The 55,348-nt window shown below is 71.5% G+C and carries 55 protein-coding genes (2 of these 55 only partly in view); 28 read left to right on the top strand and 27 right to left on the bottom strand.

All coding sequences use genetic code 11. The annotated features are described in order from the left end of the window. The 4 genes in view from FFT09_RS19995 to FFT09_RS23005 are tightly spaced (at most 17 nt apart) and all read left to right on the top strand, a layout consistent with a single transcriptional unit that may run on beyond the window. Positions 1–559, top strand: partial view of a DUF5947 family protein gene (locus FFT09_RS19995; RefSeq protein ID WP_138383645.1) — the 3' portion only. The gene continues 89 nt to the left of window position 1, outside the view; only the last 559 of its 648 coding nucleotides appear in the window; the start codon falls outside the window, past its left edge; the stop codon is at positions 557–559. 17 nt (positions 560–576) lie between these two features. After that, positions 577–756, top strand: coding sequence for a hypothetical protein (locus FFT09_RS20000; protein ID WP_244231429.1), 180 nt, complete (start codon positions 577–579; stop codon positions 754–756). Further along, positions 753–1,409 (top strand): DUF6084 family protein, encoded by a 657-nt coding sequence (locus FFT09_RS20005; RefSeq protein ID WP_138383647.1) that lies wholly within the window; start codon positions 753–755, stop codon positions 1,407–1,409. The genes FFT09_RS20000 and FFT09_RS20005 overlap by 4 nt, the downstream gene beginning before the upstream one ends. Then, on the top strand, positions 1,409–1,558 hold the full coding sequence (locus FFT09_RS23005) for a hypothetical protein (RefSeq protein ID WP_167305414.1): 150 nt from the start codon (positions 1,409–1,411) through the stop codon (positions 1,556–1,558). Before FFT09_RS20005 ends, FFT09_RS23005 begins: the two co-directional genes overlap by 1 nt. Before the next feature lie 108 nt (positions 1,559–1,666). Here FFT09_RS23005 and FFT09_RS20010 read toward each other — a convergent pair whose 3' ends face one another. After that, positions 1,667–2,452 (bottom strand): class I SAM-dependent methyltransferase, encoded by a 786-nt coding sequence (locus tag FFT09_RS20010; RefSeq protein WP_081194018.1) that lies wholly within the window; start codon positions 2,450–2,452, stop codon positions 1,667–1,669. A gap of 227 nt (positions 2,453–2,679) precedes the next feature. Between FFT09_RS20010 and FFT09_RS20015 the strand changes: the two genes are divergently transcribed. Next, positions 2,680–4,275 (top strand): flavin monoamine oxidase family protein, encoded by a 1,596-nt coding sequence (locus tag FFT09_RS20015; protein ID WP_138383648.1) that lies wholly within the window; start codon positions 2,680–2,682, stop codon positions 4,273–4,275. Between the two features lie 93 nt (positions 4,276–4,368). On the opposite strand, the gene FFT09_RS20020 is transcribed toward FFT09_RS20015, so the two are convergent. Then, positions 4,369–4,644, bottom strand: a complete 276-nt coding sequence (locus FFT09_RS20020) for a WhiB family transcriptional regulator (RefSeq protein ID WP_138383649.1) — start codon at positions 4,642–4,644, stop codon at positions 4,369–4,371. Positions 4,645–4,713: 69 nt separating this feature from the next. Then, positions 4,714–5,634 carry a ribonuclease Z gene (locus FFT09_RS20025; RefSeq protein ID WP_138383650.1) on the bottom strand — a complete coding sequence of 307 codons (921 nt, stop codon included), beginning with the start codon at positions 5,632–5,634 and terminating at the stop codon, positions 4,714–4,716. A 106-nt stretch (positions 5,635–5,740) separates the two neighbouring features. Between FFT09_RS20025 and FFT09_RS20030 the strand changes: the two genes are divergently transcribed. From FFT09_RS20030 to FFT09_RS20040, 3 genes are all read left to right on the top strand, one after another. Continuing rightward, positions 5,741–6,808, top strand: coding sequence for a DNA polymerase IV (locus tag FFT09_RS20030; protein WP_176218336.1), 1,068 nt, complete (start codon positions 5,741–5,743; stop codon positions 6,806–6,808). A 144-nt stretch (positions 6,809–6,952) separates the two neighbouring features. Continuing rightward, complete coding sequence (locus FFT09_RS20035; protein WP_138383651.1) at positions 6,953–9,010, top strand: DNA gyrase/topoisomerase IV subunit B; 2,058 nt, start codon at positions 6,953–6,955, stop codon at positions 9,008–9,010. 36 nt (positions 9,011–9,046) lie between these two features. After that, the gene (locus tag FFT09_RS20040; protein ID WP_024876769.1) at positions 9,047–11,530 is read left to right on the top strand and encodes a DNA gyrase/topoisomerase IV subunit A; all 2,484 of its coding nucleotides are present in this window, start codon (positions 9,047–9,049) and stop codon (positions 11,528–11,530) included. 13 nt (positions 11,531–11,543) lie between these two features. Here the strand turns inward: FFT09_RS20040 and FFT09_RS20045 are convergent, their stop codons facing one another. The 3 genes from FFT09_RS20045 to FFT09_RS20055 form a co-directional block, all read right to left on the bottom strand. After that, positions 11,544–12,488, bottom strand: coding sequence for an RluA family pseudouridine synthase (locus FFT09_RS20045; protein WP_081194026.1), 945 nt, complete (start codon positions 12,486–12,488; stop codon positions 11,544–11,546). Positions 12,489–12,600: 112 nt separating this feature from the next. Continuing rightward, entirely contained in the window at positions 12,601–13,269 is a 669-nt protein-coding gene (locus tag FFT09_RS20050; RefSeq protein ID WP_138383652.1) for a response regulator, read from the bottom strand. Continuing rightward, positions 13,266–14,417 (bottom strand): sensor histidine kinase, encoded by a 1,152-nt coding sequence (locus tag FFT09_RS20055; protein ID WP_244231430.1) that lies wholly within the window; start codon positions 14,415–14,417, stop codon positions 13,266–13,268. The genes FFT09_RS20050 and FFT09_RS20055 overlap by 4 nt, the downstream gene beginning before the upstream one ends. A 167-nt stretch (positions 14,418–14,584) precedes the next feature. Between FFT09_RS20055 and FFT09_RS20060 the strand changes: the two genes are divergently transcribed. Next, entirely contained in the window at positions 14,585–15,205 is a 621-nt protein-coding gene (locus tag FFT09_RS20060; RefSeq protein ID WP_138383653.1) for a YHS domain-containing protein, read from the top strand. Between the two features lie 57 nt (positions 15,206–15,262). Here FFT09_RS20060 and FFT09_RS20065 read toward each other — a convergent pair whose 3' ends face one another. After that, a complete protein-coding gene (locus FFT09_RS20065) occupies positions 15,263–16,246 on the bottom strand; it encodes a sugar-binding transcriptional regulator (RefSeq protein ID WP_138383654.1) in 984 nt (327 codons plus the stop codon). A 128-nt stretch (positions 16,247–16,374) separates the two neighbouring features. Between FFT09_RS20065 and FFT09_RS20070 the strand changes: the two genes are divergently transcribed. The 7 genes from FFT09_RS20070 to FFT09_RS20100 all read left to right on the top strand — a co-directional run bounded on the left by FFT09_RS20070 (position 16,375) and on the right by FFT09_RS20100 (position 22,328). Next, positions 16,375–17,373 carry a zinc-dependent alcohol dehydrogenase family protein gene (locus tag FFT09_RS20070; RefSeq protein WP_024876763.1) on the top strand — a complete coding sequence of 333 codons (999 nt, stop codon included), beginning with the start codon at positions 16,375–16,377 and terminating at the stop codon, positions 17,371–17,373. Between the two features lie 2 nt (positions 17,374–17,375). Then, positions 17,376–18,737, top strand: coding sequence for an ABC transporter substrate-binding protein (locus FFT09_RS20075; RefSeq protein WP_138383655.1), 1,362 nt, complete (start codon positions 17,376–17,378; stop codon positions 18,735–18,737). Beyond that, positions 18,734–19,666 carry a carbohydrate ABC transporter permease gene (locus FFT09_RS20080; protein ID WP_024876761.1) on the top strand — a complete coding sequence of 311 codons (933 nt, stop codon included), beginning with the start codon at positions 18,734–18,736 and terminating at the stop codon, positions 19,664–19,666. Before FFT09_RS20075 ends, FFT09_RS20080 begins: the two co-directional genes overlap by 4 nt. Continuing rightward, complete coding sequence (locus tag FFT09_RS20085; RefSeq protein WP_138383656.1) at positions 19,663–20,472, top strand: carbohydrate ABC transporter permease; 810 nt, start codon at positions 19,663–19,665, stop codon at positions 20,470–20,472. Before FFT09_RS20080 ends, FFT09_RS20085 begins: the two co-directional genes overlap by 4 nt. A 101-nt stretch (positions 20,473–20,573) precedes the next feature. Continuing rightward, complete coding sequence (locus tag FFT09_RS20090) at positions 20,574–20,942, top strand: hypothetical protein (protein ID WP_138383657.1); 369 nt, start codon at positions 20,574–20,576, stop codon at positions 20,940–20,942. Beyond that, complete coding sequence (locus tag FFT09_RS20095) at positions 20,942–21,391, top strand: SPW repeat domain-containing protein (protein ID WP_138383658.1); 450 nt, start codon at positions 20,942–20,944, stop codon at positions 21,389–21,391. The genes FFT09_RS20090 and FFT09_RS20095 overlap by 1 nt, the downstream gene beginning before the upstream one ends. 16 nt (positions 21,392–21,407) lie before the next feature. Beyond that, positions 21,408–22,328: a universal stress protein gene (locus FFT09_RS20100; protein ID WP_138383716.1), complete on the top strand. Its 921-nt coding sequence runs from the start codon at positions 21,408–21,410 to the stop codon at positions 22,326–22,328. A gap of 252 nt (positions 22,329–22,580) precedes the next feature. On the opposite strand, the gene FFT09_RS20105 is transcribed toward FFT09_RS20100, so the two are convergent. Together FFT09_RS20105 and FFT09_RS20110 are read right to left on the bottom strand one after the other, a co-directional pair. Continuing rightward, on the bottom strand, positions 22,581–23,339 hold the full coding sequence (locus tag FFT09_RS20105) for a hypothetical protein (protein WP_138383659.1): 759 nt from the start codon (positions 23,337–23,339) through the stop codon (positions 22,581–22,583). A gap of 217 nt (positions 23,340–23,556) precedes the next feature. Then, positions 23,557–24,723: an AI-2E family transporter gene (locus FFT09_RS20110; RefSeq protein WP_138383660.1), complete on the bottom strand. Its 1,167-nt coding sequence runs from the start codon at positions 24,721–24,723 to the stop codon at positions 23,557–23,559. A 167-nt stretch (positions 24,724–24,890) separates the two neighbouring features. On the opposite strand from FFT09_RS20110, the gene FFT09_RS20115 reads away from it, so the two are divergent. Continuing rightward, on the top strand, positions 24,891–25,184 hold the full coding sequence (locus tag FFT09_RS20115; RefSeq protein ID WP_138383661.1) for a DUF3040 domain-containing protein: 294 nt from the start codon (positions 24,891–24,893) through the stop codon (positions 25,182–25,184). Between the two features lie 7 nt (positions 25,185–25,191). Here the strand turns inward: FFT09_RS20115 and FFT09_RS20120 are convergent, their stop codons facing one another. Further along, entirely contained in the window at positions 25,192–26,043 is an 852-nt protein-coding gene (locus FFT09_RS20120) for a phosphoribosylaminoimidazolesuccinocarboxamide synthase (RefSeq protein WP_138383717.1), read from the bottom strand. A 290-nt stretch (positions 26,044–26,333) separates the two neighbouring features. On the opposite strand from FFT09_RS20120, the gene FFT09_RS23490 reads away from it, so the two are divergent. Continuing rightward, on the top strand, positions 26,334–26,843 hold the full coding sequence (locus FFT09_RS23490) for an SAM-dependent methyltransferase (protein ID WP_341869020.1): 510 nt from the start codon (positions 26,334–26,336) through the stop codon (positions 26,841–26,843). Beyond that, entirely contained in the window at positions 26,767–27,168 is a 402-nt protein-coding gene (locus tag FFT09_RS23495) for an SAM-dependent methyltransferase (protein ID WP_341869021.1), read from the top strand. The genes FFT09_RS23490 and FFT09_RS23495 overlap by 77 nt, the downstream gene beginning before the upstream one ends. Here FFT09_RS23495 and FFT09_RS20130 read toward each other — a convergent pair. The 8 genes from FFT09_RS20130 to FFT09_RS20165 all read right to left on the bottom strand — a co-directional run bounded on the left by FFT09_RS20130 (position 27,165) and on the right by FFT09_RS20165 (position 37,610). After that, a complete protein-coding gene (locus FFT09_RS20130) occupies positions 27,165–28,082 on the bottom strand; it encodes a UbiA family prenyltransferase (protein WP_138383662.1) in 918 nt (305 codons plus the stop codon). The genes FFT09_RS23495 and FFT09_RS20130 overlap by 4 nt on opposite strands. Further along, on the bottom strand, positions 28,070–29,329 hold the full coding sequence (locus FFT09_RS20135) for a cytochrome P450 (RefSeq protein ID WP_138383663.1): 1,260 nt from the start codon (positions 29,327–29,329) through the stop codon (positions 28,070–28,072). The genes FFT09_RS20130 and FFT09_RS20135 overlap by 13 nt, the downstream gene beginning before the upstream one ends. Beyond that, positions 29,326–30,939, bottom strand: coding sequence for a prenyltransferase/squalene oxidase repeat-containing protein (locus tag FFT09_RS20140; protein ID WP_081194557.1), 1,614 nt, complete (start codon positions 30,937–30,939; stop codon positions 29,326–29,328). The genes FFT09_RS20135 and FFT09_RS20140 overlap by 4 nt, the downstream gene beginning before the upstream one ends. Positions 30,940–31,089: 150 nt before the next feature. After that, positions 31,090–33,153: a neutral/alkaline ceramidase gene (locus FFT09_RS20145; protein WP_138383664.1), complete on the bottom strand. Its 2,064-nt coding sequence runs from the start codon at positions 33,151–33,153 to the stop codon at positions 31,090–31,092. Beyond that, complete coding sequence (locus FFT09_RS20150; protein ID WP_138383665.1) at positions 33,150–34,331, bottom strand: YncE family protein; 1,182 nt, start codon at positions 34,329–34,331, stop codon at positions 33,150–33,152. Before FFT09_RS20150 ends, FFT09_RS20145 begins: the two co-directional genes overlap by 4 nt. 89 nt (positions 34,332–34,420) lie before the next feature. Continuing rightward, a complete protein-coding gene (locus FFT09_RS20155; protein ID WP_425273071.1) occupies positions 34,421–35,767 on the bottom strand; it encodes a class I SAM-dependent methyltransferase in 1,347 nt (448 codons plus the stop codon). A gap of 31 nt (positions 35,768–35,798) precedes the next feature. Beyond that, a complete protein-coding gene (locus tag FFT09_RS20160) occupies positions 35,799–37,208 on the bottom strand; it encodes an FAD-binding oxidoreductase (RefSeq protein ID WP_081194115.1) in 1,410 nt (469 codons plus the stop codon). 51 nt (positions 37,209–37,259) lie between these two features. Beyond that, entirely contained in the window at positions 37,260–37,610 is a 351-nt protein-coding gene (locus FFT09_RS20165) for a MerR family transcriptional regulator (RefSeq protein WP_024876744.1), read from the bottom strand. A gap of 138 nt (positions 37,611–37,748) precedes the next feature. Between FFT09_RS20165 and FFT09_RS20170 the strand changes: the two genes are divergently transcribed. Further along, on the top strand, positions 37,749–38,216 hold the full coding sequence (locus tag FFT09_RS20170) for a hypothetical protein (protein ID WP_244231431.1): 468 nt from the start codon (positions 37,749–37,751) through the stop codon (positions 38,214–38,216). Here FFT09_RS20170 and FFT09_RS20175 read toward each other — a convergent pair. After that, positions 38,188–39,603 (bottom strand): FAD-binding protein, encoded by a 1,416-nt coding sequence (locus FFT09_RS20175; RefSeq protein WP_244231432.1) that lies wholly within the window; start codon positions 39,601–39,603, stop codon positions 38,188–38,190. The genes FFT09_RS20170 and FFT09_RS20175 overlap by 29 nt on opposite strands. A 158-nt stretch (positions 39,604–39,761) precedes the next feature. On the opposite strand from FFT09_RS20175, the gene FFT09_RS23010 reads away from it, so the two are divergent. Together FFT09_RS23010 and FFT09_RS20180 are read left to right on the top strand one after the other, a co-directional pair. Further along, positions 39,762–39,914 (top strand): hypothetical protein, encoded by a 153-nt coding sequence (locus tag FFT09_RS23010; protein WP_167305415.1) that lies wholly within the window; start codon positions 39,762–39,764, stop codon positions 39,912–39,914. A 123-nt stretch (positions 39,915–40,037) separates the two neighbouring features. Further along, the gene (locus tag FFT09_RS20180; protein ID WP_138383666.1) at positions 40,038–41,261 is read left to right on the top strand and encodes a 3-hydroxyacyl-CoA dehydrogenase; all 1,224 of its coding nucleotides are present in this window, start codon (positions 40,038–40,040) and stop codon (positions 41,259–41,261) included. A 30-nt stretch (positions 41,262–41,291) separates the two neighbouring features. Here the strand turns inward: FFT09_RS20180 and FFT09_RS23015 are convergent, their stop codons facing one another. Then, entirely contained in the window at positions 41,292–41,465 is a 174-nt protein-coding gene (locus FFT09_RS23015; RefSeq protein WP_167305416.1) for a hypothetical protein, read from the bottom strand. A gap of 138 nt (positions 41,466–41,603) precedes the next feature. On the opposite strand from FFT09_RS23015, the gene FFT09_RS20185 reads away from it, so the two are divergent. The 3 genes from FFT09_RS20185 to FFT09_RS20195 all read left to right on the top strand — a co-directional run bounded on the left by FFT09_RS20185 (position 41,604) and on the right by FFT09_RS20195 (position 43,845). Continuing rightward, positions 41,604–41,840, top strand: coding sequence for a DUF6480 family protein (locus FFT09_RS20185; RefSeq protein ID WP_024876740.1), 237 nt, complete (start codon positions 41,604–41,606; stop codon positions 41,838–41,840). Between the two features lie 34 nt (positions 41,841–41,874). Continuing rightward, on the top strand, positions 41,875–43,167 hold the full coding sequence (locus FFT09_RS20190) for an NAD(P)/FAD-dependent oxidoreductase (RefSeq protein ID WP_024876739.1): 1,293 nt from the start codon (positions 41,875–41,877) through the stop codon (positions 43,165–43,167). A gap of 171 nt (positions 43,168–43,338) precedes the next feature. Continuing rightward, on the top strand, positions 43,339–43,845 hold the full coding sequence (locus FFT09_RS20195; protein ID WP_138383667.1) for a DinB family protein: 507 nt from the start codon (positions 43,339–43,341) through the stop codon (positions 43,843–43,845). Positions 43,846–43,975: 130 nt separating this feature from the next. Here FFT09_RS20195 and FFT09_RS20200 read toward each other — a convergent pair whose 3' ends face one another. After that, entirely contained in the window at positions 43,976–44,437 is a 462-nt protein-coding gene (locus FFT09_RS20200) for a GreA/GreB family elongation factor (RefSeq protein ID WP_024876737.1), read from the bottom strand. A 44-nt stretch (positions 44,438–44,481) separates the two neighbouring features. Then, positions 44,482–46,854 (bottom strand): Tex family protein, encoded by a 2,373-nt coding sequence (locus FFT09_RS20205; protein WP_208544480.1) that lies wholly within the window; start codon positions 46,852–46,854, stop codon positions 44,482–44,484. 56 nt (positions 46,855–46,910) lie between these two features. Between FFT09_RS20205 and ilvD the strand changes: the two genes are divergently transcribed. Further along, positions 46,911–48,581: a dihydroxy-acid dehydratase gene (gene ilvD, locus FFT09_RS20210; protein ID WP_138383669.1), complete on the top strand. Its 1,671-nt coding sequence runs from the start codon at positions 46,911–46,913 to the stop codon at positions 48,579–48,581. Between the two features lie 7 nt (positions 48,582–48,588). On the opposite strand, the gene aac(3) is transcribed toward ilvD, so the two are convergent. Next, positions 48,589–49,437, bottom strand: coding sequence for an aminoglycoside 3-N-acetyltransferase (aac(3), locus tag FFT09_RS20215; RefSeq protein WP_138383670.1), 849 nt, complete (start codon positions 49,435–49,437; stop codon positions 48,589–48,591). 139 nt (positions 49,438–49,576) lie between these two features. Here aac(3) and FFT09_RS20220 point away from each other — a divergent pair, with 139 nt between their 5' ends. Next, positions 49,577–49,963 (top strand): DUF7715 family protein, encoded by a 387-nt coding sequence (locus tag FFT09_RS20220; RefSeq protein ID WP_024876733.1) that lies wholly within the window; start codon positions 49,577–49,579, stop codon positions 49,961–49,963. Here the strand turns inward: FFT09_RS20220 and FFT09_RS20225 are convergent. Continuing rightward, positions 49,944–50,531 carry a pyridoxamine 5'-phosphate oxidase family protein gene (locus tag FFT09_RS20225; RefSeq protein ID WP_138383671.1) on the bottom strand — a complete coding sequence of 196 codons (588 nt, stop codon included), beginning with the start codon at positions 50,529–50,531 and terminating at the stop codon, positions 49,944–49,946. The genes FFT09_RS20220 and FFT09_RS20225 overlap by 20 nt on opposite strands. A 143-nt stretch (positions 50,532–50,674) precedes the next feature. On the opposite strand from FFT09_RS20225, the gene FFT09_RS20230 reads away from it, so the two are divergent. After that, the gene (locus FFT09_RS20230) at positions 50,675–52,423 is read left to right on the top strand and encodes a hypothetical protein (RefSeq protein WP_244231433.1); all 1,749 of its coding nucleotides are present in this window, start codon (positions 50,675–50,677) and stop codon (positions 52,421–52,423) included. 1 nt (position 52,424) lies between these two features. Here FFT09_RS20230 and FFT09_RS20235 read toward each other — a convergent pair whose 3' ends face one another. The 3 genes from FFT09_RS20235 to FFT09_RS20245 all read right to left on the bottom strand — a co-directional run. Then, the gene (locus tag FFT09_RS20235) at positions 52,425–53,894 is read right to left on the bottom strand and encodes a sensor histidine kinase (RefSeq protein ID WP_081194259.1); all 1,470 of its coding nucleotides are present in this window, start codon (positions 53,892–53,894) and stop codon (positions 52,425–52,427) included. Then, positions 53,891–54,580, bottom strand: a complete 690-nt coding sequence (locus tag FFT09_RS20240) for a response regulator transcription factor (RefSeq protein ID WP_024876729.1) — start codon at positions 54,578–54,580, stop codon at positions 53,891–53,893. The genes FFT09_RS20235 and FFT09_RS20240 overlap by 4 nt, the downstream gene beginning before the upstream one ends. A 97-nt stretch (positions 54,581–54,677) precedes the next feature. Continuing rightward, positions 54,678–55,348, bottom strand: the end of a protein-coding gene (locus FFT09_RS20245; RefSeq protein ID WP_138383672.1) for an arabinosyltransferase domain-containing protein. The gene runs 2,350 nt beyond the window's last position; the window shows 671 of its 3,021 coding nt (coding positions 2,351–3,021); the start codon falls outside the window, past its right edge; it ends in the stop codon at positions 54,678–54,680.

Genomic DNA, 55,348 nt, shown 5'->3' on the forward strand with positions numbered 1-55,348 from the left:
TGCACAGCACACCTGCGAGCTGTGCAGCGAGCCGCTGCCGGACGAACACCGGCACCTGCTCGACCTCACGAGCAGGCAGCTCTGCTGTGCCTGCCGCGCGTGCTCGCTGCTGTTCGACCGCGAGGCCACCGGCACCGGCCGCTACCGCGCGGTGCCGAGGCTGCGGAAGCGCCTGCCGGCCGACCCGCTCGACGACGTCACGTGGGCCGCCCTGGAGGTGCCCGTGCGCCTGGCGTTCTTCGTGCCGCACAGCGGGGACGCCGGGGACGTCTCGGTGACCGCCTACTACCCGAGCCCGCTCGGAGTCGTGGGCACGGCCGTCGACGAGGAGGCGTGGGCCCGGGTGAACCCGGACGTCGCCGAACGACTGGAACCCGACGTGACGGCGCTGCTCGTGCGGCGCGACGCCGGTGAGCACTGGCTGGTGGGCATCGACGAGTGCTACCGGCTCACCGCGCGGGTACGTCACACGTGGACCGGAATGACAGGAGGTGACGAGGTATGGCACGAGATCGATCGATTCTTCGCCGAGTTACGGGGCGCTCCCGCTCCCACCTGAGGCTCGGCCACCCCGACGTGCGGGTGGACCTGCCCTCGCACACGCGCGGGGTGCGGCAGGGCAACAGCACCGGAAACTACGAGAAGCAGCCGGGTCACCTGCCGGACGGCCGGTCGACGGCGGAACGCTCCACCGGCATCCGCCCCCGGACCAAGGAACCCATCCTTCCGGGGATGCCGAACCTCTCGCCGCCGTGACCGGAACGGGAGCCGGAGTCGAGACCCCGTCGCTGACCTGGTCCGTCACCGGCGTCGACCTCGCTCCGGTGGACGCCTGGCCCACCGTCCGGTTACGGCTGGAGATCGGCTGCGCCGCACCGGTCCGCTCGCTGACGCTCGCCGTGTCGGTGCGCATCGCCGCCGCGCTGCGCGACTACTCGCCGGACGAGCGCACGCGGCTGCGCGGCGTGTTCGGCACCGCCGACCAGTGGGCACACAGCGTCGGCGACCTGGTGTGGGCACGTCCCACCGTGCAGGTTCCCGCCTTCACCGGCAGCACCGTCGTGGACGTGCCCGTGCCCTGCGGACAGGACGTGGAACTCGCCTCGGTCAGCTACCTGAGCGCGCTGACCGAGGGCGACGTCCCGCTGCGTCTCGTGTTCAGCGGAACGCTGTTCCACGCCCGCGACGGGCGGCTCGCGGCGGCGCAGCTGCCGTGGGACAGCGAGACCCGCTACCGCCTGCCCGCCGAGATCTGGAGCCGGGTGCGGCGGACCTACTTCGGCCGCCACCGGTGGCTCCGGGTCGACGACGAGCTGTACGAGCGGCTGCACGACTACCGCGTCCGCCACTCGTACGGCACACACCGGGAAGCGATCGAATCCCTGCTGAGACTGACCGGGAGTGCGTGATGAGGACGAAGACGAAGACACGTTCGGGCGCGTGCCGCGGTCCGTGGACCGCCCGCGTGCTGACGGGGCTGGTGGGTGCCGCGGTGGTGAGCCTGCTCGCCCGGGAGTGGCCGAACCTGGTCCGCTACGCCAGGACGAAGCGGATGTAGTGCCGCCGGCCGGGTATCCGGTCCACGGGAACCGCGGATACGGCCACCCAGGCTGCGGACACGGCTACATGAGCTGCGGACACGGCTACGCAGGCTGCGGACACGGCGTCAGGGTTTGCGCGCCACGCAGAGCACCGACTGGCCGAACGGGATGGGCAGGCGCTTCTCGACGGCACGGGTCACCGGCACCACGTAGCGGTCGTAGATCGACACGAGCTTCGGGTTGGGGGCCTTCGCGCCGCCCTTGCGCACGGCGGCCCACCAGGCGAACGCGCCCAGCAGGTTCACCGGCCGGGCGACGTCGACCACGAGCCCGGCCTCGCGGGCCGCGGCGGCGACCGTGGTCGGGGTGTAGCGGCGGAAGTGGCCCACCCTGCGGTCGAACTCGCCGTAGAGCTGCTGGTAGCCGGGCACGAACAGGACGATGTTGCCCTTCGGCGTCAGCGAGCGGCACAGCTGCCGCAACGCGCCGACGTCGTCCTCGATGTGCTCCAGCACGTTGATGGCGACCAGCGTCTCCACCGGGTCGGCGAGGGTGGTGGTGCCGTCGATGTCGTACTGCTGCACCTCCACCTCGGGGCGGTCGTGGAAGCGCTCCTTGAGCTTCTGCACCGCACCCGCGTCGACATCGGTCACCACGTAACGCTGCGCCCAGGTGTACCCGGATGCGAACTCGCCGAGCCCCGCGCCCACTTCCAGGACGCTCGCACCGCAGTGCGGCCGGATGAGTTCGCGCTGGTAGGCAAGGTAGCGCGGTTTGCCGTGGTCGCTTTCGAGGTCACGGCCAGTGGCGGCCTGGAAGGCGTTGGAGCCCGCGTGATCGGGCTGGGGAACCTGGGGAACCTGGAGATGCTGCGGGTCCTGGGTCCCGCCGTGGGGCTGCTCTGTCGGCACGTGTCGTCTCCCGCACCAGTCGTGGTGGTGTTGAGTCAGTTATCGGTCTGTTTCCCGATCGTAATGCACTGATCCTAGGGCACCTGGTTACGCCGTGCGACGGCCCGTCTGGCCTTCACGCTCGCCTGCTCCAACCGGCGCAATCCCGCCCGGAGCGGTGTCGCGAACCTCCCATGATCCCTAGCGTTCCCCCGAACAGGTGAAATGAAGGGAGCGCACTGTTGGTGATGCGGCAGACACGACGGCAGTTCCTGCGAGCGGTGGGGGTCACCGGTGGGGCGGGAGCCCTCTACGGGGCGATGGGGGCACTGGGGCTGGCGCCCGTGGCCGCCGACACCCCCACCTTCGTGCCACCCCGGCCCGGTGATCTGGGTGGGCGGCCCCCTCGTTCGGTGGTGATCCTCGGTGCCGGTATGGCCGGGCTCACCGCGGCCTACGAACTGCGCAAGGGCGGCTACGACGTCACGGTGCTGGAGGCCCGGCGACGTCCCGGCGGCCGGAACTGGACGGTCCGCGGCGGCGACACCGAGACCGACCTGAAGGGGGAGCGGCAGACGGCCGGGTTCTCGCGCGGGGAGTACCTCAACGCCGGGGCCGCCCGCATTCCCCAGCACCACGTCACCCTCGACTACTGCCGCGAACTCGGCGTGCCGATCGAGGTGTTCGCGGGGACCAACGCGGACGGCTACCTCTACCAGGTAGGTGACCACGACCTCTCCGGCGTGCCCGTCAGGCACCGGGCCGCGAGGGCGGACGTGTACGGCTACGTCTCCGAACTGCTGTCGAAGGCCACCGACCAGGGCGCCCTCGACGCCTATCTCACCGGCGAGGACCGGGAGGCCCTGCTCGCGTTCCTGCGGCTGTTCGGTGACCTCGGGCCGAAAGTGGACGGTGACCCGGCAGCCAGCTTCCGCTACACCGGAACCGGCCGCCGCGGCTACGAGATCCCGCCGGGCGCCGGGACCCAGGAGGGCACCCCGCTGCCGCCGCACCCGCTGAGTGACGTGCTGGCCAGCCGCATCGGCTACTACTTCTCCCTCGAACTCCGGTGGGAGCAGGCCATGATGATGTATCAGCCCGTGGGCGGGATGGACCGGATCGCCCACGCGCTCGCCGACGCGGTCGGGAACCAGCACGTTCACTACGGCACCGAGATCCGCGCCGTGCGCAACACCACCGATGGTGTCGAGGTCGACCACACCGGTCGCGACGGTCGCATGCGGACACTCGCGGCCGACTTCGCGATCTGTACGCTCCCGCCGGGTATCGCGGCGCGCCTGTCCGGCAACCTGCCGACCGAGGTGCGCGACGCCCTGCGTACTCCCGAGGTGCTCGACGTGGGCAAGCTGGGCGTCGAGTACTCCCGGCGCTGGTGGGAACTCGATCACCGCATCTACGGCGGCATCACCAGCACCAACACCGACCTGCTCAACGTCTGGTATCCGTCATACGGTTTCCACGGCCCGCGCGGCACGCTGCTCGGCTACTACAACGAAGGCCCCTACGCGGCGGACTACGGAGAGCTGCGGCACCCGCAGCGGCTCTCCCGCGCGCTGGACCGGCTCACCGACATCCACGGCGAGTCGGCGGCGCGCGACGTGGCCTCGGCATTCTCCGTCCACTGGACCGACATCCGGCACAGCGAGGGTGCCTGGGTCATGTGGTCCTCACGCGAAGGCGCGTACGAGCGGTTGCTCGAACCGGCGGGCCGCGTCTACTTCGCGGGCGACTACCTCAGCCACGCCAACGCCTGGCAGCACGGTGCGATGGTGTCGGCCAGGTCGGTCGTCGAGGCGCTACACGAGCGCGTGGCGAGCTCGTGACGGATGTGCCGTGAAGGCCACCTGCACCGCGGATAACGCAGCGAAGGTGGCCTTCGCGGCACCCCACCACGCGGGGACGGGCACCACGAGCGCTCAGGCCGCTTCGTCCTCACGCCGGTCGGCGGTTCCGCGACGCGGGCCGCGGACGAACTCACGCCGTTCCCGCTCGGTGAGCCCACCGAAGATGCCGTGGTCGAGCCCGTTGTCCACGGCGTAGCGCAGGCATTCCCGCCGCACGGGACACCGCGCGCACACGGCCTTCGCCCTGGCCGCCTGCTGTGCACCCGGCCCCATGTCGGACACGGGGAAGAACAGTTCGGGATCCTCGTCACGGCAGGCGGCACTGGACCGCCAGTCGAAATTCCTCATGGGCGTGCCGCCTCCTTTCCTCTGGATACGAAATCCGCAACCGACGTGACAACGCGCCACACCGCATCGCTATTCCGGTCGCCGCCTCCTGGGCACAGGAACCCGCGCGAGATCCCGTGCGACCACGATGCCGCCGCCGAATACCTCCGACGCCTCATTCCGAAACGCCCCCATGTCCGCGTAGCGCTGCGAGAAATGCGTGAGCACCAGCGTGCCCACCCCGCTCTCGGCCGCCACCCGCGCCGCCTGCCGGGCCGTCAGGTGGCCGTACCGGCCCGCCAGTTCCCGTTCCGAATCCAGGAACGTGGCCTCGATCACCAGCAGGTCCGCGCCCGCCGCGAGCGCGAACGCGTTGTCACACAGGCGCGTGTCCATCACGAACGCCACCCGCTGCCCCGGCATCGGCGCGCTCACCTCCGCCTCGGTGACGGTGTGGCCCCCGACCGTGATCACACCGTCCCGTTTGAGCCGTCCCACCGCGGGGCCCCGCACGCCGTGGCGCTCCAGCAACCTCGGCAGCAGCGTGCGCCGGTCGGGTTCGACGAGGCGGTAGCCGACCGTCTCCACCGGGTGATCGAGTGGCAGCGCGTGCAACTCGCCGAACTCCCCGTGCGCCACGACTCCCGCGCCGGTGACCGGCTCCTCGACCAGATCCGTGACCTCGTGGAACACACTCGCGTGCCGCAGCCGCGCGAAGTACTCCCGCCCCGACGCGGGGTAGTGGGCGCGAACCCTTCGCACCCCGTCCAGCGACAACCGCTGCACCACTCCCGGCACCCCGAGACAGTGGTCACCGTGAAAGTGCGTGAGGCACAGCCGCGTCACCGCGCTCGCGGGCACCCCCGCGAACGTCAGCTGCCGCTGCGTACCCTCGCCCGGATCGAACAGCAGTCCCTCCGAATCCCACCGCAGCAGGTAGCCGTTGTGGTTACGGGCGCGCGAGGGCACCTGGCTTCCGGTGCCCAGGACGACCAGCTCGCGATTCGACACGCCCACGACGGTACGGCGGGACTCGCACGCACCGCACCCGAATTCCGCGCGATCCGGCTGGTCCGGCACGGTGGCCGCGTCGGCACCCGGAGCGCATACTTTCCCCGTGCCCACACCGTCGGCCGGGGCCACCGGCAGCACCGAGTCCACACCGGACTGGATACTCCACGTCGATCTCGACCAGTTCATCGCCGCCGTCGAGATCGCCAGGCACCCGGAGCTGCGCGGCCTGCCCGTGGTCGTCGGCGGCGCGGGCGACCCGGCCCAGCGCGGCGTCGTGGCCACCGCCTCCTACGAGGCCAGGGAGTTCGGTGTGCATTCCGGTATGCCGCTGCGGACGGCGGCACGCCGCTGTCCCGACGCCGTCTTCCTCGCCTCCGACCCGCCCGCCTACGAGGAGGTCTCGGAGCGGGTGATGGCCGTGCTGCGCGAGTTCCCGGTGGTCGTGGAGGTGGCGGGCTGGGACGAGGCGTTCCTCGGTGCCCGCACCGCCGACCCGGAGTCGCTGGCCCGCGCGGTGCGTCGTGCCGTGGCCGAGCGCACCGGACTGTCGTGCGCGGTCGGCATCGGGGACAACAAGCACACCGCCAAGCTGGCCACCGGCTTCGCCAAACCCGGCGGAGTGTCCCGGCTGACCAGGGCGAACTGGACCGAGGTCATGGGACAGCGGGCGCCCGACGCGCTCTGGGGCGTCGGCGCCAAGACCCGCCGCAAGCTCGCCGACCTCGGCATCACCACCGTCGCCGCTCTCGCCGCCGCGGACCCCGGCGAACTGGCGAGGGCGTTCGGCCCCACGCTCGGCCCCTACTACCGGGTGCTCGCCCACGGCGCGGGCGACCGCGACGTCACCGCCACCCCGTACGTGCCCAAGTCCCGCAGCAGGGAGACCACCTTCCAGCACAACGTCTCCGACACCACCGAGCTGGGGCACCACCTGGACGGGCTGGCCGCCAGGGTGGCCGCCGACGTCGTCGCCGAGGGCCGCCCCGCCGCCCGCGTCGCCGTGAAGGTGCGCTTCGCTCCGTTCGTCACGCACACACGCAGCGTGACGCTGCCTGCTCCCACCTCGGACGCCGCCGAACTCACGCGGGCCGCGCGCCGGGTCTTCGACCGCTTCACGGTGGACCGCCCCGTGCGCCTGCTCGGCGTCCGGGCCGAGTTCCCGGCGGAATGAGGCCGGACACACCGGTGTTGGACCCCATACGCGTCGCCGGTGTCGTTACCCTGCACTACGCTGATGCGGCACTCGAACAGTTGACCGAACTGCTCGACGAGCCGTGACGACACCGCGTTTCACGATCTGGGAGAGAGCGAGCACGTGACTGCCTCTGCGGAGAACTTCTACGGGGCCGACGACCTCACGCACCTGGAAGGTCTCGAAGCGGTCCGCAAGCGGCCCGGGATGTACATCGGTTCCACCGACAGCCGGGGCGTCAACCATCTCTTCACCGAGATCGTCGACAACTCCACCGACGAGGGCGTCGCGGGCCACGCCACCAGGGTCGTGGTGACGCTGCACGCCGACGGCAGCGTGGAGATCGCCGACGACGGGCGCGGCATCCCCACTGGCACCCACGGCAAGTCGGGCCTCAGCGGCGTGGAACTCGTGCTGACCCGCCTGCACGCGGGCGGCAAGTTCGGCGGCTCCGGCTACAAGACCTCGGGTGGCCTGCACGGCGTCGGTGCCTCCGCGGTCAACGCGCTGTCGTTGCGGTTCGACGTCTCGGTCCGGCACGGTGGCAAGGTCCACGAGATGTCGTTCGCCCGCGGCGTGGCCGGCGTCTTCGACGGCCCCGGGCCCAAGGCCAAGTTCACGCCCCAGTCGGGACTGCGGCTCGCCCGCAAGATGAAGCGGGGCGAGTCCACCGGCACCACCATCCGCTACTGGTACGACGCGCGCTATTTCGAGCGCGGCGCCGAGCTGGACGTCGAGCTGGTGCGCACCAAGCTGCGGCACACCGCCTTCCTGGTCCCGGGCGTCACGTACGTGCTGCGCACGGCCACCGACTCGGCCATCAACGAGGAGACCTTCCACTACCCCCACGGGCTGGTGGACATGGTGGAGTTCCTCGCGCCGGCCGGTGACCGCGCCGTCTGCGACACCCACCTCATCACCGGCGAGGGCACCTACAAGGAGAACGCCGCCGACGCCAACGGCGTCATGCAGTCCAACGTGGAGCGGCGCGCCGAGGTGGAGATCGCCCTGCGGTGGGGGACCGGCTACGAGCGCACCGTCGTGTGCTTCACCAACACCATCCGCAACGTCCACGGCGGAACACACCGCAAGGGCTTCGAACGCGGCCTCGTCAGGGCGGTGCACGACGCGATCTCCAAGACGCGCGGCCTGCTCAAACCCAAGGAGGACCCGCCCACGATCGACGACGTGTGCGAGGGCATGACGGCGATCGTCCACGTGCGCATCCCCGAACCGCAGTTCACCTCCCAGACCAAGGACGAGCTCTCCACCGCGGGCATCACCAAGGTGGTGCAGGGTCTCGTCGAGAAGCACATCAAGGCGTGGGCCGAACACCGCAGGACCAAGGCCGAGGCCAAGACGGTGCTGCAGAAGATCGTCGACGCCTCGCGCGTGCGGCTCGCGCAGAAGCAGCAGAAGGACGCCGCCCGCCGCAAGACCGCGCTCGAAGGGGCGGCCATGCCGCCCAAACTGGTGGACTGCCGCAGCACCGGCGTCTCCCGCAGCGAACTCTTCCTCGTCGAGGGCGACAGCGCCCTGGGCTCGGCGCGCATGGCCCGCGTGTCGGAGTACCAGGCACTGTTGCCGCTGCGCGGGAAGATCCTCAACGTGCAGAAGGCCAACCTCGGCGACGCGCTGAAGAACGCCGAGATCGCCTCCATCGTGCAGGTGCTGGGGTCGGGCACCGGGCGCACCTTCGACGTCGCCTCGATGCGCTACGGCCGAGTGGTCCTCATGGCCGACGCGGACGTCGACGGCTCCCACATCCGCACCCTGCTCATCACGCTGTTCGCCAGGTACATGCGCCCGGTGATCACCGACGGCAGGCTCTACGCCGCCATGCCGCCGCTGCACAAGATCACCACGAAGGGCCGCAACGCCGAGACCCACTACACCTACACCGAGCGGGAGATGGAGGCGAAGGTCTCCGAGCTGGAGCGCCGCGGCAAGCAGATCGTCAAGCCGGTCCCGCGCTTCAAGGGCCTCGGCGAGATGGACGCCGACGAGCTGTGGGACACCACGATGAACCCCGCGACACGTTCGGTGCGGCGCATCACCCTCGACGACGCCGAGGCCGCCGAGGCCGCGCTGGAACTGCTGATGGGCGAGAAGGTCGAGCCCCGGCGCAAGTGGCTCATCACCTCGGCCGAGCGGGTCGACCAGGCCGCGATCGACATCTGACGCGACGGACACACCACAGGAAGCGACGAACAAGTCATGGCACGGCGCAAGAACACCACCACCCGCGTCGACCCGGCCGCGTTCGACCAGGCCGGTGCGCGCGTCTTCGAGAACCCGGTACGCACGGAGATCGAGGACTCGTACCTGGAGTACGCGTACTCGGTGATCCACTCCCGGGCGCTGCCGGACGCGCGCGACGGGCTCAAGCCGGTCCACCGCCGGATTCTCTACTCGATGCACGAGAACGGCTACCGGCCCAACCACGCCTACGTGAAGTCCTCGCGCGTGGTCGGTGACGTCATGGGCCGCTACCACCCGCACGGTGACACGGCCATCTACGACGCCATGGTGCGCCTCGCGCAGGACTTCTCCATGAACGTCCCGCTGGTCGACGGGCATGGAAATTTCGGATCTCCGGACGACGGACCGGCGGCCTCGCGTTACACCGAGGCACGCATGTCGCCCGAGGCCATGCACCTGGTCGGGGAACTGGGCGAGGACACCGTCGACTTCCGCCACAACTACGACGGCTCGCTGACCGAGCCGACCGTGCTGCCGGCCGCGTTCCCGAACCTGCTGGTCAACGGCACATCAGGAATCGCGGTCGGCATGGCGACCAACATGATCCCGCACAACCTCGGCGAGGTCGTCGCCGCCGCGCGGTGGCTGATCAACCACCCGAACGCCTCGCTCGACAAGCTCATGGAGTTCGTGCCGGGTCCCGACCTGCCCACGGGAGGGCAACTGCTCGGACTCGACCAGGTCCGCAAGGCGTACGAGACGGGCCGGGGCGTGGTCCGGATGCGGGCCAAGGTCACCACCGGGCCGATCGAGGGCAGCCGCAAGCAGGGCATCACCGTTACGGAACTGCCCTACGGGGTCGGGCCGGAGAAGGTCATCGAGCGCATCACCGAGGAGGTCAACAAGCGCAAGCGGCTCACCGGGATCTCCGACGTCAAGGACCTCACCGACCGCGAGAACGGCACCAAGCTCGTCATCGAGTGCAAGGTGGGCGTCAACCCGCAGGCACTGCTGGCCGATCTCTACCGGCTGACGCCGCTGGAACAGTCGTTCGGCATCAACAACCTCGTGCTGGTCGAGGGCCAGCCCAGGACGCTGGGGCTCAAGGAGCTGCTGGAGGTGTTTCTGGCCCACCGCTACGAGGTGGTGACGCGCCGGACCCGCTACCGCAGGCGCAAGCGTGAGGAGCGGTTGCACCTGGTCGAGGGCCTGTTGAAGGCCCTGCTCGACATCGACAAGGTGATCAAGCTGATCCGCGGCAGCGAGAACGCCCAGGCCGCCAAGGACGGCCTGATGAAGCGGTTCGCGCTCTCGGAGATCCAGGCCGCCTACATCCTCGACACGCCGCTGCGCAGGCTCACCAAGTACGACAAGATCGAGCTGGAGTCCGAACAGGACAGGCTGCGCGAGGAGATCGCCGAGCTGACCGCGATCCTCGACGACGAGTCGGTGCTGCGGAAGGTGGTGTCGAAGGAGCTCGCCGCGGTGGCCAAGCAGTTCACGGCGCCGCGCCGCACGGCGCTGGTCGACGGTGATCTCAAGGAGGTGCTCGCCGCGTCGCAGCCCGCGGGCCCGCTGGAGGTCGCCGACGATCCCTGCCAGGTGATCCTCTCGGCCACCGGGCTGGTCGCGAGGACGGCGGCCGAGTCCGAGGAGGCGGTCGAGGGCCGCAGGCGCAGCGGCCGGGCTCGCCACGACGCCATCGCCGCGATGGTGCACACCACCGCCCGCGGGCAGGTGCTGCTGGTGACCAACCGAGGCCGGGCGTTCAAGACCGACGTGCTGCCGCTGCCGGTGCTGCCCCAGTCGTCCGGCACGGTGTCACTGCGCGGTGGCATGACGGTGCGCGAACTCGTCCCGCTGGAGGGAGACGAGCGCGTGGTGGGGCTCGCCCCGCTCGGTGAGCAGGCGGAAGCCTCGCCGGGCCTGGCGCTCGGCACGCGCCGGGGAGTGGTGAAGGTGTGCGCTCCCGACTGGCCGGTACGGGCCGACGAGTTCGATGTGATCACGCTCAAGGACGACGACGAGGTGGTGGGCGCCGCCTGGCTCACCGACGGCGCGGAGGAGATCGCCTTCGTGTCCTCGCACGCCTCGCTGCTGCGCTTCGATGTCGCGCTGCTGCGGGCGCAGGGACTGCGAGGCGGCGGGGTCGCGGGCATCAACCTGACCGGAGACGCCGAGGCGGTGTTCTTCGGGGTGGTGCGCACCGACGACGCCGAACACGGCGAGCCTCTCGTGGTGACGGCCACGGGCGAGACGGTGAAGGTCACGCCGCTGGCCGAGTACCCGGCCAAGGGGCGCGCGACCGGCGGAGTGCGCGCGCACCGCTTCCTGAAGGGCGAGACGCGGTTGAGGCTGGCCTGGGTGGGCCCCCGGCCCGCGGGGTCCACGGCCAAGGGCGAGGCCGTGGAGCTGCCCGAGACCGACCCGCGCCGGGACGGGTCGGGTGCCGCGCATCCGGGACCCGAGGTGGTGGGGCACCAGATCGAGCGGGCCTGACGGCCCGCCGTGCTCACGGGGTGTCGGCGGCCCAGGCGGCGTAGTCGGTCCAGGCGAGCAGGCTTCTGCCGCTGGTGAACCGGTGGTGGCGGCCGGTGATCGGGTCGTCGAACTCCAGTGCCCTGGCCAGCAGTTGCAGCGGGCGGGTGAAGTCGTCGGGTGCGGTCTCGGTGAGTACGGGATAGAAGGTGTCGCCGAGGATCGGCACCCCGAGCCCGCTCATGTGGACCCGCAGCTGGTGGGTTCGGCCCGTGGTCGGCAGCAGGCGGTACCGGCCCAGCCCGTTCGCGTGGTCGAGCAGTTCCACATGGGTCTCCGCGTTGGGCTCGCCCGGCACCGTGCGGGCGGTCAGGACGCCGCGTTTCTTGAGGATGCGGTCGCGCACCGTCCTCGGCAGGTCGAGGCCGTCGTCGTGCGGCGCGACGGCCTCGTACTCCTTGCGCACCCGGCGGTGCTGGAACAACTGCTGGTAGGGCCGCCGGAGTTCGCGGCGGGTGACGAACAGCAGCAGTCCGGCGGTCACGCGGTCGAGCCGGTGTACGGGGGTGAGTTCCGGGATGCCGAGGTCACGGCGCAGCCGCACGAGCGCGGTCTCGGTGACGTGGTCGCCGCGCGGGGTGGTGGCGAGGAAGTGCGGCTTGTCGGCCACCACGAGGTCGTCGTCCTGGTGAACGATGCCGATGTCGAACGGCACGGGGACCTCGTCGGGCAGCTCGCGGTGGAACCACACGAACGCGTTCGGCAGGTACGGGGAGTCGGGTGTGACGGGCCCGTCGAGCGTCACGAAGCGGCCTTCGGCCAGCATCGCGTCGATGCGTTCGGGCGGCAGGCGGTCGAGCCGCCGCACCAGGTAGTCGCGCACGGTGTCCCACGGACCCTTCGCGGGCAGCCGCACCCGGGCCGCGTCGAGGCCGTCCCGCTGCGGCAGTGGGGACGGTGGGCGCCGCGCACGTCTCATGGCCGCACTGTAACCGGTGCCGACCCCCGTGCCGCTCCGTGTCCGCAGCCTGCGTAGCCGTGTCCGCAGCTCCCGTAGCCGTGTCCTCAGGCTGGGTAGCCGTGTCCGCACCTCACGATGGTCCCCCGCCCGGGACGACCAGGCCCGACTCGTAGGCCAACACCACGAGCTGGGCGCGGTCGCGAGCGCCCAGCTTCGTCATCGCCCTGCTGACGTGGGTCTTCGCCGTCGCGGGGCTGATCACCATGTGCCCGGCGAGCTCGTCGTTCGACATCCCACGTGCCACGAGCGCCACCACCTCGCGCTCGCGCGGAGTGAGGCCGTCCAGAGCCGCCGGATGCCGCCCCGAAGGGGGCCGCGCCGCGAACGTCTCCATGAGCCTGCGCGTGATCCCAGGCGAGAGCAACGCGTCGCCCCGTGCGGCGACGCGCACCGAGTGCAGCAGGTCCACCGGCTCGATGTCCTTGACGAGAAACCCGCTCGCGCCGGCCCGCAGGGCGTCGAACACGTACTCGTCGAAGCCGTAGTTCGTCAGCATCACGACGTGGACGCCGGACAGGCGGGCGTCGGTGGCGACCCGCCGGGTGGCCGCGATGCCGTCGAGGCCGGGCAGCCGGATGTCGACCAGGGCCACGTCGGGAACGTGCTCACCGATCGTGGCGAGGCCCGCCATCCCGTCGGCGGCCTCGGCGACCACCTCGATGTCGTCCTCGGCGTCGAGTAGCGCCCGGAATCCGCCGCGCACGAGGGCCTGGTCGTCGACGAGCACCACCCGGATCATCGGCGTTCCCACGGCAGGACGGCCTCGACGGTGAAACCGCCGTTCGGGCGGGGCTGGGCTCGCAGGGTGCCGCCGAGCGCGGCCGTCCGCTGCCGCATCCCGCGGAGCCCGAATCCGGGGCTCGGGTCGCTGTCCGGGTGGGCCATCCCGTCGTCGTCGATGCGCACGGTGACAGTCTCGTCGCCGTAACCGACGCTGACCCTCGCGGTGTCGGTTCCGGCATGGCGCGCGACGTTGGTCAGCGCCTCCTGCACGATGCGGTAGGCCGTCGCGTCGACGTCGGCGGGCAGCGGCACGGTGTCGCCGTCGACGGCCACCGTGGTCCGCACACCGGCCGCCGACGCGGAGCGCACCAGCTCGGGCAGCCGGGCCAGGCCGGGGCGGGCGTCGTCGTGCAGCACGTCGAGCGTCGTCCGCAGCTCGTGGCTCGCGTCCCGGCTCGCCCGCAGCACCGCGAGCAGTGCGTCGGGGACGTCCTCGCCGCGCTTGCGGGCCAGATGCACCGCGACCTCCGCCTGAATCTTGATCACCGAGATCTGGTGCGTGAGCGAGTCGTGAAGGTCGCGCGCGATGCGGAGCCGCTCCTCGCCGGCGCGGCGCAGGGCGACCTCCTCGCGGGTCCGTTCCGCCTCGGTGGCGCGAGCCTCCACCAGGGCGAGGCGGGCCCGGCGCTGGCGGGTGACCTCGCCGAGCACGACGGACGCCACGAACCAGCCCACCGGCAGCACCGCGGCCTGCCACGCCCGCGCTGTCGGCAGGTCGCTCACCGAGGCGAGGTTGTCGGCCACCGCGAACACCAGCAACGGGCCCGCCACGGAGACCGCCGCGATCCGGTGGCCTGCCGCGACCGCCGTGTAGAGGGCGACGAGCACCGGAACCGTCGCGACGGGCCCGGGGTCGGTACGGAGGGTGTAGGCGAGCCCGAACGCGAGGGTCGCCGCCAGGACCACCAGCGGCGCGCGTGACCGGGCGACCAGCGCCGCGCAACTCGCGAGCAGGAGCCCGAGGTCGAGCACCCCGGTGTCGTGCGGGCCGAGCACGGCGTCGGCCAGGGCGAACCCGGCCACGCCAACGGCCAGGGCCGTGTCGAGCGCATCGCCCCGCGTCAGGCGGATCGGGCTCGGCACTCGTGGCAGTGACAACGGCACGAGCGAAGCGTAGACCGTGCGCGGCGCTGGGTAATCCCACGACGGGCGTACGACCACGGGAGTACGTCGGGCGGGCGATCGCCGCCGTCGCGCCGACGCGGAGCGGCCCGGGTGACGGCCACTATCGGCACGACGGCGAAGTGAGCGAGCGAAGGAGGCGGGACATCATGATGCTCGTCGAGGTCCACACCAGGGCTGGCGTGCTGACGGCGGGACAGCGCGCGGAGATCAACCGGCGGTTCATCCAGAGCACGACGGGTGACGACGGCGAGGGGCACGCGCCCGAGACACTGCGGGAGGCGCGACGGTGGATGCGGCTGGTGTTCCACGAGGCGGCGGACAGCTTCGTCGACGAGGAACGCGAGAGCGGCGACGTGCCGCCCCGGTTCCTGGTTCGGGTGAGTGTGCCCGGGGCCTGGCGTAAGGACACGGCGGGGCATCTGATCAAGGAGATGACGCGCGCGCTCGCCGAGGTGGCCTGTGGCGACCGGGCGTTCGAGCAGCCCGACGTCTGGGTGCACGTGCTCGGGGTGCCGGAGGGCGGCATCGGTGTCTTCGGCACGCCGATGGGGGCCGAGGACCTGGTGCGGCTGCTCACTCGGGCGCACCGGGAGTCCCCGCGGCGCCCCGAGCGAATGCCGGAGGGAAGCGGTTACGACCCGGTGTGCGGCATGGTGGTGCCGCTGCGTCATGCCGCCGCGGTGGCCGAACACGACGGCGAGACGTACGCGTTCTGCAGCAAGGGCTGCCACCACGTGTTCACCGAGGACACCGTGTCCGCAGACTAGGTAGCCGAGTTCGCACCGCACGATGCGGACACGGCTACGCGGGCTGCGGACACGGCGTCAGGGGGCGGGCGGGCGGCGGGCGGCCAGGTCGAGAACCTCCCTGGCCGTCTCGGCGTCGGTGATGAGGGTCGTCACCGTCTTCGAGCGCAGCACCGCGTCGATGGCCTCGGCCTTCGGGGTGGTGTAGCCGAGCGCGATCACCTCGGGAACGCGGCGGAGTTCGTCGTGGCTGACGGCGAGCACATGGTGCGACAGGCCGGTGTCGAGTGCGTTGCCGTCGGCGTCGAACAGCCGGGCGGCCACCTCGGCCTTCGCGCCGCGGGCGCTGATGGCGTCGCGTTCGGCGGCCGACAGGGCGTCGTACACGGTGGACTCGCCCTCCCGCCACGCGCCGATGCTGACGACCGCCTTGGTGAGGTTGCGGTAGCGGCGGAAGGTTTCCACGATGCCGGGCTGGCGGCGCAGGATGTCGGTGGTGCGCCGGTCGGGCAGCACGAGCGGCGCGTAGATCGGATACGACTCGCCGCCGGCGACCGTCGCCAGCCGGGACACGGTCTCCACGGTCCGGTCGCGCATGTCCATGCCGGCCTGCACTCCGCAGAGCTGGACGATGGGGCACCGGGGAAGTGCGCGGATGTGCTCGGTCATGACGTTGACCGACCGGGCCCACGACAGGCCGATGACGTCGTCCCTGGTGGCCAGTTCGGTGAGCAGGCGGGCGGCGACGACGCCGACGCGCTGCCGGAGCTGCGGCCGGGTCTCCCCGTCCTGCGCTCGTTCGAGCACGAGTGCGCGACGGAGACCGTACGCGGCGCGCAGCTCGCCGGACAGGCCCGGCTCGACGGGTTCGGGTAGCGAGAACTCGATGCGGACCAGGCCGGTTTCCCTGGCACGGTCGAGGATGCGCGCGATCCGGAACCGGCTGATGCCGAGGTCCTGCGCGATCTCGACCTTGGAGTCCCCCTGTACGTAGAAGCGGTGGGCGATGGTGGCTGCTTCGACGGCGTCAAGCAGGTTCCACGGGCGATTTCGTCCGCTCATCTGAGCAGATTAGCATCCCGTTACCGAGGTGATGTTGACGTATCGGCCGAAAAAGTCGTTCAATGCCTGCGCATCTGAGAATCAACTAAGGGCAATATGCTCATATGAGCAGGGGAAGGTGGGCTTCCATGCGTGCGGCTGTCGTGGACGAACCCGGGAGAATCAGGGTCGGTGACGTGGGCGAACCGAAGCCCGGGCCCGCCGACGTCGTCATCCGCGTGGGCGCGTGTGGCATCTGCGGCACAGACCTGCACATCGCCGACGGCCACTTTCCCCCGACGCCGTATCCGATCGTGCCGGGTCACGAGTTCGCGGGCGAGATCGTGGAGGTCGGCCAGGACGCCCCCGGCGGGTGGGCGGTGGGTGACCGCGTCGCCGTGGACCCGTCGCTGTTCTGCGGTCACTGCGGTCCCTGCCGGGCCGGGCACGGCAACCTGTGCGCCAACTGGGGTGCCACCGGAGACACGGTGGACGGTGCGTTCGCCGAGTACGTGGCCGTTCCCGCGTCGACCTGTCACCGCATGCCCGAGGGCATGACGTTCGCGCAGGGCGCACTGGTGGAGCCGGTGTCGTGCGCGGTCCACGGCATCCGGCGGGTCGGTGTGGAGGCGGGGGAGCGGTTCCTCGTCATGGGCGCGGGCACGATGGGCCTGATCCTGCAGCAGTTGCTGCTGCGCGCCGGGGCCAAGGTCACGGTGGTGGACCGCAACGCGGACCGGCTGCCGAGGGCCACGCGCCTCGGTGCGGACGCCGTCGCGGGCGACGCCGCCGAACTGGACGGTGAGACGTTCGACGCCGCGGTGGACTGCACGGGCGCGGTGCCCGCCATCGAGGCCGCCTTCGACCGGGTGCGCCGGGGTGGGCGGCTGCTGGTGTTCGGTGTCGCGCCGGAGGAGGCGCGGGTGTCGCTGTCGCCGTTTCGCATCTACAACGACGAGATCACCATCGTGGGGTCGATGGCCGTGCTGCACAGCTACGGCGCCGCGCTGGACCTCGTCGCGCAGGGCGCCGTCGACACCGACGAGCTGGTGACCCACTCGCTGCCGCTGGAGCGCTTCGGTGAGGCGCTGGAGCTGATGCGCGGTGGCACCGGTCTCAAGATCCAGGTTGTTCCGGGGGGCGAGTGAGGATGCGCCGAGCACAGGGTGGACGCCGACGTCGCCGCTTGCCCCTGCTCCTCGTGGCCGCGCTGCTCGCCGTGCCGGGGTGCGCGGGCGCGGGTGCGCTCGGCGCGGACGGTGGGGCACTGACCATCGCCATCGTGGCCAACCCGCAGATGAACGACGCGATCGCGCTGTCGGACCGGTTCGAGCGCGAACACGGCGTCGAGCTGAACTTCGTGTCCCTGCCCGAGAACCAGGCTCGTGCCAAGATCACGGCCTCCACGGCGACCCAGGGCGGCGAGTTCGACCTCGTGATGATCAGCAATTACGAGACGCCGCAGTGGGCGGCCAACGGCTGGCTGACCGATCTCGGGCCCTATCTCGAGGCGAACCCGGACTACGACGCCGACGACTTCATCCCCAGCATCCGGGACGCGCTGTCCTACGAGGACTCGATGTACGCGGTGCCGTTCTACGGTGAGTCGTCGTTTCTCGCCTACCGCGAGGACCTGTTCGAACAGGCGGGGCTGACCATGCCGGAGAACCCGACGTGGGAGCAGATCGCCGAGTTCGCCGCCGTCCTCGACGACGACGAGGCCGGGGTGGCCGGGATCTGCCTGCGCGGCAAACCCGGCTGGGGAGAGAGCCTGGCGCCGTTCACGACGGTGGTGAACACCTTCGGCGGGCAGTGGTTCGACCAGGACTGGAACGCGCGACTGACCTCGCCGGAGTTCCGGGAGGCGGCCGAGTTCTACGTGAACCTGGTGCGCGAGCACGGCCAGGTGGGTGCCTCCAACGCGGGATTCACCGAGTGCGGCACGCGCTACACACAGGGCGAGGCCGCCATGTGGTACGACGCCACGGTCATGGCCGGGACCAACGAGGATCCCGCCAGCAGCAAGGTCGTCGGCAAGTCCGGCTACGCGCCCGCCCCGGTGATGGACACCGAGGCGAGCGGCTGGCTCTACACGTGGTCGCTGGCGATCCCGGCGAGCACCGAGGACAAGGATCTCGCGTGGGAGTTCCTGAGCTGGATGACCGACAAGGACTACGTGCGCCTGGTCGGTGAGGAACTGGGGTGGAACCGGGTGCCGCCGGGCTGCCGCCAGTCGACCTACGAGATCCCGGAGTACCTCGAGGCGGCGAGCGCGTACGCGCAACCGACGCTGGACGGGATCTCGCACGCGAACCAGGACGAGACCATGACCGAACCGGTGCCCTACGAGGGCATCCAGTTCGTGGGCATTCCCGAGTTCCAGGACCTGGGCACCCGGGTGAGCCAGCAGCTCTCCGCCGCCATCGCCGGGCAGCAGTCCGTGGACGAGGCGCTGCGGCAGTCACAGGAATACGCCGAGACCGTCGGCGAGTCGTACCGGGAGACCCGATGACGACGACACTGCCCGACACCACCACCGTGTCCGCGCCCGGACCCCGGCAACGCGCGCCGCGCCGCGAGGGGGCGTGGCGGCGCAGGGCTCCACTGCTGCCCGCGCTGATCTTCACGATCCTGGTGACGCAGATCCCGTTCCTCGTGACCGTGGTCTACTCGTTCCAGTCGTGGAACCTCGTGCGGCCCGGATCGCAGCACTTCGTGGGCTTCGACAACTACGTCGACGTGCTCGCCGACAGCCAGTTCCGGGGCGCGCTGTTCAACACCGTGGTGCTCACCGTGGTGTGCGTTTTCGTGTCGATGCTGCTGGGGTTGGGGCTCGCGCTGCTGCTGGACCGGGCGTTTCCCGGCAGGGCGGTGGTGCGCACGCTGATCATCACGCCGTTTCTGATCCTGCCCGCGGCCGGGGCGCTGTTGTGGAAGACGACGATGTTCGACCCGACGTACGGGCTGGTCAACTTCGTCTTCGGCGGTGACACCGACTGGCTGTCGGCGTATCCGCTGGGGTCGGTGATGGCGCAGATCGTGTGGCAGTGGACACCGTTCATGACGCTGCTCATCCTCGCGGGGCTGCAGGCGCAGTCACGCGAGGTGCTGGAGGCCGCGCAGGTGGACGGAGCGGGCCGGTGGCGCACGTTCGCGTCGATCACGCTTCCCCAGCTCGGCCGGTACCTGCAGCTGGCCGCGCTGCTCGGCGCGATCTACATCGTCAACTCGTTCGACGCGATCTACCTGATGACCCAGGGCGGGCCCGGCACGGCGAGCACCAACGTGCCGTTCTACCTCTACCAACGGGCCTTCGAGGGCTTCGATGTCGGACAGTCGTCGGCGATGGGGGTCATCGTCGTGGTGCTGACGTTGCTCGTCGCCACGTTCGCCCTGCGCGTGATGTTCCGGTCCTTCGATGTGAGCGGAGGCGTGAAATGAGGCTCGGTCGCGCGTCCCTGACCGCGTTCACGTGGCTGGTGGCGATCCTGTTCGTGTTCCCCGTCGTGTGGATGGTGGTGACGGCGTTCAAACGGGAGGCCGACGCCTACACCGATCCCCCGTCGGTGGTGTTCACGCCGACGATGGAGCAGTTCGCGGGGGTCGTGGAGCGCGGGTTCCTGCCCTATCTCGCGAACTCGGCGTTCGTCACGGTGACCTCGACGCTGTTCGTGCTGCTGCTGGGTATCCCCGCGGCGTACGCGCTGTCGCTGGCGCCGGTGAAGCAGACGGCCAACGCGCTGGGCTTCTTCCTGTCGACGAAGATGCTTCCGGTCGTGGCGGCCATCATCCCGCTCTACGTGATCTCGCAGAACGTGGAGCTGCTCGACCACGTGTGGGCGCTCGTCATCCTCTACACGGCGATGAACCTGCCGCTGGCCGTGTGGATGATGCGGTCGTTCCTGCTGGAGGTGCCGAAGGAGATGATCGAGGCGGCGCGCATCGACGGTGCGTCGCTGCCGGTGCTGCTGCGGCGGGTGGTGCTGCCGGTGGTGGCGCCCGGCATCGCGGCGACGGCGCTCATCTGCGTCATCTTCGCGTGGACGGAGTTCTTCTACGCCATCAACCTGACCGCCGCCCGCGCGGGCACGGTGCCCGTGTTCCTGTCGGGGTTCATCACCAGTGAGGGGTTGTACTGGGCCCAGCTGTCGGCCGCGGCGTTGCTGGCCTCGCTCCCCGTCATGATCGTCGGGTGGGTGGCGCAGAAGCACCTGGTGCGCGGGCTGTCCATGGGCGCGGTGAAGTAGCCGCGCCCCGCCTCTCCCGCCCGCCGAGGGTTGATCGCGCGGTCGTCCGGGAACCCGGATGCCACAGCCGTGGTCGCTCTCGGCGGCGGGAGGTGTGAACCGTGCGATCGGTCGCCATCGCGACACTCGCCGTGGTGCTGCTGTGCGGCGTGACCTCGTGCGCCGACGATCCCGGCCCCGGTGGGCAGGACTCGCCCCCGTCGCCTCCCGCGCGCACCACCACGCCGCCCGACTCCCGCGTACCCGAACCGGTGACGGTGCGCGGCACGGTGGTCGAGGGCGTGGAACCGAACTGCCTGGTGCTGGAGACCGGCGAGCGCGAGTACCTGCTGCTTGAGGCGGGCGCCGAGGTGCGGCCCGGCGCCGAACTGGTCGTCCGGGGCACACCGCGTCCCGGCCTCGCCACCACGTGTATGCAGGGCACACCGCTCGTCGTCGAGGACACCGGCCCCGTCACGGGAGCGACGTGATGCGGCGTGACGCCGACCCGCCCCGGCTGCGGCCCGCCGCGCAACCCCCGGTGCCCCACCGGGACGTGCTGGCCGGGCTGGCCGGCGCTGTGGTGTTCCTCGCCGGGGTGTGGCTGGTGGTGTCCCCGTGGGTGATCGAGCATCCCGCCACCGCGGCGGGGCCGGACTCGGCGGTGACGGACATCGCCGCCGGCCTGCTGCTGGCCCCGCTGGGTGGCATGCGGGCCGTGTCGCCGTTCGCCGCTTCCTGGCCGGGGTGGGTCGCGTTGATACTCGGAGTGTGGCTCGTCGTCGCGCCGTTCGCGCTGGGCTATCGCGGGGACGAGGCGGGCGCCGCTCGGGCGAACGATGTCGTCACCGGGGCCGTTGTCATGCTGGCCGCGGTGACCGGGCTGTACCTCGGTGCGCGCTGGGGCGGCGCAGGACGACGCGGGCAAACGGCGAGATGAGCGGGAGGTCGGCGTGATGGCGAGCTGGTCGGCGGTGGAGGCGCGGGACGCGGTACTCGCCTGCTTCGACGGTTCCGAGGGAGGCCGCAGGGCCGTGTGGTGGGCCGCGGGTGAGGCGGCGGCCCGGGAACGGCCCCTGCTGATCGCGTGGTCGCTGGAGTGGGAGCCGCCGCGATCGCAGGAGGAGCTGGCGCAGGCCAACGTCGGCGCGCACGAGATCGTCAAAGAGACCCGGCGGGAGCTGGACGAGGTCGCCGCGGACTGCCGCGCGCTGTACCCGGGTCTGACGGTACTCACGACACTGCCGGACGGGGCCCCCGAGGTCACGGTGGCGCGACTGGCCGACGAGATCGGTCCCGCGCTCGTGGTCGCGGGCGCGTCGGGGCGAGGTGCGCTCTCCCGCATGCTGCTCGGGTCCACGGTCGCCTACTTCGCCAGGGCGCTGCGGCAGCCACTCGTGGTGGTGCGCGGCGAACCGGCCCCGCCGGAGGCACCCGTCGTGGTCGGCGTCGACGGATCGGGGACCAGCAACCGTGCGGTGGACTTCGCGCTGAGCTTCGCCGACCGGCACGGGGTGCCGCTGCGGGCCGTCCACTCGTGGACCGACTGGCCGCTCGACGTCTACGCCACCGCACCTCCGGCGCAGGTCGGGCTCTACCACATGGACGACGCCGTGCAGGAGGCCGCGCGCGAGCAGTTCGAGGAGGTGGCGCGCCGCTACCCCCGGGTATCGGTGCGCTGGGACGGTGTCGCCGACCGTCCCACCCACGCGCTGCTGGAGCGGGCGGAGGGCGCACGGCTGTTGGTGGTCGGCAGCCACGGCAGGGGGCCGGTGACCAGGGCGCTGCTCGGGTCCGTCAGCCACGCGGTGCTCTACCACGCGCCCTGCCCGGTGGCGGTGCTGCGGAGCAGGCCGGAGGACGAGGAGAACGGCTGAGCGGGAAGGGGCCGCGTCATGGCGTCCGGTCGGCAGAGCGGGGTGATCTCGCCCGGGCTGTACGCGCGAGAGGTCCGGACGCCGGACCCGGTGCGCTCCTGCTCTTCGGGCTCGGCGCGGTGGTGAGTTTCCTCGTGGTCGAGGCGTCGGCCACTAATCTCTACCGCCGCTCCCTCGGCGGCGACCCGGAATCTGGCGTGAGGCCAACAGGGCCGTCATCGATCAGCACGGTGACAGTGTCTCCCGCCCAGATCAAGGTGCAGGTGATGGATTGACACTGTCCGACGACGTCGTGATCCCATTATTCGGATCTGTCGCGATTGTTTCCAGCAAATCCTGATTCATCATGGCTTCCATGCCGTTGTCATCGATCCCGATGTATGTGCTCTCTAGGTCTATATCAGTGGCGAGAAACCAGCGCCGATCTGCAGGCCACCACAGGTTCATCGCCTGAAATCTCCACTTGAACACTGATTGCTTTGCCGTGTCGATCGCGCCCTGAAAAACGATGTAGTCCCGACCGGGTAGGCGCAGGTGTGCCGCTTTGGCGATATCGAGCCTCCGAACATCGGCCCAACCGGACCACAGTGCAAAAAAACAGTTGTCTGGCGTGTCGGTGCACCTGCGCAACACTTCGACCACCGATCCTATGATCTCCGGTGGCAGAGTTCCCTGTTCCGGCGGGTCTGTCCAAGGCCCATACTTCCCTTCGTTCTCGTTGATCCCGCTCTCGTACTGCTGCAACCGTAGTCCCACTAGGTTTGGGAACTGAACCAGTGGATGAAATACGCGATTCGTGTACGCGGCGATCTCTTTCCACTGAACCATCCGCTTCCCCTTGGGCCGTTCCTGATACGCGGGGTGAAGCAGACGTACGTATTGCGGATACATATCGGGAACCAATGCCCGAATGTTATCCCGCGGGGCGTCATGGAGAACGGGTGCGAACCATCCCGTCACGTCCGCACTGTTCGATAGTACTTCCCACGGTTCGAATCGCGAGATCGCCATTAGGAGTATTATACCGTTGGCTCGGCCGGTGTGATCCCGGTTCCGCGCAGCTTTTTCGCGATCTCGTCCGCGCTGCTCCGGGAGATCCTGCCAGCAGCCGGGACTGCAAGCGGGTCGTGAACCCAAGCACGAGGCCGCACGCGACGATGATCGGCGCGTGCGGGAGTGACGAAATCGGGGAAGCCCGTGACCGGACCCCGACGGGGTGCTCCCGCGCTCAAACCCCCGTGCGGCCGCCGCCGTCCGGGCGGTCGGACTTGTCCTCGCCGTCCTCGGCGGCATCCCCGCCGTCCTCGGCGGTGTCGGCCGGTTCCCGCTCGGGCTCCGCGGGCGCCTCGCGGGAAGCGTGGTGTTCCGCCACGGCGAGCACCACGCCGCGCACCGCCGCGAGCACCGGCACGGCGAACAGCACGCCGGCGATGCCGCCCTCGGCGCCTCCGATGACCAGCGCGACCAGTACCACCGCGGGGTGCAGGTTGGAGAAGTTGCCCTGCAACACCGGTTGCAGTACCTGTCCCTCCAGTTGCTGCACGGCCAGCACCACGCCGAGGATGATCAGCGCGGCGGGCAGGCCGTTGCTCACCAGTGTCACCGCCACGGCGAGAAAACCCGACGCCACGGCGCCGACGTAGGGGACGAAGCCGCCGATGAACACCAGTGCCGCGAGCGGGACGGCGAGTGGCACGCCCACGACCGCGAGCCCGATGCCGATGCCGAGGGCGTCGATGAGGGCCACCAGCGCGGTCACGCGCACGTAGAGCACCACGCCCCGGTAGGCCCTGCGGCCCGCGTCGTCGACGATCTCCCGGGTCCCCGGCCGCCACGGCAACAGCGTCGCCGCCCACAGCCGGGGCCCCGCGTGCAGGAACATGATGAACAGCACCAGCGCGATCACCAGGCCCACGACGAACGAGCCCACCGTGCTGAACGCCGTGAGGGCCTGCGTGAGGACCGTGGACTGGTTGCCGCCGATCCAGTCCTGCGCGCGCCCGACCAGCTCGCCACTGACCGGGAACGGGCCCTGGTTGAGCCATCGTTGGAGGCGTTCGATGCCCTCCAGGACCCGGCCCTGGAGATCGTCGTACGACTCGATGATCGACAGCACCACGAAGGTGACGAGCCCGCCGACCACGATCAGTCCGAACACCAGCGCCGCGAGCACGGCCAGGAACCGGGGCCAGCGGCGGCGCGTCAGCCACGACACGACAGGTTCGAGCATGGCCGTCAGCAGCAGGGCCACGAACAGCGGAATGAGTACGTAACTGAGGTGCTTGGCCACATTGCGCAGTGCCCAGAGCACGGCGAACACGGCCAGCAGCTGTACCGAGGTGACGGCGGCGCGACGGAGGGTCCCGGACGTGAACCGCACGGCCGGTTCCGGCATGACACCTCCTGCGGGCGCTCGCTGATCCGGGGCACGGGTAGCCGGTGCCGTCCCCCGCGAAACCAGCCGTGAGGTGGAGCCCGCGCGTCACCCACCCACCGTTTGCCGTCCCCGGAACGGGGTAATTCTCACGGGTATCAGCCATTCCGCTTGTCCGGGAGCACGTCATGCTGAGCCACCACGAACGGCGCGAGCTGGAACGGATACAGGACTGGTTCGAGCACGACGACCCGAGGCTCGCCCGCGAGCTCGGCCAGGCGGGCGCCTCGGCGGCCGTAGGGCGGCGGTCCCGGCTGCTGCGCTACGGTGCGGACGCCCTCGCGGTGGTCATCGTGCTGCTGGGGGTGGTCACCCTGAACTTCGGTCTGATCTTCTTCGGCGCGGTGTGCCTGGCGGGTGCCGCGTGCCTGCACCTGACGCGCGGCGACGACGGCGTGCCCCGGCACCGGCGCCTGGAGTGAGCGCTGCTCAGCGCGCTACCGGCCCGCCGGTCCACGGCTGGCCCGTGAGCCGTTCGTACACGTCCACGTAGCGCTGCCGGGTGGCCGCCACGACGTCGTCGGGGATCGCGGGGCCGGGTGGCGTCTTGTTCCAGCCCGTCGAGGTCGCCCAGTCACGCACGTACTGCTTGTCGAACGAGTGCTGCGCCCGGCCGGGCCGCCACTCGTCGGCGGGCCAGAACCGCGACGAGTCGGACGTCAGGACCTCGTCGCCCAGCGTCAGTACGCCGTCGGTGTCCCAGCCGAACTCCAGCTTGGTGTCGGCGACGAGGATGCCCCGCTCGGCGGCGTAGGCGGCGCCCTCGCGGTACAGCCGCAGCGTGATATCCCGCAGGCGCTCGGCGGTGTCGCGGCCTTCCTGGGCCACGACGTCCTCGAACGTCATGGGCAGGTCGTTCTCGGCCTTGGTGGTCGGGGTGAAGATCGGCTCGGGTAGCGCGCTGCCCTCGACCAGCCCGTCGGGCAGGGGCACGCCGCACACGGACGAGGTGCGGCGGTACTCCGCGAGTGCCGACCCCGTGAGGTAGCCGCGCGCCACGCACTCCACCTTGATCATGGTGAGGGGGCGGCAGCGGACGGCGCGGCCCGCGAACTCGGCCGGGACGTCGGTGGCCGAGAGCAAGTGGTTCGGCACCAGGTCGCGGAAGCGCTCGAACCACCACACGGAGAGCTGGGTGAGCAGGGCGCCCTTCCCGGGCACGGGGGTGGGCAGCGGCACGTCGTAGACGGACACGCGGTCGGAGGCGACGAGCAGCAGATCGCCCCGGTCCTCGTACAGATCGCGGACCTTGCCCGCGTGCAGGTGCTTCACGGGCGTCATCGTAGTGGCCGCGCCGAGGGGGCCGGAGCGGACCGCGATCGGCTTTGTGTCGCAGATCACGTCAGCCCATTGTGGACGGACGCGGAGTGACGCGGAGCGACGCGGAACGAACGTCGGGCGACGGGTTTTCCGTTGTCGTGCCCGGAAAGCGAGGCGCCTCGGTGATCGTCACACTGTGCGCTCGGGCCGTGACGTGAAAAGTTTCCCGCCAGTAGGATCCGGAGGTCGGCTCGGGGGACCAACGTCGGCGCGCGGGCGCGGACGGATCACGTGAGGAGGCGTGCTGGGCCGTGGGAGTGCCGCAGGGAGCACCGAAGCCGGACAACCTCGGCGTCGTCCTGCCCAACATCGCCCGCATTCGGGACTACTGGCTCGACGGCGACCACCACGACGACACCGACCGCGAGATGGCCCAGCGCATCGAGTTGTGCGGGCCGCACGTTCCCTACCTCGTCCGGGCTCAGCGCGCGCTGGTCCGGCGCCAGGTCGGCTTCCTGGTCGAGCAGGGTGTGACGCAGTTTCTCGATCTCGGTTCGGGGCTGCCCACCGGCGACTACGTCCACCAGGTCGCCACGGCGGCGGATCCAGCGAGCCGGGTCGTCTACGTGGACATCGATCCCTCCATCGAGGCCGACAGCCTGGAACTGATCGCGGGGGGCGGAGAACACGGCGTTCGTGGTGGCGGACTGCCGCGACGTGCGCGGCGTGCTCGACCACCCCGACGTGAGCGCCGTACTGGACTCCTCGCGGCCGTTCGCGGTGCTGATGACCGAACTGCTGCTGCACGTGCCCGACGGTGAGGACCCCGACGGACTCGTGTCGTCCTACGTCGACGTCCTGCCGGAGGGCAGCTATCTCGCCCTGTCGCACTTCGGCGAGGACGCGCAGGTGCTGTCCGGTTTCCAGATCTTCGAGGGGCTGCGCTTCGGTCAGTTCCCCGCCGTGAGCCTGCGGTCGCGGGAGCGGGTCGAGAGCTTCTTCACCGGCCTCGACCTCGTGGAGCCCGGCGTGGTGCCGGTGCCGCTGTGGCGGCCGGAACCCGGCGACGAGGTGGTGCGCAACCCCAGCGAGGTGCGGATGTACACGGGGCTGGCCCGCGTCGGCCGCCGCGCGGACACGGCCTAGCCCGCCGCCAGCGCCACGGCGACGATCGCGACGTCGGCCGCCAGCACCACCGGCATCACGCTCCGGCGCAGCACGGTGGAGCGTGCGCGCTCTCCCGCGGCCAGCCGCCGCGCGAGCAGGACCACCGTGGCGACGAACACCAGGTGCCCGCCCGCGCCGACCAGGGCCACCACGGGTCCGGCCGGACCGCCGTACCACCACAGTCCCCACGTCAGGCAGGTCAGCCCCGCCACGAGCACGGGCAGGGCCAGGCCCAGCGCGCGCACGGCCCCGTGCCGCACGCTGGTGGTGCGCTGTCCCGCGGCGGCGTCGGCCGCGCGGTCGGGCACCGACCACCACACGACCCGGCCCGCCGCCAGCAGCGTCAGCCCCGCGTACACCAGCGCGGTGGCCGTCCCGACGGTGGGGCTCACCGCGGCGTGGGCGGTGAGGCACGGCAGGGCGACCACTCCGGCCGCGAACACCGCGGCGCCCGGCAGTCCCCGTGTCTTGAGCCGGACCGGTTCGACGTTGTACAGCACGTGGGCGGCGACCGTGCCCGCCGCCGCCACGGCGCAGAGCCAGTGCCCTGTGTGGACGGACGCGGCCACGGCCAGCGCGAACCCGAGCGCGAACTCGGCCGTGGCCAGCCGCAGCCCGGCTCGCCTGCCGAGCCGCCGGGTCGCCGAGGCCAGTGTGCCGCGTTCGGCGTGCCGCGCGTCGCTGTCGAGGTCGGCCACGGAGTTCAGCACCAGACCGGCCTCCATGAGCACCACGTTGGCCACCACCACGAGCACCGGGCCCACCGCCAGCATCCCGGCCGGGGCGGTGACGGCGAAGCACGCGCCGAAGAGGGCCTGGCACAGCGTGTTGAGCCAGAACGGGAACTCCAGCCGGTGCACGGCCGCGAGGTCGCGGGCCGTCAGTCCCGGCACGCGGTGACCCGCATTCGCAGCCGCGACGACGGCGCCATGGCGTGCCCTCGCAGCGACAGTCTCGCGGACCCCGGGTTGAGGCAGCGCCACTCGCGGCGCCGCAACACCGCGGCCACGATCACCCGCAACTCCAGCATCGCGAGCGAGGCGCCGAGGCAGCGCCGCGAACCTCCGCCGAACGGCAGGTACCGCGCGGGATCGTAACGGCGGCCCACGAACCGGTGCGGGTCGAAGCGCAGCGGATCGGCGAAGGTGTCGTCCTGGCGCTGCGCGAGGTAGATGCTCGTGGTCAGCGTGGTGCCCTCGGGCAGGTTCCGGCCGAGCAACCGGGCCGGCGCGCGCAGCCTGCGGTTCTCCGCCACCGTCACCGGCGGAGCCAGCCGCAGCGTCTCGGAGATCACCGACGTCAGCAGCGGGACGGCGGAGGCAGGCGGTGCGGCACGGCCCGCCGCGCCGGGGGCGTCCAGCTCGGCGAGTACCTCGTCCCGCAGGGCCTCGTCGCACGAGAGCCGGTACAGCGTCCACGCCGCCGCCGAGGCCGTGGTCTCGTGCCCGGCGAACAGCAGCGACACGAGCTGGTCCCGGAGCTCGCCGTCGGGCAGGTCGGCGAGCGGGCCGTCCGCCTGCCGCAGCAGTGCGGCCAGCGCCGGGGGGTCGGGACGGGATTCGGCGCGCGCCCACGACACCAGCTCCGCGTCGAGACCGGCACCGGAGCGGGGCAGCCCGCCGCGCAGGAACCGGTGGGCCAGGGTCCGGCGGCGGGAGCCCAGCGCGTCGTCGATCCAGGCCGTGAACCCGTCGAGAACTCGCTCGGTGCGGGTGTCGAGGTCGCCGAGCACGATCCGCGCGATGATCCGCAGCGCCAGCGCGCGGGTCCAGTCGGCCAGTCCCACGGTGTCTCCGGGACGCAGGGCCGACACGGCGTCCCGCACGGTGTCGGCGATCAGGCCCTCGTACGCGGACAGCCGCCGCCCGCGCAGCGGCGGACCGAGCGTCCTGCGATACGCGGTGTGGCGCTCGCCGTCCACCCACAGCAGCGAGTGCGGACCGAACAGGGGCCGCAGGCTGCGGCTGCCGGGATGGTCCAGCTCGCCGTCGGAGCGGAACAGCCACTCGACGGTCTCGGGGTCCCACACGAGCAGCTTCGGCGGGTCGGCCGCGAGGACGACGTGGCGAGCGGGCTCCGCCCGGTGGGCGTCGAGGAACGGCAGCGTGCGCAACGCCAGCCGCAACTCGGTGCGGTTCACCCGATCCCCGCGGTGGTCCTGGCGTCGGCGAGCAGGCCCGCGGTACGCGGGTCGGTGTGCGCGGCGTACAGCGCGGCGATGATCTCCGTCTGGACGATCCGGGAGGGGGTGTAGACGTCCTTGTCGTGCCACAACGGGGGATGCGGGGTGTCGTCGTCCCAGCGGTGCAGCAGCGAGGCGGCGCCCCGGGCGGCGGCCCGCGCGAGAACTTCCCCGACTTCCCCGGCCGGGTTGCCCGCCCGCAACAGCGTGCGCACCGCGTAGGCGGTCTCCTCCCTCGTGCCGAACCAGCGGCCCCAGGTGCCGGGCGCGCGTTCGCTGGTCAGCACCCAGTCCACGGCCCGGTCGACGGCGGGCCGGGCCGCCGCACCGCCGTACTGGGCGAGTGCCACGGCGCAGCAGGCCGTGGCGTAGTACGGCGAAGCGTGCCACTTGTCCGACCAGCTGCCGTCGGTGTCCTGGCGCTCGACCAGCCAGCGGCTCACGGTGGCCAGCGCGTCGGCGGCCCGGCCGCGCGGCTCCCCGGCGAGTCCCGAGCGCGCGGGCGGTGCCGCGAGGGCACTGCCGAGCGCCTGCACGACGTGGGCGTTGGCGGTGGGCGAGGCGGTGCGCTCCTCGGGGAAGCAGAAGAAGTGATCGCCCCGGTCGAACTGCCACAGGCACTCGATCGAACGCGGGCGCTCGAGCAGTGCGAGCGCGTAGAGGCCGGTGGCGGTGTCGTCGACGTCGGCGGGGAGCCCGAGTCCACCGGCCGCGCCGTCGTCCGAGAACGCGGCGTGCAGGCTCGTGACGAGCTCGTCGAGCACCGGGCGCGGCGCGGTGAGCGGTACACCGGAGTCGGCCAGTGTGGACAGTACCCAGGACCGCTCGAACAGCGTCAGCGGTGCGGCCACCGGCACTCCGCCGTCGGCGTGCCGCACCGAGAGCAGGTACTCCACCGCGGGGTGCTCGCCGCGCCGGATCGTCTCGTCCCCGAGCCAGGCCGCCGTCGCGGCGGGGGAGCAGCCGACGATGCGCTCGTCCACCGGGCGCACGAAATCCGCCCCGCTCGCGGCGGGGCCGACGATCTCCAGGGAGTGCAGCAGCTTGTCCGGCAGAGCGTGACCGTGTGCGGCGGCGCCGCGAACGGCGTCGAGCAACTCGGCGCGGGTGCCGTCGGGCAGCGGCAGTGGGCGGCGGCCGAGCCGTGCCAGGTGGACGTTCACGTCCGCCACCAGCGCGGGGACCATGATCTCCACGGCGACGGTGTCGGGCAGGGTGGTGGTGGACCGCAACCTGCGGGACAGTGCCGTCAGCCCGCGTTCGGCGCCGTGGGCGGCGCCGGGATGCGCTCCCGGTCGATCCCGCTCGGTGAGCAGGGCCTCGGTCGCGCTGAGCGTCGTGACGATGTCGTAGTCCCCGGGCCCGCCCCAGCGCCCGTCCGCCTGCTGCGTGCCGAGCAGGTAGCGCACGCGGCGGTCGTGCCCCGGAAGCGACGGCGCCAGCGTCACCAAGCGGCCCGTTTCGTAGGCACATGACTCGAACTGCCCGTTCGGGTCGGCGGCCATGTCGGTCAGCAGCGTCCGCACCGTCTCGTCCGTACGGTCCAGCCAGGACACCCGCGGCGTCATGCGCAGCACTCCGCTCGTCGACTCCGTGTTGAGTTGATCGAGTAGTCGATCGAGCACCGAACGTAGCACCGATCACGGGCGAGTGACACGATCTTGGTCCGAACGGAGCAGTGCCGGGGCGGCCGACCGCCCCGGCACCCCGAACCGTGGTCAGTCGGCGGCCGACACCCGGAACTCGTCGCTGGTCCCGGTGAAGTCGCGGACCGCTCCGGACAGTCCCTTCGCGTCACCGTGATAGCGAATCCGGTACGGACCGGGCCCGGCGTCGTCGGGCACGTCCCAGCTCACCGTCACCTCGGACGCCGACAGCCCGCGGCGGCTCCACCGCAGTGTGGTGGACCAGTCGCCGTCGTCGGCGATCCGCAGCCACTGCCCGTCGACTCGCTGCTGCACCTCCAGAAACGTGCCACCACGGTGCAACTCGTTCGAGGGATGCGCGCCCGCGAACACCGTCGTCACCCGTTCCCCGGGGAGGTAGGTGCCCCTGGGCTGGGTCAGCACGTCGCCGAACGCGCGCCCCAGCGGCGGCGTGTCGAGCACCACCCCGGGTTGCAGGCTCAGCTTCCCGCCCGGCTCGTCCGGCGGTGCGGGCCCCGACGGACCCGGTGTCCCGTCGCGCATCGCGGTGGCCAGCTCGTGCGCGGTCTGCCGGAGCGCGCCCAGCTGCCAGCGCCCGAACAGCGTCGACCCTCCCTCGTACTGCTGGGTGTCGTACTCCTCCGGGGTCGTGACGTAGTGCAGGTAGCCGTTGCTGTACCCGGCGACGAGCACGTCGCGCACCTCGGCCCCCACGGCCTCGGCCACCGTGCGCCGCAGCCGCAGGCCGGCCGCGATCGTCACCTCGCCCGGAATCGCGACCAGGTGCAGCGACCCGATGCGCACGAGCTGCACGGGCACCGTCTCGGCCACCCACGGGTAGAGCGCGTTCATCGCGCCGATCGGCACCACCACGCCCTTCGGTGCCTGGCACTGGCGCAGTTCGGGCGACGCCTCGTACAGGATGCTGTCGGAGACCAGGTCGAACAGCGGGTTGTCGCCCTCGGCGAACAGCGGGAAGGCGGGGCCGTCCTCGGTGCTGCCCGCCGCCATCGCCGCCCCGACCGCCGCGTCACAGGTGCGGTGGGTCCGGCCGTCGGTGGTGAACTCCGGGCGCACCGTGACGTCCGAGAGGTCCACGTGAACGGCCCGGGAGTCCACCCCGCCCCGTAGCGGCTCGCCCGCCCGCGAGAGCTGTGCCGACGCGGCGTCGTACTGCCGCAGGCCGATCTCCTCGGTGCGGTGGAAGTCCTCCGGGGTGGACGGTGGGCTCAGGTCGAGGTTGGGCGACATGTCGCCCGCGTTGGTCTGGGCGAAGGCCGCCACGAACCCGGGTGGCTCGCCGTCGAGATAGTCCTCGCCCTCGACCCGCCGCTCCCAGTGGTAGGCGGCATAGCCCTTGTTGTCCGAGCTGATCAGCCGGTTGTCGCCGGACATGCTGGTGTTGTGCGTGGCGAACCAGTTGATCACGCCGACCGGGCGGCCGTCCCGCTCGATCCGCAGCACCGTCGACTGCGGGTCCACCGCGTCGGGGAAGAAGGCGCGCTCGTGGTCCGGGTTGGCCTCGAACGCCTCCCGCGAGCGGTTGGCGCTCGCGGTGGTGAGTTCGCCGTGGGTCAGGCGCAGGGTGGACGGCGCGAGGTCGTCGTGCGCGTGGTGGACCGACTCCAGGACGCCGTCGGCGATGGCGTCGAACGTCCGCTCGTGGTAGCCGAGTGTGGTGAGGTTGTAGAGCAGGTGGTGCGCGTAGCCGCCGGGGCCCGCGTGGGTGTGCGTGGCGGTGATGAGCACGTTGCGCTCGTCGTAGGTGTCGCCGTAGGCGTCGGCGAGCCTGCGCAGCACCTCCTGCCGCGCGCTGGAGAAGATCATCGGGGAGTCCACGACCACCAGCAGCACCCGCTCGCCGGTGGGCCGGTCGACGATGACGAACGACCGCGCCCGCAGCCGGGTGTGCAGTCCCTCGGCCTGCTGGTCGAGCCTGCCATAGCCCATCATGCCGACCTCGGCGATCTCGCCGGTGGCATCGGCGATCCCGCGTCCCACCAGGTAGTCGCCCGCGACGGCGGGGTCGCGGTGCGGTGCGGCGGTGGCAGGGGCCGCCACCACGGTGACCGCGGCGAGCGCGGCGGCGACGCCCAGCGCGAGCAGCCGTGGCCGCCGGGTCGCTCGCCCCCTCATGACGACAGCACGTCGGCGGGCACCGTGTACCCGCGGACCCGCTGGGGGTGGTCACCGACCGGAATGCGCGTCACCTCGGTCGGATCGTCGTAGGACACCACCGAGATGTCGTCGCTGTCGCTGTTGGAGAGGAAGCAGTACCGGCCGTCCGGCGTGGTGGCCGCCCAGTACGGCTTGTCGCCGGTCTCCACGATCGCGTCGACCGTGAGCGAGGGCACCGAGAGGATCGCGGCGTAGTCCGAGATCGTGCCCGCGTTGCAGATCTTGGTGTTGTCGTTGTTCATCGCGAGGCCGTGGTGGGCGGAGTCCAGCGGATAGTCGCGCCGCTTCAGCTCCTTCGCCTCGTCCGACAGCGGCAGGTGGACCGTGCGGGTACGGCGCTGCTCGGCGAGGTCGTACTCGATCAGTCCGTTGTGGAACGACAGTTGGGCGTACATGGTGCGGTCGTCGGGCAGCACCACGAAGGGCCGGATGCCGACGCCGAAGTCGATGACCTGCTCGACCTCCAGGGTCTCCGCGTCGATCACCGTGAGTTCGCGCTTGCCCTTCAACGGGTCGAGCAGCTCGGAGTCGGGCGCGATCACGTTGCCGATCGAGGCGTTGTAGATGGTCTCGCCGTCGGCGGAGTACCGGTTCTCGTGCGGGAAGTCGCCGGTCGGCACGGCGGCGAGCACCTCGCCGGTGGCGGTGTCGAGGACGTTGAGGACGTCGGCCGTGGTGGCCGACACCAGCAGCCGCGTGCCGTCGGGGGACAGCGCCATGTGATCGGACCGGTAGCCGTCCACGCGGCGGTGCCAGCGAGCGTCGCCGGTGGCGATGTCGAACGCGGCGACGTCGCCGAGGCTGGGCCGGGAGACGTACATCGTGCGCCCGTCGGGGGAGACCATGATGTCGTCCACGAGCTGGTCGTGCCCCTCGCCCGCCGTCTCGCGGATGACCCGCATGGCGATGCGCTGGTCGAGCCGCATCTCCGCCATGCGCTCGTCGAGGTCTCCCGCGACGTCGATGCGCTGGTACTTCTCGAACGTGCGGGCGTCGATCACGTCGACGGTGCCGTCCCAGTTGTTGCCGACGAACATCACGTCGCGGGTGGGGTCGGCGTGGGCGGCCGGAGACAGTGTGAACACCAGTGCGGCTGTCGCGGCGAGGGCCGCGGATCGCCGGAATCGCTTCCGCATCGCGCTTACCTACTCCGTCGTAGATATGAATGGGATTCATGATTCTGACGACGGCAGCCGGGTGACGCAAGGGGCGAATCGGGGGACGCTCACACTCCCCAGTCGGGCCGCAACGGCATCGCCGCGTGCCCCGAGGCCGAGGTGCGCACGCCGAGGACCTGGTGCAGCTCGATGCCACGCCGCTCGAACGCGAGTCGGGAGGCCGCCATGTACAGCGCCCACACCCGCGCCCGGCGCACGCCCGCCTCGCCGACCGCCTCGGACCAGTGCGCGTCCAGGTTCGCGCACCACGCCGCCAGCGTCCGCGCGTAGTGTTCGCGCAGGTTCTCCGAGTGCCGGACCTCGAACCCGTTGTCCTGCATGGCCGAGGCGACGGTGCCCACGCCGGCCAGCTCCCCGTCGGGGAAGACGTAGCGGTCGATGAACGGGCCCGTGCGGTGCCGCTCGCGCGTCGTGGGCCGGGTGATGCAGTGATTGAGCAGCCTGCCGCCCTCCCGCAGCCGGGAGCACAGGAACCGGAAGTAGCCGGGCAGGTTGCCCGCGCCCACGTGTTCGGTGAGGCCGATGGACGACACCGCGTCGAAGCCGGACTCCGGCACGTCCCGGTAGTCGCCGTGCCGCACCTCAGCACGGTCGGCCAGCCCGCGCCGGAGCAGGTCCTCCCGCGCCCACCGTGCCTGCTCCCGCGACAGGGTCACCCCCACCGCGTGGACGCCGTAGTGCTCGGCGGCGTGCGCCACCATGCCGCCCCACCCGCAGCCGACGTCGAGCAGCCGCATCCCCGGCCGCAGCCCCAGCTTGCGGCACACGAGGTCGAACTTGTGGAACTGCGCCTGCTCCAGGCCGGCCGAGTCGGTCGGGTAGCACGCGCACGTGTAGGCCATCGACGGGCCGAGCACCAGCTCGTAGAAGCGGTTGGACACGTCGTAGTGCCGCGAGATCGCGTCGCTGTCGCGGGACCGGGAGTGGCGCAGCCCGAGCGCGGCCCTGCGCAGCCTGCCCGGAGCCTCCTCGGGCGGCGGCGGCACCCACCGCAGGTGCCGGGGGCCCAGCTCACGCACGATCGCGAGACGTTCGGCCGGGCGCAGCCCACCCGCCATGTCGGTCATGGTCCGCAACACGTCGTACAGGTGCCCGGTCACACCGAGGTGCCCGGCCACGTACGCCCGCGCCAGCCCCAGCTCGCCGGGTGCGGAGAGCAGGTAGCTCAGTGCCGACGGCGAACGCACCTCGACGCGCGACGGCGCCGTGGGATCTCCGGCCAGGCTGCCGTCGTAGGCGGTGATGGCCACGGGCGCGCTCGCGGTGAGATACCGCGCGAGCACGGTGCAGACCCCGGTCGCCGTCCGTGCTCCGGCCGGGGCGGCCCGCCGCCGGTGACCCGCGTCCGGCGCCGCCGGGCGCACCGTCGTCGTGCCGGGTGCCGACTCGCTCACCTGATTCACCCTCCTCCTTCGCCGCCGGGCGCTACCGGTCGGCGACGCACTTGTCGTAGAGGTTCAGCAGCCGGCCTCGCGGGTCGTAGCGGCTCCGCAGCCGCTCGTACGCCGCGCCGTTGTAGAGCCGCCAGAAACTCTGCTCGTCGTAGAAGGTCTCCGAGTACAGCGACTTCCGTCCGCCCAGCTCGGTGACCTTGTCCTCCACCAGCCGGTTGTGCCTGCTCCCGCCGCCCGGGTTCGGCACGGTCCCCCAGAACCCGAAGTTGACGTACAGCACGTCCGGGTCCAGTTCGTACAGCGGCCACTGCCGGTCGGGATGACGCTGCCGGACCGGGCAGATCCACACGGGACTGAGCGGGATCTCGCGGTGCAGGAAATCGAGGAACTCCGCCGCCGCGTTCACCGGGACCTCGACGTCGGAGATCACGGCCTCGTGTGGTGGCCCGCCGAGCAGGCGGCGCACGCGGTTGGACAACTGGTGCCGCCGGTCGAAGGCGACGACCTTCCAGTAGACGTCCGAGCGCAGCCTGCGCGGACCGAGCAGCAGCCGCACCGCCCGGTGCTGGACCCCGAGCGCACGGGAGCACCAGAACCAGTCGGTGTCCCAGCGCCACAGGTAGTCGCGGACGGGAAGATAGTCGATGTCGTGCTCGCGGATCGAGCGGTAGTAGACGTCGAGCCAGGTGTAGTCGCTGACCCGCGGTGCCTCGCCGGTGAACGTGCCCAGCGTCAGGTACAGCTCGTCGGGCCCGAAGACGGTGCCGTCCACGAAGTCGGCCACACCCTCGGCGCAGCTGCGTGCCAGCTCGTCGAAGTAGGCCGAGGGGTCCCGGAACCGCACGTGCCGCAACCGCACGTAGGGACGCACGGGCTCCAGCTCGACGCGCAGCCGCAGCGCGTACCCGAGTGTGCCGTAGGAGTTGGGGAACCCGAAGAACAGCGCCGCGTGCTCGTTGTCGGGGCGGGCGAGTACCACCTCACCGTCGCCGGTGAGTACCTCCAGCTCCAGCACCGACTCGTGCGGCATCCCGCTCCGGAACGACGACGACTCGATGCCCAGCCCGGTCACCGCGCCGCCCACCGTGATGGTCTTGAGCTGCGGCACCACCAACGGCATCAGACCGTGGGGCAGCGTGGCGTCGACGAGCTGCTCGTAGGTCACCATGCCCTCGACGTCGGCGGTGCGCGACACCGGATCGACCTCGAGGACGTGGGTCAGCGACGAGACGTCCAGTCCGGGCGCGGTCGTGCGCGCCCGGGGGCGGAAGAGGTTGGACGTCCGCTTCGCCAGCCGCACGGGCGCGTCGGGGGGCAGGGCGCGCAGCTGGTCGCGCAGGAGCCCGGTACGCGCGTCGTGGCCCGCCCTCGGGGTGAGCGGATGTGGATCGCGCGGCGAGTCCGGGCGCGGTGGCGACGCTGACGGCTTGTCCAGCACCATGTGTCGATGGTCGCCCTCGCCGGAGGGAGGTGCCAGGCGAGCGCGGGGCTTTCACCCCGTGCCGTCCTCGGTTGGCCCGTCCGGGTGGCTCCGCTCGCGTCCGCCGAGCCGGGCCCGGAGCCGGTCGAGTTCGGCCCGCGTGTCGGCCAGCTCGGTTTCGAGCGCGAGGATGCGCTGCGCCGACGCGAGGGTGTGACCCTCGTCGAACAGCTCCCTGAGCCTGCCCGCCCTGCCGAGCTGGTGGCGGGAGTAGCGCCGGTGTCCGCCGCTGGACCGCTCGGGCGTGACGGCTCCGGCGTTGTCGAGGCTGCGCAGGAAGGGCTGTTCCACGCCCAGCAGTTCGGCGGCCTGTCCCGTGCTGAAAGCGGGGTAGTGCTCGTCGTCGAGCTTCCGCAGGTTCATCGCGCACGCGCTCCCTGCCACGTTTCTTCCGACACCGTCGCGTCCAGTGTAACTGTGGTGGGCGGTTGACCCAATCTGCATTGATCGGTATATGTTTCTTGCGATCGACAGGCAGGTAACCGGATACGCTCAGTGGAAATGGGTGACACCGACGTGACTGTTCTGGACCAGCGGGTGCCCGAGCGGCACCGATCGACCGGCAGCGCCACACCGGGTGGCGGGCGAGACGCCGGTGCCGCGGTGCGCCGCGCCGAGGAAAGCTTCCGCAGCGCGTGTGCGGCGCTGACCCGGCAGGAGCCGGACGCGCGTGCTCTGCGCGCCGCCGTCCACGGCACCGCCCGGCTGACCCGCACGCTGGCCACGACGATCGACAGTCTCGTCGAGGCCGTGCGGTCGTCACCCCGTGCGGTGGGCGACGAGCACACGACCGACGACCTCCTCGCGGACCTGCGCGCTCTGCGCCACTGCCTCACGGCGGGCGCGGCGGTGATCGACCCGGCGCTCGACGACCTGCGCGACGCGACCGGCGGTGAGGTGGAGGCCGACTTCGCGCGCCGTTACCGCGAATGGGCCACCGCTACTCCCGCGACCGGCTCGCCGCTGTGAAGATGCGCTGACCCGGCGCCAGGACCCCGGCAGGGTCGAACCGGTGGCGGGCGGCCTCGAACCGTTCCCAGGCGTCGCCGAAGTGCGCCGTCCAGTCCACGGTGCCGTGAGGCAGGGCCCCGGACGGGTAGAGGGTGCCGCCCGCCGCCGTGGCGCGGCCGTACCACTCCGCGTGGTGTTCGAGGCGCCGCGCCAGCGCCACCGGATCGTGCGGGTCGGCGACGTCGAGCACGGCGAACAACCAGACCGTGCCCTCCCGGTCGCCGCGCGGGAGCCGCAGCAGGGGAGTCGTGATCCGCTCTGCCCGCAACGGATACAGCAGCACCAGCCCTGAGGCGCCGAGGCCCGGCAGGTCGGCCAGCGTGTGCTCGACGACCTCGGCCACCGCGTCGTCGGGCAGGAGCACGGTGAGCCACGGGTGCGGGCGGTACCAGTCGCCGCTCTCGCGCTGTGCCGCCGCGCCGGGTGCCATGCGGTCGCAGAACTCGCCGTACCCGCACTCGGCGACCTCGGCCGTCTCCGGGTCGAAGCTCAGCCCGTCGCGAACGGCGGCCTCGTGGTCCTCGTTCGCCTCCGTGGGCAGGGTGAACGTTGTGGTGGCGTCCAAGCGGAAGGACCAGCCGCCGGACGCAGCGGAGTCGTCGGGCAGCGCCCTGCCCTCGACGTGGTCGAACCGCTCGTCAGCGACCACGGTGCGCTGGTCGGCCAGGAACGCTTCGAGGTCGCGGTAGTACAGCTTGCGGCGCCGGACCCGGCCGCGCGCCCTGCCCAGGGCGAGGGTGGCGCGCGTGATCACACCGCACTGCCCCAGCCCCGCGCGGACGGCGTCGAACAGCGCCGCGTGCTCGTGGGCAGAGCAGCGCACGACCTCGCCCGCGCCCGTCACGACCTCCAGTTCCGTGACCAGGTCGGTCTGGGCGCCGTGGCGGTGGCTCGCTCCGCCGAGCCCGCCGACCGACAGCGTGCCGCCGACCGACAGGTCCAGCGAGTCGGGCAGCACCTCGGGCGTCAGCCCCCGGGCGAGAGCCGAGTCCGTCACCCGGCGCCACGTCGCCCCGCCGTCGGCGACCAGAGCCGTGCCCTGGCCGGGATGGACCCGTCTCAGCCCGCCGAGGTCGAGCACGATCCCCGCCTCGGCCTGGCTCTGCCCGAACGCCGAGTGGCCCGTGCCCCGGGGCGCGACCGCGATGCCCGCGTCGGTGGCGAACGCGAGCACGGCCGCGACGTCGGCGGTGTGCGCGGGGCGCACCACCGCCGACGGTCGCGTGTGGACGAGCCCGCCCCAGTCCCGCGCGAACCGCGCGAGCGTCGCGTCGTCGTCGGCCACGGCGCCGTCGAGGCGCGGCAGCAGGTGGGACAGCGGAGGGGCACTCGGCGGCAGCGGCACGGGCGTGACTGTAGCGAGCCGCCGTGCCGTCGCCGGCGCCGCCCGTACCGCGTACTTGACCGATTTTCACCGTGTCGTGACGGCGGGCCGGTGTGTTTTCCGTCTCCCTGCCCGGGTATATCCCAAGATCATCCACTTGCCCCCGAAAGGAGCGAGCGATGCCTCCTATCGACATCGACACCACCCCTGCCGAGGCCGTCGAGCCGGTCGACACCGTGTCCGCCGGGCTGCCCGCCGCGAGTGGAGCCGGTGCCGTCGTGATCTCCGAGGACGATGACCTCGAACCGACCATCGTGCGCGGTCGAGAGTGATGCAGGGAAGGCCACCCTCACTGCGTGAGGTGCGGCGAGGGTGGCCTTCGCTGCACCAGACACGGCGGCGGGCGGTAGGTTTCCGGCACCCGGACACCGACCGCCGCACCGCGAGGAGCCTCGATGACCGACGCCGCATCCGCCGTCCTCGACCGGCCGACCGAGGCGCAGGTCGCCGCCGCGCACGCCTACCTGGCCGAGGCCGAAGCACGGGCGGGGCACGGACCCGACGTCGGCCCGAGGCCGGTCGCGCACGTCGGGGTGGTCGGAGCGGGAACCATGGGCGCCGGGATCGCCACCGTGTTCCTCCGAGCCGGGCTCGCGGTGACGGTGGTGGAGCGTGGCGAAGCCGAGCTGGCCCTCGGCCGCGACCGCATCGCCGGTCAGCTGGACCGCGCCGTGGCGAAGGGCGCACTGGACAGGCAGGACGCCGACCGGGCGTGGGGCAACCTCACCGCGGCCACCGACCTCGGCAGTCTCGCCTCCGCGGACCTCGTGGTGGAGGCCGTCTTCGAGGACTTCGACCTCAAGGCGGGGGTGCTGACCCGCCTGGCCGGGCTCGTGCGGGAGGACGCGGTGCTGGCGTCCAACACGTCGTACCTCGACCTCGACGCGCTGGCCGCCGCCACCGGCCGGCCCGAGGACGTGGTCGGGCTGCACTTTTTCAGCCCGGCGCCGGTGATGCGGCTGGTCGAGGTGGTGCGCGGGGCCCGCACCGGCGACGACGTGCTCGCCACCGCGCTGGCGCTGGCCCGGCGTTGCGGCAAGCTCCCGGTGGTCGCGGGCGTGTGTGACGGCTTCATCGGCAACCGGCTCTACAACGCCTACCGCACGCAGTGCGAGTTCATGGTCGAGGACGGCGCCCTTCCTCAGGAGGTCGATGCCGCGCTGGAGACCTTCGGGTTCCGGATGGGGCCGTTCTCGGTGTGGGACATGTCCGGGCTGGACATCGCGGCGGCCCACCGCCGGGACACCGCGCACCGCCGCGCGCCCGGCGTGCGCGTTCCGGTGCTGCTCGACGAGCTCTGTGCCCGCGGCCGACTCGGCCGCAAGACCGGCGCGGGCTGGTACCACTACCCGGACGGCGCACGGCGGGGCCACATCGACCCCGCCGTCACCGACCTCGTGCTGTCGATCGCGGCCGAGCACGGCATCCGGCGACGGACGTTCACGGCCTCGGAGATCGTCACGCGGGTACTCGACACGCTCACCGCCGAGGCCGACGCGCTACTGGCCGAGGGCATCGCCGCCCGCGCCTCCGACATCGACGTGGTGCTCGTCAACGGCTACGGCTTTCCCCGCGACCGGGGCGGCCCGCTCCACTGGCGGCGCCAAGCCGCGGACTGACGGTCCGCGGGCCCGCGCCGTCCAACTGTCTCAGCGCTCCGGCTCCTCGTCGAACGGCGGCGCCGGACGGTCGTCGTCGGCGGGCGGCTCGGGGTCGTTCCACTCCTCGGCCCTGGTCGGCCGGTTGGCCTTCAGCATTCCCTGCATCTCGGCCTTGAGTTCCTCGTCCTCGCGAGCACTGTGGGTGTCGCTCTCGCGGTGCATGTGCGACTCCTTTCGTCGGCGGGGCTTGGCCTACCCCTGGGGCGGCGCCGCGAAACGCCGGGTTGGCGATCGCCCACGTGGGTATCCGCCGGGCGGAGACGACAGTGCCGACGCCGCGCCGTACGGAAGGCGGGAGCCATGAGCGCGCAGGGTCCCGATCCGGACCCGGACACCACACCGGGACTGGAACCGGGTGGCGGGGTCAGCCCCGGCGACACACCCCCCGACTCGGGGCAGACATTCGCCACCACGCACCGCGAACCACGCCAGTCGCGGGCGATGTCCGCGGCCTGGGTGGTGGCCGTGATCGTCACGGTGGCGCTCGTCGCGGGGTTCTTCCTCGCTTACCTGATCGTCTCGCTGGTCAACAACTAGGTCGTGACCCGACACGGCTTTCGAGGAGGTCCGTGTGCCCCATCGCATTGTGATCGTCGGAGGAGGCTATGTCGGCCTCTACACCGCGCTGCGGCTGCAGAAGGGACTGCGGCAGGGCGAGGCCGAGGTGACGGTGGTCAACCCCGAGAACTTCATGGCCTACCGGCCGCTGTTGCCGGAGGTCGCCTCCGGCACCCTCGAACCCCGGCACGCGGTGGTGCCGTTGCGCGCGGTCCTGCGGGGGACGCACTTCATCTGCGGTGCCCTGACCGGCATCGACTCCGAGCGCCGGGTCGCGACGGTGCAACTGGAGGCGGGCCCGCCGCGTGAGCTGGAGTACGACCAGCTGGTGCTGGGGCTCGGCGCGACGTCGAAGCTGTTGCCCGTGCCGGGACTCGCCGAGCGGGGCATCGGCTTCAACTCGCTCGCCGAGGCGGCCCACCTGCGTGATCACGTGCTGGGCCAGCTGGAGATCGCGGCGGCCACCACCGACCCCGAGCTGCGGCGTTGCGCACTGACGTTCGTGTTCGTGGGCGGCGGCTACACCGGTGTGGAAGCCATCGCGGAACTGCAGGACATGGCGCTCGACGTGCTGGAGGGCTATCCGGAACTCGACCGCACCGAGATGCGCTGGATTCTCGTGGAGGCGATGGACCGCATCCTCGGCACCGTCAGCGAGGACCTCGCCGACCTGGCGGCCACCGAACTCACCGCACGCGGCATCGACATCCGCACCGGCACGCTGCTGGAGTCGGCCGAGAACGGTGTCCTCCAGCTCTCGGACGGCACCAAGCTCGCGTCCGACACGCTCGTGTGGGTCGCGGGCACGCGACCGCAGAGCATCGTGGGCAGGCTCGGGCTGCCCGTCGACGAGCGCGGGAGGCTCGTGGTCGACGACACCCTCCGGGTACACGGGCGCAGCGACGTCTGGTCGGCGGGGGACTGCGCCGCGGTGCCCGACCCGGAGCAGGGCGGCACGTGCCCGCCCACCGCTCAGCACGCCGTGCGCCAGGCCCAGCAACTCGGCGACAACCTGCTGCTGACGGTGCGCGGGCAGGCCGTGAAGCCGTTCCGCTACAACAGCAGGGGCGAGTTCGTCACGCTGGGGAAGAACAAGGCGGTGGGCGAGGTGCTCGGGCGAAAGGTCAACGGCACGCTCGCGTGGACGCTGCGCCGCGCCTACTACGCCACGCAGATCCCGACGTGGAACCGCACGGTGCGCGTACTCGGCGACTGGGCCGTCGGTATGCCCTTCGGCCACGACGTCGTGGACTTCGGCTCGCGTGAGCAACCCCGGGGCGCGTTCCAGGAGGCCGCCGACCGCTGACGCCGTGTCCGCAGCCCACGTAGCCGTGTCCGCAGCTCCCGTAGCCGTGTCCGCAGCCCACGTAGCCGTGTCCGCAGGCTGGGTAGTCGTGTTCGCAGGCTGGGTAGTCGTGTTCGCAGGCTGGGTAGTCGTGTTCGCATTTCGCGTAGGGCTGCCTGACATGATCACCGGATGACGAGCCACCGACCGTCTCCACCGCTGCGGGCGGGCGAACGGGAAACGCTGCGTGCCTTCCTCGGCTACCACCGCGCCACGCTGGCGTGGAAGTGCGAAGGCCTTTCCGACGACGCCTTACGCCGTCGGTCCATGCCGCCGTCGACGTTGACGCTGCTCGGACTGGTGCGGCACCTGGCCGAGGTCGAACGAGCCTGGTTCCGTCGCGTGATCAACGGCGAGGACGTGCCACTCGTCTGGTCTGCTGGCGGGGACTACCAGGCGGCTTACGACGTCGGCGCGGCCACACGGGCCAGCGCGTTCGCCGCGTGGCAGACCGAGACCGAACACGCGAGGCGAATCGAGCGGGAAGCGGACTCGCTCGATGTCACCGGCTACCACCGGAGGTCCGGGGAGACCGTGTCGCTGCGGCTGGTGATGCTGCATCTGATTCACGAATACGCCCGCCACAACGGACACGCCGACCTGTTACGCGAGGGAGTGGACGGCACCGTCGGCGTGTGATCCGCTCCCGTGGCCGCCGATTCCGCTACACAGCCTGCGGACACGGCTACGCAGGCTGAGGACACGGCTACGCAACCTGCGGACACGGCTACGCAGGCTGAGGACACGGCTACGCAGGCTGAGGACACGGCTACTTCGGGAGGACCAGGCTCACGATCTCCGCTGTGGCCTCGCCGCGCGGGGTTCGGTAGGTGATGGTGTCGCCCTCCTGGTGGTCCGCGATGGCGTGACCGAGGGGGCTGTCGGCCGTCAGCGTCGAGGTGTCGTCCTCCGCCTCGTCGGCGACGCCGACCACGAGCATGTCCTCGGTGCTGCCGTCGTCGAAGCGCAGCGTCACCCTCGTGCCCGACGGCAGCCCGGTCTCCGGCTCGACCGTGGCGGCCCCGTGCAGCAGGTCGGTCACCTCGCTGATCCGGCGGTCGAGCCGGGAGGCCACCTCGGCGCGTTCGAGCAGGTCGGCCTGGTCGGCGCTGTCGCCGAGCGGGTCGTCACCGAGCCGGGGTGCCAGTGCGGCGCGCTGCTGGCGCAGCTGCTCCAGTTCGCGCTCCAGCCGCGCACGGGTGGCCGGGCTCAGGCCTGGGGTCGACGTCATGGCCCCATTGTCCGGCCAGTGAACCCGGCTCGCCACGTGTCCCGTCAGCGCCGGTAACCGGCCTTGCGGAGAGCATCGGCCATCGCGCCACCGGCCGGTGGTGTGCGGTCCTGACGCTGGCGGCCACCCTTGCCACTCTTGCCGCTCTGGCCCCCCTTGCCGCCAGCACCGCCCTTGCCGCCGTGACCGCCCTTGCCGTCCCGGGCCTCCCTGCCGCCGCCGCGGCCGTTGTCCGGCTTACCGCCCCCGGCCGGGACGTCGTCGTCGAGGCGCAGCGTGAGGGAGATCCGCTTGCGGGCCACGTCCACGGCCAGCACCTTGACCGTCACGACGTCGCCGGGTTTGACGACCTCGCGGGGGTCCGACACGTACCGGTGCGACAGGGCGGAGACGTGGACGAGGCCGTCCTGATGGACGCCGATGTCGACGAAGGCGCCGAACGCGGCCACGTTGGTCACCACACCCTCCAGCCGCATACCGGGTTCGAGATCGCCCAGCGTGTTCACACCCTCGGCGAAGGTCGCCGTGGCGAAGCCGGGCCGAGGGTCGCGCCCTGGCTTCTCGAGCTCGGCCAGGATGTCGGTGACGGTGGGCAGGCCGACGGCGTCGTCCACGAACCGCTCGGGCCGCAGCGCGCGCAGGGCGCGGGTGTTGCCGATCAGCTCGTGGATGCCGAGTTTCGCCTCGTCGAGGATGCGCCGCACGACGGGGTAGGACTCCGGGTGTACGGCGGAGGCGTCCAGCGGGTCGTCGCCGCCGGGGATGCGCAGGAAGCCCGCGCACTGCTCGAACGCCTTCGGCCCGAGCCGTGCGACGTCGGTGAGCGTTCGACGGCCTCGGAAGGGCCCGTTGCCGTCGCGGTGGGCCACGATGTTCTCCGCGAGGCCGGTGCCGATGCCGGAGACGCGGGCGAGCAGCGGCGCGGACGCGGTGTTGAGGTCCACCCCCACGGCGTTGACGCAGTCCTCCACGACGGCGTCGAGTGAACGCGACAGCTTCGACTCGGCCACGTCGTGCTGGTACTGGCCCACGCCGATCGACTTCGGGTCGATCTTCACCAGTTCGGCGAGCGGGTCCTGCAGGCGCCGGGCGATCGACACCGCGCCGCGCAGCGACACGTCGAGGTCGCCGAGCTCCTGCGCCGCGTACGCCGACGCGGAGTACACCGACGCGCCCGCCTCCGACACCATCACCTTGGTCAGCGACAGGTCGGGATGCTGCTTCGTGAGCTCGCCCGCCAGCTTGTCGGTCTCCCGCGAGGCGGTGCCGTTGCCGATGGCGACGAGCTCGACGCCGTGGGCGCGCGCCAGCCGTTCCAGCGTCGCGAGGGCCTGGTCCCAGCGCGCCTGCGGTTTGTGCGGGTAGATGGTGTCGGTGGCGACGACCTTGCCGGTGCCGTCGACGACGGCGACCTTGACGCCGGTGCGGTAGCCGGGGTCGAGGCCCATGGTGGGCCGGGTGCCCGCGGGTGCGGCCAGCAGCAGGTCCCGCAGGTTGGCGGCGAACACGCGCACGGCCTCGTCCTCGGCGGCCTGGCGCAGGCGCATCCGCAGGTCGATGCCCAGGTGCAGGAGGATCTTGGTGCGCCACGCCCAGCGCACGGTGTCGCGCAGCCACCGGTCGGCGGGACGGCCCTGGTCGGTGACGCCGTAGCGCTCGGCGATGCGGTCCTCGTACCCGTCGGCCTCGGTTCCCGGCTCGGCCGGTTCGGTGGTGACGTCGAGGACCTCCTCCTTCTCCCCGCGGAACAGGGCGAGGACGCGGTGCGACGGCAGCTTGGCCAGCGGCTCGGCGAAGGAGAAGTAGTCGGCGAACTTGGCGCCGTCGGTCTCCTTGCCCTCGCGGACCTTGGCGGTCAGCCAGCCGCGTGACCACATGGTCTCGCGCAGCTCCCCGATGAGGTCGGCGTCCTCGGCGAAGCGCTCGACCAGGATGGCCCGCGCCCCGGTGAGGGCGGCGGCGGCGTCGGCGACTCCCTTGTCGGCGTCGACGTACGCCTCGGCGGTGGCGGTGGGGTCCTGTCCGGGGTCGGACAGCAGTCCGTCCGCGAGCGGTTCGAGGCCAGCCTCCCGCGCGATCTGGGCCTTGGTCCGGCGCTTGGGCTTGTACGGCAGGTAGATGTCCTCCAGGCGCGCCTTCTCCTCGGCGGCCAGGATGCGGGCTTCGAGTTCACCGGTGAGCTTGCCCTGGGACCGGATCGAGTCGAGGATCACCGTGCGCCGTTCCTCGAGTTCACGCAGGTAGCGCAGGCGTTCCTCCAGGGTGCGCAGCTGGGTGTCGTCGAGCCCCCCGGTCACCTCCTTGCGGTAGCGCGCGATGAACGGCACCGTCGACCCGTCGTCCAGCAGGGTCACGGCGGAGCGGACCTGCTCGGTGCGGGCGCCGAGCTCGCCGGCGATCTTGTCGTGAAGGGACATGCTGTCAGCCACGACACGGATTGTGCCTGCCCCCGCTCCGCGCCCATGATGGCCCCATGACCGAAGTCGATCCGAGACCGCGCAGCCGCGAGGTCACCGACGGCCTGGAACGCACGGCGGCACGGGCGATGTTGCGTGCCGTGGGCATGACCGACGACGACTTCACGAAGCCGCAGGTGGGTGTGGCGTCGTCGTGGAACGAGATCACGCCGTGCAACCTGTCGCTGCGCAGGCTCGCCGAGGCGAGCAAGCAGGGCGTTCACGCGGGCGGCGGCTACCCGCTGGAGTTCGGCACGCTCTCGGTCTCCGACGGGATCAGCATGGGCCACCAGGGGATGCATTTCTCGCTGGTGTCGCGGGAGGTCATCGCCGATTCGGTGGAGACGGTGCTGGAGGCCGAGCGGCTCGACGGCGCCGTGCTGCTCGCGGGCTGCGACAAGAGCCTGCCCGGAATGCTCATGGCCGGGGCCCGCACCGACGTCGCCGCCGTGTTCGTCTACGCGGGCTCCACCCTGCCGGGCCGGGTCGACGGCCGCGAGGTGACGATCATCGACGCCTTCGAGGCCGTCGGAGCGTGCGCGCGTGGCCTCGTGAGCCGTGAGGAGGTCGAGCGCATCGAGCGCGCGGTGTGCCCCGGCGAGGGCGCGTGCGGCGGCATGTACACGGCCAACACGATGGCGTGTGCCGCGGAGGCGCTGGGCATGTCGTTGCCGGGGTCGGCGAGCCCGCCGTCGGTCGACCGCCGCCGCGACGGGGCGGCGCGGGCGGCGGGGGAGGCCGTGGTGGAGCTGCTGCGGCGGGGGATCACGGCAAGGGACATCCTCAGCCGGGAGGCGTTCGAGAACGCGATCGCGGTGGTCATGGCGCTGGGTGGGTCCACAAACGCCGTGCTGCACCTGCTGGCGATCGCGCACGAGGCCGGGGTGCCGTTGTCGCTGGACGACTTCTCGCGGATCGGTGACGCGGTGCCGCACCTGGCGGACGTCAAGCCGTTCGGGCGGCACGCGATGAACGCCGTGGACCGCGTGGGCGGCGTGCCGGTGGTGATGCGGGCACTGCTGGACGCGGGGCTGCTGCACGGCGACTGTCTCACGGTGACGGGCCGCACGGTGGCGGAGAACCTGGAGTCGCTCGCGCCGCCGGAGCTGGACGGCACGGTGCTGCACGCGCTCGCCGATCCGCTGCACCCGACGGGCGGGGTGACGATCCTGCACGGCAGCCTCGCGCCCGAGGGGGCGGTGGTGAAGAGCGCGGGATTCGACTCGGCGCGCTTCGAGGGCACGGCGCGGGTGTTCGACGGCGAGCAGGACGCGATGGCCGCCCTCGACGGGCTCGCGCCGGGCGACGTGGTGGTGATCCGGCACGAGGGCCCCAAGGGCGGGCCGGGCATGCGGGAGATGCTGGCCGTCACGGGCGCCATCAAGGGTGCCGGGCTCGGCCGGGACGTGCTGCTGCTGACGGACGGGCGCTTCTCCGGTGGCACGACGGGACTGTGTATCGGCCACGTCGCGCCGGAGGCCGCGCACGGTGGGCCGATCGCGTTCGTGCGCGACGGCGACCCCATCGTCGTTGACATGTCGACAAAGACGCTCGATCTCCTGGTGGACGACGACGAGCTGGCCCGCCGCGCCCAGGGCTGGCGGCCACCGCCGGTCGAGCATCGCGGGGTGCTCGGCAAGTACGCGCGGCTGGTGCGGTCGGCCTCGCTCGGTGCCGTCTGCTCGTGACCCGCGCTCAGCCGCCGAACCGGCGTTCCAGCCATCGCACGCCGAACTCCACGACCTCGGCCGCCTCGAACAGGTGACTGCGAGCCGCTCCGACCCGGCCGGTGCGGCCGGAGCCCGCCGTGAGCAGTTCCGTCATGATCACCTCGAACGGATCGCGCCCCTCGGGCACGACCGGCTCGTAGTCGAACGCGCCGCGCTCGGAGTCGATGTCGTGGAACTCGCGCCACACCCGCTCGCCCGCCACGAGGATCGGCTGGCTGTGCCGCACGAACCGCTTGCCGGGGGCGTCGGCGATCGCCTCGGCGTGGTGCAACAACGTCACCGTGTCGAGTGGCGCGCCCAGCAACAGCACTCGCCCGCCCGAGCCGGCAAGCCGGGCGAGCGGACTGTCCGGGCCGTGCGGGTCGTCCCACGGCTGGTTGGCCAGCAGCGGCTCCGCCGACGGTCCCAGCGCGGCGAAGCTGATGTCCGGATGCCGGCTGCGCACCGCCCCCGGACGCCGCCGCAGCGACTCGGGCAGCCTGCCGTTCGCGTGCTCGGCCTCGCTGCGGGCCGGATTGAAGGCGGGGTGCTCGGCGCGCACGATCTCCTGCCACCGTGCGGGCCAGGTGCCGAAGTCGTAGGGCACCGCGTCGTTCCAGCCGCAGAACGCCACCAGCGTCCCCTGTGGTCCGACGACGTCGGCCAGCGCGTCCAGCACCACGTCCGCCCCGCCCGCGACATAGCCGAGCGCGGAAAGGCGAGTGTGGAACAGCACCGTGTCCGACCGGCGAAGCCCCAGCGCGGTCAGGTCGTCGACGAGCCTGCCTCGGGAGACGGGCCCGTCCGACCGGCGAAGAAGCTCCTGATGGTCCACAATCGCGGATGGTAGCCCGGAAACCCGACCGGATGAATCGGTTCGCCCGGTGTGGGAAACCCGGCCCGGCAGCGCGGGATTCTGTCCGCCCCCGCTGATAGTTCAGAGGGCACCACATCACCACACAGGGGAGGCAGCGATGGTGAAGGCACTGGTGGCCACGTCGGCGACCCAGGGGTTCCGGGACAGCGACTATCACTGGTGTGTCGAGGGGGAGTTGGTGTGGATCGCCCCCACGTGCGTCAAGGACCGCGACGACCCGGACGGTGGCTGCGGGTGCGGGCGGGGCTTCGCGGGGCTGTCCTCCCACCGGGCGACCACCACCGCGATGGTGAGCACGCTGCACGGCATCAGCCGCGACGACTACGTGATGGTGCTGCGGTCGAGTGTGGAGGAACAGGGTTACGACCTGGCCGACGTGACAGGGCTGGCCGACTCGTTGCTCGACCTGGTCGCCGACCTGCCCGACGGTGCCGTGCTCGAACACCGTCTCGACTATGTGCAGGTCAGGCAGGGGGTTCCGTGACGCCGCCCGCCTCGCTGCGGTCGGCCAGCGCGGGCAATCCGTCGATGCTGTGAGCGTTCCTGGTCCGCTGGTATTCGGCCAGGTTCTCCGGCGTCCTGCGGCCGTTGTGCCGGGACAGCAGGTCGCGGTCGCCCTGGTAGGCGAGTAGGGGGACGGCGAACCCGCACGAGTCGCTGATCCGCTCCACGGAGACGTCGATGATGGCCCGCAGGGCGGGATGCGGCGTGGTGTCGAAGCTCTCGAGGAGGTCGTCGAAACCGGGCGAGTCCGCGAATACCGGCGTGCCGGTGCCGTGCAGGCGCACGATGTTCGGTGGGCCCTCGAAGGCGCAGAACATCAGCACGATCCGGCCGTTGTCCCGCAGGTGAGCGATGGTCTCCGCGCCGCTGGCCGTGTAGTCGAGATAGGCGACGCGATGATCGCCGAGAATCGCGAGGCTGCCCGCGAGACCCTTCGGGGAGACGTTGACGTGCCCGTCGGTGGCGGTGGGCGCGGTGCCGACGAAGAACACCGGCTGCGCGAGCACGAACTCCCGGAGCCGTTCGTCGAGACGGTCGTGCAGCTTCATCGGAACTCCGTTCGCGTGGTGCCAGGCGCTCGTGACCCTACGCTCGTGCGCGAGGGTGCGGAACCGTCGACGTCTGGTCACGAACCCGGCACGTTGCCTTCCTAGCGTGAGGGTCGACCGTTCGATCGACCTGGGGAGAGCCGATGTCCGTCGCCGTGGAGGAAGCGCCCGTCAGGCGGGCAGGTGACATCGCCGAACGAGTGCCGCCCCGGCGGGACGGCACGGGCCGCTTCCTCCCGGGGACGGCCGCGGTGCTGGGAGGTACCGCCGCCATCGCGGGGCACGCCTCGCTCTACGGCAACTGGCTCGTCGACGACGCGGCCATCACCTTCGCCTACGCGCGCTCGCTCGCCGAGGGCTTCGGGCCGGTGCTGCAGCCCGGAGCCGAGCCGGTCGAGGGGTTCTCGAATCCGAGCTGGCTGCTGCTGCTCGCCCTCGGACGGCTACTCGGGCTGTTCGACCGGGGCACCATCGCGGGGATTCCCGACTACGTGCTCTTCCCGAAGGGGCTCGCGCTGCTGTGCTGCGCGGGGATTCTGGTGCTCTGCCACCTGGTGTTCCGCCGGGTGGTGCGGCGGGCGTGGCTCGCGACCGCGCTGGCAGGCGCCGCGCTGGCGGCCCTGCCGTCGTTCGTGATCTGGAGTTTCTCGGGACTGGAGAACTCCCTGTACGCGCTGCTGGTCACCGCACTGGCGAGTGTTCTGGTCCGAGCGGTGCTGGACGGGAGAACGCTGGCCGTGCCGGTGGCCGTCGGCGCGGGTGTGCTGGCGGCTCTCGCGGCCCTGACCCGCCCCGACGGACTGATCTACGTCGCGGCGTACCCGATCGTGGCCGTGTGGCTGGGGCGCGGCCGCTGGGTGACGGTGGCGCGTCGCGCCGGGCTGTCGGTGCTGACGTTCGCCGTCCCCGTGACAGCGTTGCTGGTCTGGCGGCTCGTCGTGTTCGGCCGGTGGCTGCCGACCACGTCGGTCGCCAAGCGACAGGACCTGCCGACTCCGGCGGACATGATGGCGACCGGGGACCTCGTGGCCTACGCCGGGGCGCCCGCCGTGCTCGCGGTCGTCGCGCTCGTTGTCACGGTGCGGGCGCGCAGGCCGTGGTGGTGGCCGGTGCTGGCTGTGCTGTTCGTGCTCGCGGGACTGGCCGCGGCCGCGTACTCGGTCCTGGAGCGGGACTGGATGGCACAGCACCGCTTCGCCACACCGCTGTGGGTGCTGACGGTGCTGATCGGCACGCTCGTCGTGGCCGAGGTGCTGCGTCGTTCCCGCGGACGGCGGCGGATCGTGGTGACGGCGACGCTCGTCGTCGCGGCGAGCGGGTCACTGACGTCCTACGCGCAGAGCGCGCACGACTTCCGCGAGCAGGTCGATGTCCCGGCCTGTTATGTCGCCGACCGGCTGGGGCGCGGCTTCAACGCCTACGCCGACATCCTCGGCGTCGAGCGGGGCACACTGCTGTTGCCGGACCTGGGCGGATCGGCCATGACCAGCAGGTTGCGGCTCGTCGACATGGCCGGGCTGGCCGAACCCACGATCGCCGCCTTCCTCCGCGACAGCGACAAGAGCGGGTTGCGCGACTACGTTCTCGACGAGGTCAAGCCCACTTTCATCCACTCGCGGGGCCCGTGGAGCGCGGGCAACGGCATCCCGTCGGACCCACGCCTGAGCCGCGACTACCACGTGCTGTACCGGTATCCGAACGATGACCCACCGAACGGTGACTGGGTCCGCAAGGACGCGGTGAGCAGTCAGCAGGCGCTGGCCGAAGCGCGGGAGTACGGACAGCGCGTGCTGGGGGAGGTGGATCGTCGGTCCGGTGGCTGGGACACCCGGCACTGCGGAGCGACCCTGCATCCCGGCCAGACGGAAGTGGGCACGCTGGTCCTCGACTGACCTACTCGGCGACGGCGGTCTCGGCGGCCAAGGTGGCCTCGGCGGGCTCGCGCGGCAGCCGCACCGTGAACACCGCGCCACCGGAGTTCGCCACCGTGATCTCGCCTCCGTGCGCGGCGATGTTCGCCGAGGCGATCGCCAGGCCCAGGCCCGTGCCGTCTCCGCCGCGAGCGCGTTCGCCCCGCGTGAAGCGGTCGAAGAGCACGGGCAGCAGGTTTTCGGGGACACCGGGGCCCCGGTCCGCGACGCGGATCAGCACCGCGTCCGGGCCGGTGCCGTCGATCTCGACCGAGACGGGCGGGGCGCCGTGCGCCAGCGCGTTGGCGACCAGGTTGCCGATCACTGTGTGCAGGCGGCGAGGATCGGCCGTCACCGCGACCTCGCCGGTGGCGCTGACCCGTACGTCGGCACCCGGGGCCAGCAGCGAGACGGCGTCGTCGACCAGGCCGGGCAACTCGATCCGGTCGGTCCGCAGCTCGGCCGTGCCCGCGTCGAACCGCGAGATCTCCAGCAGGTCCTCGACGAGGCGGGCCAGCCGCCGGGTCTGGGCGGCGAGCAGGTCGGCGGAGGTGTCCCGCGTCGCGGGGTCGCGGAGGCTGTCGACCGACGCCACCATCGTGGCGACCGGAGTGCGCAGGTCGTGCGCGGCGTCGGCGACGAATCGCCGCTGCTGCTCGTCCTTGACATGCAACTGGCCGATCACCTCACCCAGCCGTTGCGCCATGTCGTTGAACTCCCTGGCGAGCTCGGCCAGCTCGTCGTGGCCGCGGACCGGCAGGCGCACGTCGAACTCGCCCGCGCCGAACCGCCGGGCGGCCTGGGCCGTGGCCCGCACCGGCCGCTGGGCGAAGTGCGCCGCCACGACCGCGGCCAGCACCGACACCGCTGTCACCGCCCCGGCGACCACCGCGAGAGTGTGCCGCAGCGTCGACAGATCGTCGTGCAGCCGCCGCATGCTGTACTGCTCGACGAGAACCAGGTCCGGCTCCAGGAGTCCCGCCACCAGGTACACCGGGCCGTGCTGGTTGCGCCACGCGACGGAGGTGGTCTCACCCGTGCGGGCTCGCTGCGCTAGCCACGCCGGAATGGCGAACTCCAGCGAGCGAACCGAGACGGTGTCGGAATCGGTGGTGGAGTAGGTGGCCTGATGAGGAACGAAGCGCTGGTCCCCGGTCTCGAAGACGTAGACCGCCCACTCCATACCCTGCCGCTGGTCGACGAACCGCACGACCTGCTCGATCCGGTTGCCGCTCGTGCTGTGGACCCGGGCCCGTGCCTGTTGGAGGTCGGAATCGAACCCGACCTCCGCCGAGGTAATGAAGCGCTCGGTGGCGGAGTCGGACTGCAGCTCGTACACCACCAGCCCCATCGTGGTCGTTCCCGCGGCGCACACCACGGCGACGGCGACGGCGATGCGGGCACGCAACCCGAGGCGGCGCCTGCTCCGGCGTCCGGGGCGGCGTCGCGTCATGGCTTCGTCAACCGGTAGCCGAGGCCGCGCACCGTCTTGAGCACGGCGGGCTTGCCCGGATCATCCTCGATCTTCGCCCGCAGCCGCGCCACCGCGGCGTCCACCAACCGGGAGTCGCCGACGTAGCCGTAGTCCCACACGCGCCGCAACAGCGACTGCCGGGACAGCACCTGACCGGCGTGGTCGGCGAACTCCAGCAACAGCCGCGTTTCGACGGCGCTCAGCGCCAGTTCCTCCCCGTGCCGCGTCGCCACCATCGCGGCGCGGTCGATCTCGATGGACCCGACCCGCAACACCGGTGGAGTGGCGGCGGACGGGGCCGAGACCCGGCGCAGCACGGCTTTCACCCTGGCGTCGAGCACGCGCGGTTCCGCGGGTTTGACCACGTAGTCGTCGGCGCCGCACTCCAGGCCCGCCACGACGTCGATGGGGTCACCTCGCGCGGTGAGCAGGATGATCGGTGTGGTGAGGGAGCCGCGCGCGCGTCGGCACACCTCGAAGCCGTCCACGCCGGGAAGCATGAGGTCGAGCACCACGACGTCGATGGCACGGCGTTCGTGCAGCAGTGTCCGCAGTGCGGCTTCGCCGGAACGCTCCACCGTCACGTCGTGGCCCAGCCGGGTCAGCGCGAGGTCGAGCGCGGTCGCCAGTGCGTCGTCGTCCTCCACCAGCAAGATCGCGGGCATGGGTGGCGAGCTTAGTGCGGTCGTTCTTGGCGGATCGCGGGAGCTGCGGACACGACTACGTGGCCTGCGGACACGGCTACGCAGGCTGCGGACACGGTTACGGGGGTGGGGTCCACCAGCCTGGGCGGACGTGGCTGCTGCGGTGGATGGTCGGCGTGGTACCGGGTTCGTAGGGGCGCACGGCGTACAGTGCGCCCCAGGGCTGCTCGGGTTCGCCGGCCAGGTAGCCGGGGATCTCGGGCTTCGCCGCGAGTTCGTCGAGCACGCCGCGCAGGCCACCGGCCTCGGCGCTGGCCCATCCCGCCTCGTCGGCCAGCGGACCCGCCGTGAGGTGGTAGTCGGGTACTTCCAGGATGCCGTCGCGGATCGTGGCGGGGCGCACGCACGGGTACACGAACGAGGCAGGCCAGTCCACGTACACCGGTGCGTCACCGACCTTGCCGGTCAGCGTGGTGAACGTCGGTGTGCGGGGCGCGGCCGCCGCGATCCAGCCGTCCTCGGTGAGGTCGTCGTCGGTCAGCACCACGCGGACGGCGTCGGCCTCGCGTGGCATATCGGCGCGCGAGACCCGCGCGTCCTCCCACTCTCCGCTGCCCGCGCCCGGCGCGAGTACCGGCCGGGTGCCGAGGGGCCGCACCTCGTCGCCGGTGCGGCTGCCGAACTCCAGCTCGGCTCCGGTCGCCTTACCCTGCGGTGCGGCCACGGCGACGACCACCTGGCCCGCCCCGCCGATCGGGTACCAGGCGGAGTGCAGCCGTCCCGTCGGGA

It is taken from the genome of Saccharomonospora piscinae (assembly GCF_005862235.1).
In the GTDB taxonomy this organism is placed as follows: domain Bacteria; phylum Actinomycetota; class Actinomycetes; order Mycobacteriales; family Pseudonocardiaceae; genus Saccharomonospora; species Saccharomonospora piscinae.

Excerpts from the sequence above, each read along its gene's own strand:
- FFT09_RS20075 (WP_138383655.1), top strand. The coding sequence starts at position 17,376 with ATGCGCCGAGCACAGGGTGGACGCCGACGTCGCCGCTTGCCCCTGCTC.
- FFT09_RS20220 (WP_024876733.1), top strand. The coding sequence starts at position 49,577 with ATGGTGAAGGCACTGGTGGCCACGTCGGCGACCCAGGGGTTCCGGGAC.
- FFT09_RS20170 (WP_244231431.1), top strand. The coding sequence starts at position 37,749 with ATGGGTGACACCGACGTGACTGTTCTGGACCAGCGGGTGCCCGAGCGG.
- FFT09_RS20080 (WP_024876761.1), top strand. The coding sequence starts at position 18,734 with ATGACGACGACACTGCCCGACACCACCACCGTGTCCGCGCCCGGACCC.
- FFT09_RS20115 (WP_138383661.1), top strand. The coding sequence starts at position 24,891 with ATGCTGAGCCACCACGAACGGCGCGAGCTGGAACGGATACAGGACTGG.
- FFT09_RS20205 (WP_208544480.1), bottom strand. The coding sequence starts at position 46,854 with ATGTCCCTTCACGACAAGATCGCCGGCGAGCTCGGCGCCCGCACCGAG.
- FFT09_RS20160 (WP_081194115.1), bottom strand. The coding sequence starts at position 37,208 with ATGGTGCTGGACAAGCCGTCAGCGTCGCCACCGCGCCCGGACTCGCCG.
- FFT09_RS20145 (WP_138383664.1), bottom strand. The coding sequence starts at position 33,153 with ATGAGGGGGCGAGCGACCCGGCGGCCACGGCTGCTCGCGCTGGGCGTC.
- FFT09_RS23010 (WP_167305415.1), top strand. The coding sequence starts at position 39,762 with ATGCCTCCTATCGACATCGACACCACCCCTGCCGAGGCCGTCGAGCCG.
- FFT09_RS20185 (WP_024876740.1), top strand. The coding sequence starts at position 41,604 with ATGAGCGCGCAGGGTCCCGATCCGGACCCGGACACCACACCGGGACTG.
- FFT09_RS23015 (WP_167305416.1), bottom strand. The coding sequence starts at position 41,465 with ATGCACCGCGAGAGCGACACCCACAGTGCTCGCGAGGACGAGGAACTC.
- FFT09_RS20180 (WP_138383666.1), top strand. The coding sequence starts at position 40,038 with ATGACCGACGCCGCATCCGCCGTCCTCGACCGGCCGACCGAGGCGCAG.
- FFT09_RS20235 (WP_081194259.1), bottom strand. The coding sequence starts at position 53,894 with ATGACGCGACGCCGCCCCGGACGCCGGAGCAGGCGCCGCCTCGGGTTG.
- FFT09_RS20095 (WP_138383658.1), top strand. The coding sequence starts at position 20,942 with ATGCGGCGTGACGCCGACCCGCCCCGGCTGCGGCCCGCCGCGCAACCC.
- FFT09_RS20240 (WP_024876729.1), bottom strand. The coding sequence starts at position 54,580 with ATGCCCGCGATCTTGCTGGTGGAGGACGACGACGCACTGGCGACCGCG.
- FFT09_RS20060 (WP_138383653.1), top strand. The coding sequence starts at position 14,585 with ATGATGCTCGTCGAGGTCCACACCAGGGCTGGCGTGCTGACGGCGGGA.
- FFT09_RS20195 (WP_138383667.1), top strand. The coding sequence starts at position 43,339 with ATGACGAGCCACCGACCGTCTCCACCGCTGCGGGCGGGCGAACGGGAA.
- FFT09_RS20015 (WP_138383648.1), top strand. The coding sequence starts at position 2,680 with ATGCGGCAGACACGACGGCAGTTCCTGCGAGCGGTGGGGGTCACCGGT.
- FFT09_RS20020 (WP_138383649.1), bottom strand. The coding sequence starts at position 4,644 with ATGAGGAATTTCGACTGGCGGTCCAGTGCCGCCTGCCGTGACGAGGAT.
- FFT09_RS20225 (WP_138383671.1), bottom strand. The coding sequence starts at position 50,531 with ATGAAGCTGCACGACCGTCTCGACGAACGGCTCCGGGAGTTCGTGCTC.
- FFT09_RS20150 (WP_138383665.1), bottom strand. The coding sequence starts at position 34,331 with ATGCGGAAGCGATTCCGGCGATCCGCGGCCCTCGCCGCGACAGCCGCA.
- FFT09_RS20065 (WP_138383654.1), bottom strand. The coding sequence starts at position 16,246 with ATGAGCGGACGAAATCGCCCGTGGAACCTGCTTGACGCCGTCGAAGCA.
- FFT09_RS20230 (WP_244231433.1), top strand. The coding sequence starts at position 50,675 with ATGTCCGTCGCCGTGGAGGAAGCGCCCGTCAGGCGGGCAGGTGACATC.
- FFT09_RS20120 (WP_138383717.1), bottom strand. The coding sequence starts at position 26,043 with ATGACGCCCGTGAAGCACCTGCACGCGGGCAAGGTCCGCGATCTGTAC.
- FFT09_RS20070 (WP_024876763.1), top strand. The coding sequence starts at position 16,375 with ATGCGTGCGGCTGTCGTGGACGAACCCGGGAGAATCAGGGTCGGTGAC.
- FFT09_RS20140 (WP_081194557.1), bottom strand. The coding sequence starts at position 30,939 with ATGACGCCGCGGGTGTCCTGGCTGGACCGTACGGACGAGACGGTGCGG.
- FFT09_RS20100 (WP_138383716.1), top strand. The coding sequence starts at position 21,408 with ATGGCGAGCTGGTCGGCGGTGGAGGCGCGGGACGCGGTACTCGCCTGC.
- FFT09_RS20200 (WP_024876737.1), bottom strand. The coding sequence starts at position 44,437 with ATGACGTCGACCCCAGGCCTGAGCCCGGCCACCCGTGCGCGGCTGGAG.
- FFT09_RS20105 (WP_138383659.1), bottom strand. The coding sequence starts at position 23,339 with ATGGCGATCTCGCGATTCGAACCGTGGGAAGTACTATCGAACAGTGCG.
- FFT09_RS20085 (WP_138383656.1), top strand. The coding sequence starts at position 19,663 with ATGAGGCTCGGTCGCGCGTCCCTGACCGCGTTCACGTGGCTGGTGGCG.
- FFT09_RS20110 (WP_138383660.1), bottom strand. The coding sequence starts at position 24,723 with ATGCCGGAACCGGCCGTGCGGTTCACGTCCGGGACCCTCCGTCGCGCC.
- ilvD (WP_138383669.1), top strand. The coding sequence starts at position 46,911 with ATGACCGAAGTCGATCCGAGACCGCGCAGCCGCGAGGTCACCGACGGC.
- FFT09_RS23005 (WP_167305414.1), top strand. The coding sequence starts at position 1,409 with ATGAGGACGAAGACGAAGACACGTTCGGGCGCGTGCCGCGGTCCGTGG.
- FFT09_RS20165 (WP_024876744.1), bottom strand. The coding sequence starts at position 37,610 with ATGAACCTGCGGAAGCTCGACGACGAGCACTACCCCGCTTTCAGCACG.
- FFT09_RS20050 (WP_138383652.1), bottom strand. The coding sequence starts at position 13,269 with ATGATCCGGGTGGTGCTCGTCGACGACCAGGCCCTCGTGCGCGGCGGA.
- FFT09_RS20040 (WP_024876769.1), top strand. The coding sequence starts at position 9,047 with ATGGCACGGCGCAAGAACACCACCACCCGCGTCGACCCGGCCGCGTTC.
- FFT09_RS20045 (WP_081194026.1), bottom strand. The coding sequence starts at position 12,488 with ATGAGACGTGCGCGGCGCCCACCGTCCCCACTGCCGCAGCGGGACGGC.